Origin of the sequence: Litoribrevibacter albus, from assembly GCF_030159995.1 — a bacterium.
In the GTDB taxonomy this organism is placed as follows: Bacteria; Pseudomonadota; Gammaproteobacteria; order Pseudomonadales; family Litoribrevibacteraceae; genus Litoribrevibacter; species Litoribrevibacter albus.
Genome location: NZ_BSNM01000016.1, coordinates 748737 through 806407 on the forward strand (window position 1 = coordinate 748737; position 57671 = coordinate 806407).

The 57671-nt window shown below is 47.4% G+C and carries 51 protein-coding genes and 1 other RNA gene (2 of these 52 cut by a window edge); 26 read left to right on the plus strand and 26 right to left on the minus strand.

The genetic code is table 11. The features are described from left to right. Together QQL66_RS17995 and QQL66_RS18000 are read right to left on the minus strand one after the other, a co-directional pair. Nucleotides 1–573, minus strand: partial view of an alanine racemase gene (locus QQL66_RS17995; protein WP_284383322.1) — the 5' portion only. It extends 636 nt beyond the left edge of the window; the window shows 573 of its 1209 coding nt (coding positions 1–573); it begins with the start codon at nt 571–573; the stop codon falls past the left edge of the window. Further along, the gene (locus tag QQL66_RS18000; protein WP_284383323.1) at nt 560–1897 is read right to left on the minus strand and encodes a D-arabinono-1,4-lactone oxidase; all 1338 of its coding nucleotides are present in this window, start codon (nt 1895–1897) and stop codon (nt 560–562) included. The genes QQL66_RS17995 and QQL66_RS18000 overlap by 14 nt, the downstream gene beginning before the upstream one ends. A 560-nt stretch (nt 1898–2457) precedes the next feature. On the opposite strand from QQL66_RS18000, the gene QQL66_RS18005 reads away from it, so the two are divergent. Together QQL66_RS18005 and QQL66_RS18010 are read left to right on the plus strand one after the other, a co-directional pair. Beyond that, nucleotides 2458–3054: a TetR/AcrR family transcriptional regulator gene (locus tag QQL66_RS18005; RefSeq protein WP_284383325.1), complete on the plus strand. Its 597-nt coding sequence runs from the start codon at nt 2458–2460 to the stop codon at nt 3052–3054. 149 nt (nt 3055–3203) lie between these two features. Continuing rightward, nucleotides 3204–4430 (plus strand): NADH:flavin oxidoreductase/NADH oxidase family protein, encoded by a 1227-nt coding sequence (locus QQL66_RS18010; RefSeq protein WP_284383327.1) that lies wholly within the window; start codon nt 3204–3206, stop codon nt 4428–4430. Nucleotides 4431–4556: 126 nt separating this feature from the next. Here the strand turns inward: QQL66_RS18010 and QQL66_RS18015 are convergent, their stop codons facing one another. From QQL66_RS18015 to QQL66_RS18030, 4 genes are all read right to left on the minus strand, one after another. Next, a complete protein-coding gene (locus QQL66_RS18015; protein ID WP_284383328.1) occupies nt 4557–5270 on the minus strand; it encodes a hypothetical protein in 714 nt (237 codons plus the stop codon). Between the two features lie 119 nt (nt 5271–5389). Further along, nucleotides 5390–6949: an alkaline phosphatase gene (locus QQL66_RS18020; RefSeq protein ID WP_284383330.1), complete on the minus strand. Its 1560-nt coding sequence runs from the start codon at nt 6947–6949 to the stop codon at nt 5390–5392. Between the two features lie 18 nt (nt 6950–6967). Further along, entirely contained in the window at nt 6968–8491 is a 1524-nt protein-coding gene (locus tag QQL66_RS18025; RefSeq protein WP_284383331.1) for an alkaline phosphatase, read from the minus strand. Between the two features lie 273 nt (nt 8492–8764). Beyond that, the gene (locus QQL66_RS18030) at nt 8765–9571 is read right to left on the minus strand and encodes a type 2 periplasmic-binding domain-containing protein (RefSeq protein ID WP_284383332.1); all 807 of its coding nucleotides are present in this window, start codon (nt 9569–9571) and stop codon (nt 8765–8767) included. Nucleotides 9572–9765: 194 nt separating this feature from the next. Here QQL66_RS18030 and QQL66_RS18035 point away from each other — a divergent pair, with 194 nt between their 5' ends. Further along, nucleotides 9766–10467 carry a DUF3313 domain-containing protein gene (locus tag QQL66_RS18035; protein WP_284383334.1) on the plus strand — a complete coding sequence of 234 codons (702 nt, stop codon included), beginning with the start codon at nt 9766–9768 and terminating at the stop codon, nt 10465–10467. Here QQL66_RS18035 and QQL66_RS18040 read toward each other — a convergent pair. After that, nucleotides 10460–11479, minus strand: a complete 1020-nt coding sequence (locus QQL66_RS18040; protein WP_284383335.1) for an AraC family transcriptional regulator — start codon at nt 11477–11479, stop codon at nt 10460–10462. The two genes, QQL66_RS18035 and QQL66_RS18040, sit on opposite strands and share 8 nt — an antisense overlap. A 380-nt stretch (nt 11480–11859) precedes the next feature. Here QQL66_RS18040 and QQL66_RS18045 point away from each other — a divergent pair, with 380 nt between their 5' ends. Then, nucleotides 11860–13680, plus strand: a complete 1821-nt coding sequence (locus tag QQL66_RS18045) for an acyl-CoA dehydrogenase C-terminal domain-containing protein (protein ID WP_284383337.1) — start codon at nt 11860–11862, stop codon at nt 13678–13680. 342 nt (nt 13681–14022) lie between these two features. Further along, nucleotides 14023–14766: a DUF3313 domain-containing protein gene (locus tag QQL66_RS18050; protein WP_284383339.1), complete on the plus strand. Its 744-nt coding sequence runs from the start codon at nt 14023–14025 to the stop codon at nt 14764–14766. Between the two features lie 460 nt (nt 14767–15226). Here QQL66_RS18050 and QQL66_RS18055 read toward each other — a convergent pair whose 3' ends face one another. Then, nucleotides 15227–18250: a response regulator gene (locus tag QQL66_RS18055; protein WP_284383340.1), complete on the minus strand. Its 3024-nt coding sequence runs from the start codon at nt 18248–18250 to the stop codon at nt 15227–15229. 30 nt (nt 18251–18280) lie between these two features. Between QQL66_RS18055 and QQL66_RS18060 the strand changes: the two genes are divergently transcribed. Beyond that, entirely contained in the window at nt 18281–18409 is a 129-nt protein-coding gene (locus QQL66_RS18060; protein WP_284383342.1) for a hypothetical protein, read from the plus strand. 10 nt (nt 18410–18419) lie between these two features. On the opposite strand, the gene QQL66_RS18065 is transcribed toward QQL66_RS18060, so the two are convergent. Further along, nucleotides 18420–18980, minus strand: a complete 561-nt coding sequence (locus QQL66_RS18065) for a TetR/AcrR family transcriptional regulator (RefSeq protein WP_284383343.1) — start codon at nt 18978–18980, stop codon at nt 18420–18422. A 356-nt stretch (nt 18981–19336) separates the two neighbouring features. On the opposite strand from QQL66_RS18065, the gene QQL66_RS18070 reads away from it, so the two are divergent. The 3 genes from QQL66_RS18070 (at nt 19337) to QQL66_RS18080 (ending at nt 23741) form a co-directional block, all read left to right on the plus strand. After that, complete coding sequence (locus QQL66_RS18070) at nt 19337–19774, plus strand: HIT family protein (protein ID WP_284383344.1); 438 nt, start codon at nt 19337–19339, stop codon at nt 19772–19774. Nucleotides 19775–19870: 96 nt separating this feature from the next. Next, a complete protein-coding gene (locus QQL66_RS18075) occupies nt 19871–21820 on the plus strand; it encodes a sensor domain-containing diguanylate cyclase (RefSeq protein WP_284383346.1) in 1950 nt (649 codons plus the stop codon). A 154-nt stretch (nt 21821–21974) separates the two neighbouring features. Continuing rightward, nucleotides 21975–23741, plus strand: a complete 1767-nt coding sequence (locus QQL66_RS18080; protein ID WP_284383347.1) for a GGDEF domain-containing protein — start codon at nt 21975–21977, stop codon at nt 23739–23741. Between the two features lie 222 nt (nt 23742–23963). Here the strand turns inward: QQL66_RS18080 and QQL66_RS18085 are convergent, their stop codons facing one another. From QQL66_RS18085 to QQL66_RS18095, 3 genes are all read right to left on the minus strand, one after another. Beyond that, entirely contained in the window at nt 23964–24125 is a 162-nt protein-coding gene (locus QQL66_RS18085) for a hypothetical protein (RefSeq protein WP_284383348.1), read from the minus strand. A gap of 283 nt (nt 24126–24408) precedes the next feature. After that, the gene (locus tag QQL66_RS18090; RefSeq protein ID WP_284383349.1) at nt 24409–25278 is read right to left on the minus strand and encodes a class I SAM-dependent methyltransferase; all 870 of its coding nucleotides are present in this window, start codon (nt 25276–25278) and stop codon (nt 24409–24411) included. A gap of 544 nt (nt 25279–25822) precedes the next feature. Then, on the minus strand, nt 25823–26668 hold the full coding sequence (locus tag QQL66_RS18095; RefSeq protein WP_284383350.1) for an alpha/beta hydrolase: 846 nt from the start codon (nt 26666–26668) through the stop codon (nt 25823–25825). An 83-nt stretch (nt 26669–26751) separates the two neighbouring features. Here QQL66_RS18095 and QQL66_RS18100 point away from each other — a divergent pair, with 83 nt between their 5' ends. Next, on the plus strand, nt 26752–27399 hold the full coding sequence (locus QQL66_RS18100; protein WP_284383352.1) for a class II aldolase/adducin family protein: 648 nt from the start codon (nt 26752–26754) through the stop codon (nt 27397–27399). A 29-nt stretch (nt 27400–27428) separates the two neighbouring features. Here QQL66_RS18100 and QQL66_RS18105 read toward each other — a convergent pair whose 3' ends face one another. After that, nucleotides 27429–28721, minus strand: a complete 1293-nt coding sequence (locus QQL66_RS18105; protein ID WP_284383354.1) for an FAD-dependent oxidoreductase — start codon at nt 28719–28721, stop codon at nt 27429–27431. Between the two features lie 154 nt (nt 28722–28875). Between QQL66_RS18105 and smrA the strand changes: the two genes are divergently transcribed. Continuing rightward, nucleotides 28876–29451 carry a DNA endonuclease SmrA gene (smrA, locus tag QQL66_RS18110; protein WP_284383356.1) on the plus strand — a complete coding sequence of 192 codons (576 nt, stop codon included), beginning with the start codon at nt 28876–28878 and terminating at the stop codon, nt 29449–29451. Nucleotides 29452–29685: 234 nt separating this feature from the next. Here smrA and QQL66_RS18115 read toward each other — a convergent pair whose 3' ends face one another. Further along, a complete protein-coding gene (locus QQL66_RS18115) occupies nt 29686–31134 on the minus strand; it encodes a PhoH family protein (protein WP_284383359.1) in 1449 nt (482 codons plus the stop codon). A gap of 389 nt (nt 31135–31523) precedes the next feature. Here QQL66_RS18115 and QQL66_RS18120 point away from each other — a divergent pair, with 389 nt between their 5' ends. The 3 genes from QQL66_RS18120 to QQL66_RS18130 all read left to right on the plus strand — a co-directional run bounded on the left by QQL66_RS18120 (nt 31524) and on the right by QQL66_RS18130 (nt 35188). Then, nucleotides 31524–32102: a hypothetical protein gene (locus QQL66_RS18120; protein ID WP_284383360.1), complete on the plus strand. Its 579-nt coding sequence runs from the start codon at nt 31524–31526 to the stop codon at nt 32100–32102. Between the two features lie 129 nt (nt 32103–32231). Beyond that, entirely contained in the window at nt 32232–34700 is a 2469-nt protein-coding gene (locus tag QQL66_RS18125; protein ID WP_284383362.1) for a 7TM diverse intracellular signaling domain-containing protein, read from the plus strand. Next, entirely contained in the window at nt 34700–35188 is a 489-nt protein-coding gene (locus tag QQL66_RS18130; RefSeq protein ID WP_284383363.1) for a TIGR02444 family protein, read from the plus strand. The genes QQL66_RS18125 and QQL66_RS18130 overlap by 1 nt, the downstream gene beginning before the upstream one ends. On the opposite strand, the gene QQL66_RS18135 is transcribed toward QQL66_RS18130, so the two are convergent. After that, on the minus strand, nt 35086–35913 hold the full coding sequence (locus QQL66_RS18135; RefSeq protein ID WP_284383365.1) for a ParA family protein: 828 nt from the start codon (nt 35911–35913) through the stop codon (nt 35086–35088). The genes QQL66_RS18130 and QQL66_RS18135 overlap by 103 nt on opposite strands. A 155-nt stretch (nt 35914–36068) precedes the next feature. On the opposite strand from QQL66_RS18135, the gene QQL66_RS18140 reads away from it, so the two are divergent. Together QQL66_RS18140 and QQL66_RS18145 are read left to right on the plus strand one after the other, a co-directional pair. Beyond that, nucleotides 36069–36563: a DUF4124 domain-containing protein gene (locus QQL66_RS18140; RefSeq protein WP_284383366.1), complete on the plus strand. Its 495-nt coding sequence runs from the start codon at nt 36069–36071 to the stop codon at nt 36561–36563. 7 nt (nt 36564–36570) lie between these two features. Then, nucleotides 36571–37281: an FKBP-type peptidyl-prolyl cis-trans isomerase gene (locus QQL66_RS18145; RefSeq protein WP_284383368.1), complete on the plus strand. Its 711-nt coding sequence runs from the start codon at nt 36571–36573 to the stop codon at nt 37279–37281. A gap of 33 nt (nt 37282–37314) precedes the next feature. Here QQL66_RS18145 and QQL66_RS18150 read toward each other — a convergent pair whose 3' ends face one another. From QQL66_RS18150 to QQL66_RS18160, 3 genes are all read right to left on the minus strand, one after another. Then, entirely contained in the window at nt 37315–38244 is a 930-nt protein-coding gene (locus QQL66_RS18150) for a WD40 repeat domain-containing protein (RefSeq protein WP_284383370.1), read from the minus strand. Nucleotides 38245–38559: 315 nt separating this feature from the next. Further along, nucleotides 38560–39033 (minus strand): sigma D regulator, encoded by a 474-nt coding sequence (gene rsd / locus QQL66_RS18155; RefSeq protein WP_284383372.1) that lies wholly within the window; start codon nt 39031–39033, stop codon nt 38560–38562. A gap of 189 nt (nt 39034–39222) precedes the next feature. Next, nucleotides 39223–39720, minus strand: coding sequence for a disulfide bond formation protein B (locus QQL66_RS18160; RefSeq protein ID WP_284383373.1), 498 nt, complete (start codon nt 39718–39720; stop codon nt 39223–39225). Nucleotides 39721–39882: 162 nt separating this feature from the next. Between QQL66_RS18160 and QQL66_RS18165 the strand changes: the two genes are divergently transcribed. Beyond that, on the plus strand, nt 39883–40272 hold the full coding sequence (locus QQL66_RS18165; protein WP_284383374.1) for a flagellar basal body-associated FliL family protein: 390 nt from the start codon (nt 39883–39885) through the stop codon (nt 40270–40272). Between the two features lie 112 nt (nt 40273–40384). Here QQL66_RS18165 and rmf read toward each other — a convergent pair whose 3' ends face one another. The 3 genes from rmf to QQL66_RS18180 all read right to left on the minus strand — a co-directional run bounded on the left by rmf (nt 40385) and on the right by QQL66_RS18180 (nt 44811). Further along, entirely contained in the window at nt 40385–40573 is a 189-nt protein-coding gene (rmf, locus tag QQL66_RS18170) for a ribosome modulation factor (protein ID WP_284383375.1), read from the minus strand. 131 nt (nt 40574–40704) lie between these two features. After that, entirely contained in the window at nt 40705–42273 is a 1569-nt protein-coding gene (gshA, locus tag QQL66_RS18175) for a glutamate--cysteine ligase (RefSeq protein WP_284383376.1), read from the minus strand. A gap of 216 nt (nt 42274–42489) precedes the next feature. Next, entirely contained in the window at nt 42490–44811 is a 2322-nt protein-coding gene (locus QQL66_RS18180) for a Tex family protein (RefSeq protein WP_284383378.1), read from the minus strand. Between the two features lie 383 nt (nt 44812–45194). On the opposite strand from QQL66_RS18180, the gene QQL66_RS18185 reads away from it, so the two are divergent. After that, entirely contained in the window at nt 45195–46247 is a 1053-nt protein-coding gene (locus tag QQL66_RS18185) for an ABC transporter substrate-binding protein (protein WP_284383380.1), read from the plus strand. Between the two features lie 11 nt (nt 46248–46258). Here the strand turns inward: QQL66_RS18185 and QQL66_RS18190 are convergent, their stop codons facing one another. The 5 genes from QQL66_RS18190 to QQL66_RS18210 all read right to left on the minus strand — a co-directional run bounded on the left by QQL66_RS18190 (nt 46259) and on the right by QQL66_RS18210 (nt 48594). Further along, the gene (locus tag QQL66_RS18190; RefSeq protein ID WP_284383381.1) at nt 46259–46717 is read right to left on the minus strand and encodes an EVE domain-containing protein; all 459 of its coding nucleotides are present in this window, start codon (nt 46715–46717) and stop codon (nt 46259–46261) included. Between the two features lie 387 nt (nt 46718–47104). Then, nucleotides 47105–47758: a 5-formyltetrahydrofolate cyclo-ligase gene (locus tag QQL66_RS18195; protein WP_284383382.1), complete on the minus strand. Its 654-nt coding sequence runs from the start codon at nt 47756–47758 to the stop codon at nt 47105–47107. A 13-nt stretch (nt 47759–47771) separates the two neighbouring features. After that, nucleotides 47772–47950, minus strand: a non-coding RNA gene (gene ssrS, locus QQL66_RS18200) — 6S RNA. Between the two features lie 107 nt (nt 47951–48057). Continuing rightward, complete coding sequence (locus QQL66_RS18205; protein WP_284383384.1) at nt 48058–48387, minus strand: cell division protein ZapA; 330 nt, start codon at nt 48385–48387, stop codon at nt 48058–48060. Then, nucleotides 48388–48594, minus strand: a complete 207-nt coding sequence (locus tag QQL66_RS18210) for a TIGR02449 family protein (RefSeq protein WP_284383385.1) — start codon at nt 48592–48594, stop codon at nt 48388–48390. A gap of 189 nt (nt 48595–48783) precedes the next feature. Between QQL66_RS18210 and QQL66_RS18215 the strand changes: the two genes are divergently transcribed. The 8 genes from QQL66_RS18215 to gcvH form a co-directional block, all read left to right on the plus strand. Next, entirely contained in the window at nt 48784–49383 is a 600-nt protein-coding gene (locus tag QQL66_RS18215) for a UPF0149 family protein (RefSeq protein WP_284383386.1), read from the plus strand. Nucleotides 49384–49395: 12 nt separating this feature from the next. Beyond that, nucleotides 49396–50718 carry a Xaa-Pro aminopeptidase gene (pepP, locus tag QQL66_RS18220; RefSeq protein ID WP_284383388.1) on the plus strand — a complete coding sequence of 441 codons (1323 nt, stop codon included), beginning with the start codon at nt 49396–49398 and terminating at the stop codon, nt 50716–50718. Between the two features lie 140 nt (nt 50719–50858). Next, on the plus strand, nt 50859–52088 hold the full coding sequence (gene ubiH, locus QQL66_RS18225) for a 2-octaprenyl-6-methoxyphenyl hydroxylase (protein WP_284383390.1): 1230 nt from the start codon (nt 50859–50861) through the stop codon (nt 52086–52088). 23 nt (nt 52089–52111) lie between these two features. Next, complete coding sequence (locus QQL66_RS18230; RefSeq protein WP_284383392.1) at nt 52112–53401, plus strand: UbiH/UbiF/VisC/COQ6 family ubiquinone biosynthesis hydroxylase; 1290 nt, start codon at nt 52112–52114, stop codon at nt 53399–53401. Between the two features lie 217 nt (nt 53402–53618). Then, nucleotides 53619–54662 carry an extracellular solute-binding protein gene (locus tag QQL66_RS18235; RefSeq protein ID WP_284383393.1) on the plus strand — a complete coding sequence of 348 codons (1044 nt, stop codon included), beginning with the start codon at nt 53619–53621 and terminating at the stop codon, nt 54660–54662. 34 nt (nt 54663–54696) lie between these two features. Next, the gene (locus QQL66_RS18240) at nt 54697–56391 is read left to right on the plus strand and encodes an ABC transporter permease (RefSeq protein WP_284383395.1); all 1695 of its coding nucleotides are present in this window, start codon (nt 54697–54699) and stop codon (nt 56389–56391) included. 47 nt (nt 56392–56438) lie between these two features. Continuing rightward, nucleotides 56439–57524 (plus strand): glycine cleavage system aminomethyltransferase GcvT, encoded by a 1086-nt coding sequence (gene gcvT / locus QQL66_RS18245; protein ID WP_284383397.1) that lies wholly within the window; start codon nt 56439–56441, stop codon nt 57522–57524. A gap of 23 nt (nt 57525–57547) precedes the next feature. Next, nucleotides 57548–57671, plus strand: the start of a protein-coding gene (gene gcvH, locus QQL66_RS18250; protein WP_284383399.1) for a glycine cleavage system protein GcvH. It continues 269 nt past the right edge of the window; 124 of the gene's 393 nt are visible here — the first part of the coding sequence; the start codon lies at nt 57548–57550; its stop codon lies off the right edge, out of view.

A 57671-nucleotide genomic window follows, 5' to 3' on the forward strand; every position in this document is an offset into this window, starting at 1 on the left:
GAATCGGAGAAACTTTGGATGATTCCTGATCGTGGTCAGCATTACATCCAGAGTGGTTTGATCTGTGACGCCGCCCCGATGCAAACCGATATCGATTTCTATGGTCACCGCGATTCTGGTTCCAAATTTCTGAGCAATGGTCAGGTACTGGTTGAGTCGGGCGGGCGTGTCCACTAACCAGTGTAATTGTTCTTCTGGTGAAAAGGCGTTTGTGTGCTGATGCATTCGCTCATAGGCACGCTGAACCGCTCGGGCTGGCAGGGGTTTTCCCAACAACAGATTGCTGTCTGGAAAGTGTTCAATAAGCTGCATTAAAAAGGGTAAATGGAAGGTCATGAAGCTTTGACTGCCAAGGCGCTCACTGAGATAGCTTAACAACCCGATGCAAGGCAATGATTTAGCAACCAGCCGAAGTGCTGTGTCTCTGGAAACCGAATGACACAGCGTGGCAAGGTTTGCATCCAATCGATCCAGATCGACGATAAGATGAGGTGTCCCTTCACCGTGCTGTGTTAGCAGTCGATTCAGCTGGTGGAAATACGGGGTATCTTGTGACCGTTCAGGCTGATGCATCCACGTCCCCTAAAATGGTGGTCATATCGTCGTTCATTAATCGTTGTGTTGGATCTAAGGTTCGTCTGATGTTCTGCCACTGTTTCCATTTCGGGTAGAGCTTCGCCAATTGCAGATGGTTCTTGGTATGGGTTTTCCCCCAATGCGGACGCCCCTCAAATTGATCAAAGATCGGCTCCAGCTGTTGGAATAGCACAGAGTAGTCTTGCTTATAGTATTGATGAATGGAAATAGAGGCAGAATCCCGGTCATAGAAGGGGCTCATCCAAATATCATCGGCAGCAACATAGCGGTATTCAATGGGGAAAAAGGCCGCAACATTATGTTTACGTAGGTGCTGGATTAACTTGCGTAGGCAGGTCGGTCCATCTTCCGCTGGCACTTGATATTCCATCTCGTTGAAACGAACGGTACGCGGTGTCGCAAAAACCTTATGCGACAGATCCACCCGCTGGCTGGGTTTTACAAAGCTGGCCAGCTGTCTGTGCACGAAAGGAATAAGCTTTGGAAAGTGTCTTGTTAGCTCGCAGAAAAAGCGTAATAGGGTGTCTTCAGCAATCAATGGTGCTTTGGGGCTGAATGCTGACTCCTGGGTTGGGTTCAGGGTCTTGAGGATCACCTGATCCGAATAGGCCAGGGCAAAGAATTCCACATGGCGATTTTGGGCCTTGAGGGTATCCAGATTGTTGAGAACATCTTCGAGCGGTTGCAGCTCTATGGATTCTTTCAATGAATATGCCGGACGATTTTGTAATTCAATTTCCGTAACTACGCCCAAGGCGCCGAGATTCACCCGTGCTGCATCAAACAACTCTTTATTATGGTGTGCCGAACACTCCAATACTTTCCCTTGAGGTGAAATCAGTGTCAGCGATTTCACCAGACCGGACAGGCAAGGTAATTTTGCGCCGGTACCGTGTGTACCTGTAGCAATGGCGCCTGCCAATGATTGATGGTTGATGTCACCCATGTTGAGCATGCCTTGATTGATTTCATCCAACAATGGGCTTAATTGGTGAAGGGGCGTACCGGCCTTGATTCGAGCGGTATTGGTCTCTTCGTCATAGCCCAGTAATCCGGTCATGTGATGGAGACTGATCAGTGTGTCTGCTGTCTTAGCCAGGGGGGTGAACGAATGCCCTGAGCCCACCAATCGGAAAGGTGTCGTGGTGCTTTGTAGTTCCGCTGTCAGTTCGCTGGTCGATACCGGTTCCAAAACTTCTTGAGGAAACGAGGTTTGATTTTGAGACCAGTTTTGCCACTGCCCTTTCGGATTACCCGGTTGCTCCTGTTGAATGTCATCAACACTGTCAAAGTACGTCATAGTTCGCCTTATTCTTATAGTTATCCGAAGTATAGTATTTAGCGGCGATGTGAATGGAAATATGCTGAGAGTGAATCTGGGTATAAATTCCCTAAGTTGGCCAATCTGCACACAAAAATTGAGCATTTAGTGTGCAAAAGTGAGTTGCTAACAATATCTGTGGATAAAATTGTGCGTAACGTATTCGAAACAGACTCAAACGCCCGTTTTATCTGGGCTCCGGTGAATAGAGTTAAAAATAATCACTTAATTAAAGTTATTTAAAATCAATTACTTAGTGTTTGTCTGTAAACGGTGGATAAAAACTGAAATACCACTCTACATCTTATTGTCATATTAAACTCTGTGTTGATAATTAGATTTTTTCTTGAATTACTGATTATAAATCCAGTGTTTCATGTTGATTTATTCTGTTTTTCTTACCGTCAAGGTATGACTCTGTGGTTAAGTTGTGAATAACCTGATGAATAGTTCTGTATAGCCTGTTTGTGGATGGGCGGTATAAGAAAGGCAGGAAATTATATTGAATTTATAGACGACCGGTCGTAAACTTGCCAACCATGGCGAGACCAAGAAAAAACGAACACATTAAAGAAGAGTTGCTGAACGCAGGCTTGGAAACCTTGTTAACCAAGGGGTATCACGGAACGGGCATTAAAGAAGTTCTGGACAAGCTGGGCGTGCCTAAGGGCTCTTTCTATCACTACTTCAAAAGCAAAGAAATGTTTGCGGCTGAGGTGGTGCATTTTTACGCGCGAGATTTAAACGAACGCATTCTTGGGGTCATGGCAGGTTCCCGGAAGACCGGCTTGATCGCCATTAAGCACGCGTTTATGTTAATGGTGGAGGAGTATCGAACCGGTACCTGTGGCTGTATCTTGGGGGCGTTAGCCAGTGAGATTTCTGAAACCAGTGAAATCTGTCGTCTTGCCATATTGAAAGAAGTTGAAAACTGGAACAACATGCTGGCAGCACTTGTGACGCAAGGCCAGAAAGAAGGGGTTATTCGAACCGATCTCGATGCCCAGTTACTGGCGAAAATGCTTTGGAATTGCTGGGAGGGTGGCGTACTCCGAATGAAAGTGGAAGCCTCCGCTAATGCTGTGGAAGATGTCGTCAACATTATGTTTGATGCCATTCTATTGAAGCGTTTATGAGTCAGCGCGATAGCGGATAGATTTTAGGAATACTGAAAGAAACACTCATTTGAGTGTTTTTATTTACATTGTTAATAGACGACCGGTCTAATACTTTTTGTCGGTCATGAAAAAAATGATATTAAAAGATATCCAGGAAGAGGTGCAGAATGAGTGAATTTGCAGTGTTGGGTCAGGCGTTAGATTTGCCGTGTGGTCATCAGGTGAAAAACCGATTCTTTAAGTCGGCGATGAGCGAAATTCTGGGAACGGTTGATCATCAGGTCAGCAAGGGATTGGTAACCTTATACCAACGCTGGGCGGAAGGCGGCTGTGGTGTGCTGATAACGGGTAACGTAATGGTGGATCGCAATGCTCTGGGTGAGCCACGAAACGTGGTGTTTGATGAACAAACAGACGTTGGAATGGTAGCGAAATGGGCTGCGGCGGCCACCTCGAACAATACGGACTGCTGGGTACAATTAAACCACCCGGGTAAACAGTCACCGAAAGCGATTAATCCGGACCCGGTGTCGCCTTCTGCTGTCCCTCTGGGGAAAGGTTTGGATAAGTTCTTCAATCCACCACGTGAACTTACCGATAAGGAAATTTGGGAGATCATTGGAAAATATGCCTTTGCTGCGAAAATGTCGAAAGACGCTGGATTCTCTGGCATTCAAATCCACGGCGCTCATGGTTACCTAGTTAGCCAGTTTCTTTCTCCGCATCATAATCGCCGTCAGGATCAATGGGGTGGCAGCATTGAAAACCGTATGCGATTTGTGAAGGAAATCTATCAGGCCATTCGAAACGAAGTGGGTGCTGACTTCCCGGTCGGTATCAAGCTGAATTCGGCTGACTTCCAGCGTGGAGGTTTCACCGAAGAAGAGTCGACGCAAGTAATCCAGGCGTTGGACGCGATGGGGATGGACTTGTTCGAAATCTCAGGTGGTAACTATGAATCGCCGGCGATGACAGGTGTTAAGCAAAGTACCAAGGAACGTGAAGCTTATTTCATTGAGTTTGCGGCCAAAATGAAGCAACTGATTAAAGCGCCAGTGGTGGTGACGGGTGGCTTCCGCTCTGCACAAGGTATGGCGGATGCCGTTGCCTCGGGTGAAATTGATATGGTCGGAATTGCCCGTCCGTTGACCTTGCAACCAGACATGCCGAAGCAAATCATTAAGGGTGTCAATGTGAAGAGCCAGGTGAAGCCGTTGACGACAGGTGTGAAAGCGCTGGATCAGGCGGGTATGTTAGAAATTACCTGGTATGAGCAGCAAATGGCGCGGATTGCGGAAGGCAAGCAACCCAAGCCGAATATGAATGTTTACTGGTCCATCGTTCGCACCATGACCAGCAATGGTATTCAGGCGTTCCAGAAGCGCCGGGCTTAACCCTTAGTGCTCTGATTGAATAGAGAACCCGCAACGACCAGCTTCGGCTGGTCGTTTGTGTTTGAAGGTGTCTGAAATGCTGTGAACGATGTCAGAAGTGTTGTGAATAACGCTTCGAAACGTTCCTTAATGACCGTGCGTTTCTGATGAGTGCCCTGGCACAAACCCCTGATGGATTAATTGCGCAACACGTTGATCGCTCTCGTTATCGCCAATATCGGCATAATCCATCTGTTCGAACGTGACCAATTTGCTTAACCACTGCTGTACTTGATCTGTGTCGTAGAGACGTGACAACACCATCGTCGGCCGGCCATGGATGGTAATTTGTACCGGTACTTGGTATTTGTCCAGAAGCTCCACTTCCTGGGCGTGCTCTTTATTGGCCAGTCGTTTTGTGGTGTAGCGGTTCCATGTGGCGTTGTCGACGAAGTGCATGGTATTCAACACACCGGTCGGCATTAATCCCCGCACTTGTTCCCATTCAAGATCTTTGTGTCCAAGGGATGATAAGTCTGACGGTTCATATTCTATGACCAGTTGTTCAGCTTCCATCCAGCGTTTGAAAGACAGTTTTTTACCTTGTGGTTGCCAGGAGACCAGTGCGCCATTGGCCTGTCGGTAGAAAGTGCCTTGCTCGGTGTACCAGACTTGCAAAGGCGATATCTTCCCTGAGACCTGATCGGTTACAAAATAATCCAAAGCGAAAGGCGCACAGCCTTTTTCTATGTTAGTCGGCTTACAGTAATCGGCATTAGCTTGAGCAGAAAATAAAGCACTACCGATGGCAAGTGTCGATACCAGTTTGCGTAGCAGAAAAGGCAATTGGAGGTGTTGCATAATCACTCCAGTAAGGTTGGTCTGTTGGAATTTTGTTTTGTTAATCGTCATCATCAAAACAGAAAAACATGGCAGTGATATGACACTGCCATGCTGGTGAATCCACTGGTTAGTGTGGATTAAGGTGCTGTATTGGCGTCAGCCAGTTCTACCAGACCTGTTGCTTTGTTGATGATGTGGAAGATCATATTTTGTTCTAAGGTGCCTTGAACCAAGTGAGCCCAAGGACCGGTCGCATAGATACCTACATCTTCACCCGCGTGAGTTTCGCTGCCGAGAGGCACAAGTGCTTCTTGGTGGAAACCTTGATCGGTTGTATCAACGTTGGTCAGGTCTTTACGACCGGCGTCCGCTGCTTCGCCGTAACGCGTGTCGCCACCCGTTTCCAGATCCGCAAAACCAAGACCGTTCATATAACCCACCGTGGTGTACGGCTGATCGTTTTCATCAAGAATTTCCTGATCATTAATGCCTACGACTTTACCTAAGATAGGGTTACCACGCTTAGGATAGCCTGCAATGGTAAACACATGGCTGTGGTCGGCGGTAACAATGATTAAGGTATCTTCAAGATTTACCTTTTCTACTGCCGCTTTCACTGCGTTAGAGAACTCAACCGCATCGGTCAGTGCGCGATACGCATTACCTGCGTGGTGAGCGTGGTCGATACGACCGGATTCAACCACCAACATGTAACCGTCTTGGTCTTTCGACAGCATGTCGATGGCGGTTTCAGTCATTTCAGACAATGATGGCTCTTCTGCGTCATCACGATCCGCTTCGTAGCTCATGTGTGAAGATGAGAACAAGCCCAACAGTTTGTCGGTTGCATTCACGTCTACCGCTTCAAGCCCTGCTTTGTTGGTCACGTACTGACGAGTACCATTGCCCGCCAGCCATTCATTAGGCAGGTTGCGACCATCGCCACGACGACCTCCATCCGCAGCCGGAATAAAGTGACGACGACCACCACCCATAACAACGTCGATGCCATCACCGGCACTGAAACTGATCAATTGTGATGCGATGTCTTCACAGCCACCTTGTGCTTTGGTGTCATCTTCCCAGTTGCGCTCAGGCGTAACGGCATAGGTTGCCGCAGGTGTTGCGTGCGTGATACGTGCTGTTGAAACAACGCCGGTTGCCTTACCTGCGATTTCTGCCAAAGAAACGGCTGAAACCAATTCGTTTCCGGCAACGGTTGCACAGTCTGAACGAACAACATCTTCAGCGACACCGATCACACCGGCGTCAGTTTTAACACCGGTCATCATTGCGGTCATGGTACCGGCAGAGTCAGGTGTTTGTTGGTCGGTGTTGTAGGTTTTTGAAAGCGCTGTGTATGGGAAGGTATCCCAAGCCAGGTTGTTTTCTTCACCGGTTTCACCACGTGTCTGGCCTTCGAAAATACGTGCCGCCGTTGTAGTGCTGATGCCCATACCATCGCCAACAAAGAGGATGACGTTCTTGGCGCGAGTTTGGATCTGAGCCGTATTTGCAGCGGCTGTTACGGCATCTGCACCTTGATTAAACCAGAAGTTTTTGGATTCGCCTTGAGCCGCCGTTTGAGCGTTCGGTTCAGTTGTCGAGCCGGATGAGTGGCTGTCGCTGTCACTACAACCCGCTAGTACTGCGGAGCCGCTTATAATCGCAGCAAGTAAGGTTTTCTTAAAATTCATGATGTTTCTCCTGCTGGATTAGTAAGACTTACCGCCAAGTTCAGCGGCTTCGTTGATTACATGGAAGACTTCGTTTTGTTCAATCACACCACCAAAGAGGTGAGAACCAGGACCAATGGCATGAACTGAAATGTCTTCACCTGCGTGCGTTTCTGAACCAAGTGGTACTAGTGCTTCCTGGTGGAAGCCTTGGCCTTCGGTATTGATGTTGGTTAGATCAACTCGACCTGTGGCGATTGGGGTTTCGTCGGTGTTATAACGGGTATCACCGCCGGTCGCCAAGTCAGCAAACCCTAAGCCGTTCATGTAACCCACGGTGGTGTATGGAAGGCCGTCCAGATCGGTTGCTTCCGTATCATCGACATTAACGACTTTACCCAGAATCGGGTTACCGCGTTTTGGATAACCGGCGATGGTGAATACGTGGCTGTGGTCAGCGGTTACAATGATCAAGGTGTCTTCACGAGAGGTGTTATCTAACGCCGTTTGTACCGCTTTGGCGAAGGCATGTGCATCCGTCAGCGCACGGTAAGCGTTGCCTGCGTGGTGACCGTGGTCGATACGACCGCCTTCAACCATCAGGAAGAAACCGTCTTCGTCTTTCTTTAATACTTCAAGCGCGGTTTCCGTCATTTCTGCCAACGAAGGCTCTTCTGCATCATCGCGATCGGCTTCGTAGCTCATGTGAGACGAGGTGAACAAGCCAAGTAGTTTGTCGGTGTTGGCAAGGTCGACGTTTTCCAATTCGGTTTTGTTGGTAACGAACGAGCGTGTTTCGTTGCCTGCGTCGTTTAACCATTGCTCTGTCAGATCGCTGTCTTTACGACGGCCACCATTTTCGATGCTTTGAAAGTGACGACGACCACCGCCCATAGCGACTTCGATACCGTTACCTTCTGAATAATTGATCAGCTGAGAAGCGATATCTGTACAGGTACTGTCTTCTGGCAACTTGGTGTCATCTTCCCAGTTACGGTCTGGTGATGTTGAGTAGGTTGCCGCTGGCGTTGCGTGGGTAATACGCGCCGTAGAAATGATGCCAGTTGCTTTGCCTTTGCGTTCTGCCAGGGTAAGGGCCGACGTCAGTTTATTACCTTCAACATCCTCACCACATTCGCCACGAACCGCCATAGGTCCAAGGCTAATAACGCCAGCACGGTTTTTAACGCCGGTCATCATTGCCGTCATCGTGCCAGCAGAGTCGGGGGTTTGTTGGTCTGTGTTATACGTTTTTACAAGCGCAGTATGAGGGAATTTCTCAAAGCTGAGGAAATGTTCTTCACCAGTATCACCGTTCAACTGACCTTCCAGAATACGTGCTGCGGTCAGGGTTGAGATACCCATGCCATCACCGACAAACAGGATGACGTTTTTAGCGGTGTTGGTATTGCGGGATTGTAGTGTCTTCTGTTCTACCAGTTGCTCTCCCAGTTGATACCAGTCGTTATCTAGTTGTGACTCTGGTAGCGCGCCAGCAAAGGCACTGGTTGAGGCACAGGCAAGCGAACATGCCGCAACCAGGCTGCGTAGTTTAAGGTTCATAATGTTTCCTCAGGCTTTGTGCTTTTGAGATTCAGCCATGAAACTCCCTGTTTGCTGTTGGGAATTCAGGTAAGTTTTTGGCTAATAATTAATTAGTATTTGTCGTACTTTTGAGTGCTGTAACGTTAGAAAGAGAAGGTTGCGATCCGATGACTCTTTTATTAAATGATTGTTTAACAACGATGACAGGTGCGAGTCTGGGACTGGGTTTTGTAACTTTGGGCTATCTTAATCAAATGATTAAATTTTTGAGGTTGGTGTCAGCGGCCTGGTTTAGTTATGCCCAGGTGTGATTGTCTTCGAGGAATTTGTCTTTGAGCCATTTGGTTTAGTTGAAGGTGGTTTAGTTGAAGGTGGTTTAGTCGAAGATGAATTTGAGGAACGAGCTTCGGCGGGAGATGCGGTTGACTCTGACTTGAACAGCTCATGCAGGCTGAGATTGAACTGATCACGCAGATGTTCATCATGAAACCCTACTGAGCGGGGGGCGGATGGAAAAATATAGTGATAGCTGACCGGACTGGAATAATGGCCAGCTTCAAGATACAGCTGGTTAAAGTATTCGAAAATCCGGTGTTCGAGGATGATCACATCCACTTGTTTTAAATACAGACGTTCGAGCTGGGCTTGTTGGTTAATGGCTTCATAATAGGTGGGATTCTGTTTCACCATATCAGAGTAGATAGGACCTAAAAACTTGCTGGCGTTTTGAAACGCCATCACCCGGTAATGACGCAAATCTTCAATATGGTTGAGTGTGAAGCCTGAGCTGGTGAGTGTGATGGCGACATTTTGATAGCGAATCACAGGTTCTGAATAGAAGATCGTACTTTGATTGATGGGGGCATTAATAATGGCGTCTACTTTCTTTTGTTGAAGTAGCAACTCTGAGCGCTTGTTCGAAGTGAAAATGACCTTTTTGATGTGATGACCAGCGTGCTCAAAGACGGCTTTTACGCGATCTAACTGCACACCGCTTTCGGTCTCCTCAATAATATAGGGCGGAATGGATTTGCTGGTGGCAAGAATCAGCTCTTTGGCCATCCCTTGATTGAACCAAAGCAAGCAGGCTAAGGTCATACACCATATACTGTATTTTTGGAACTTGGGCATGGGAAAAGAGAGGCTACCATTAGTACGTTTATGTTATCGGTATCACCAAATATCTAACGTCGGATCGGTGAATAGAACGTATATCAGTTAATAATAAAGCATAAGTGTTGAATAACTATCAAAATCTTGTTGGTTGAATAACTGAATTTCAGAGGAACATTATGTTAGGAAAAGGATTTAGATTCGCTGCCGCTCTGACCTTGAGTGTAGCATTGATTGGATGTGAGAACCTGGCGCAAAGTTCGTCGCTGACACCTGGTGAACAGTACTCCGGATTTCTGGAAGATTATTCCCTTTTGGGGCCGACGGTGGCTCAGGATTCTTTCGCAGTGAAGCGTTGGATCAGCCCGAAGTTACTGTCCGGTGAGTACAAGCAGGTGGAGTACACGACCACGCAGTATTTTCCGGATGTGCGGGCTAATGAAAACGTCTCCCATCAACTACTGACCGATGTGCTGATCTATGTGGATTCCCAGCTGCGATTGGCCTCAAGTTTTATCTCGCAGGATATGCGAAAAACCGGGACGAAAGTCGCGCGTATCAGAACGGCGATTACTGCCGTAGAAACGGCACAGAAGGATTATGAGGATCATGAAACGGTGTCCCAGGCGTTATTGGCGGCGGCCGAGAATACCTCCATCAATCCAAACAACGACGATGCCGTGATCGCCTTTGAGCTGGAAGTACGGGATGCCGAGACCAATGAGTTGTTGGCGCAGTCGGTAGTGACTGGCGTGGCACCGACCTATAAGGTGGATGGCACAGAAAAACTGTCGTTGGCATTGCTGAAACCGACCATTGATCAATGGATTCGCTTTGCTACTCAGCGGGCCAAAGCCCCGAAGATCAAAGTGATTATGTAACCGAGCCTGATTGAGCTTCTCGGTAGGCGGACGGTGAAAGACCGGTTTTCTTCTTAAAGGCGCGACCAAAATTGCTGGGATCAGAATAGTTGAGTTTCTCGGCGATGGACTCCACGGGTTCGCCCGAACAGAGTAAGCGTTGCGCCTCGGTGATTTTGGCGTGTTCAGCCAGGGATCGATAGCTGTAGCCTTCACCGGATAGCTTACGTCGCAAGGTGCGACTGCTCATGTACAGCATTTGAGCCAGCTCTTCGAGGCTGGCTTGTTCTCCGGTGGGGGAAAACATCAAGGCTTTTACTTGTTCTACCAATGACGTTTGTTGTGGTAGACGAGCCATCAATTCATTGCATGCCTGTTCTGCTTGTTTTAACGCGCTGGGATTCGGCATTGCCATCGGGAGATCCAGCAGCGATCGCTGGAAGCACAGGGCATTACGAGGCGCATTAAACGTAACCCCGTCAAAAAAAGTATTCTTGTAGTGCTTTAAATACTCAGGCTCTTCATAGCTTAATTGCACGTGACCTTGATGCATCAGTTTCATGCCGAAGAAGAACATGCTTGTTTTGACCAGGCAGACAAAGACGGTCTCAATCATGAAACGGTAAGATGGGGAAAATTCTTGATCGAAGTCGAAGATCAGTACGGCCAGATCGTCTTCGTAGAGTAGCTCCAGACGCGCATGAATCAATCGTGTCCGATAGTACTTTAATAATAATTCGATGGCCTGTTTCAGCGTATTGCAACTCAGCACGGCCTGACCTAAAGCGCCGTGGGTCATCAAGTTCAGACGCTCTCCAAAGATCAATCCCATCCAGGGCTGTCCGCTGACCTCAATGACTTTTTGAATCAATCGGTTGCTTTGTTCAATGGTCAGAAACGCGTCCTGACTGGACAATAAGGCCGGACGGATACCGCACTCTTCAAGTAACGCTAATTGACTGGTTCTGTCCAGTGGAAGGACATCCAACAAAAGCGCACCGTATTGTCCATGTAAAGCGAGTTGAGCGTCCATGAAGCGGCCTTATCAGTTCTGTGTTTCGAGATGACGAATCAAAGTCTACCCGGTTCGAGTGTCTTATCATGCCCAAAAAATAATCAATATAAAAGAGATTTGTCCGAAAGTGACCGATGAGTCGTCTGCAAATGACCTTCTGATGTCAGCGAAAATCGCGAGAATGGAGGTGTGAGTTAGCTACTGAAACCTGTCTCCGGCAGCGGCTCACAAACCGCGAGAACGGTTCGCTACTTATTTGTTAAGGCAGTTGCGATTGATGTTTTCGATACTCTGGGTAACTGCTTGGCAGTGATTCATTGGTCGATCGTTGATCTGCTGCCTATTTTTTTGCCCATGTGTTTCTCGCGTTGTTATCGGAACCATTAGGAGTGTGTGTCATGCCTGAATTTAAAGCCCCTCTACGAGATATGCGATTTGTCTTCGAAGAGCTGCTCAATTCTTATGAGCATTATCAGAATTTTGAGAAAGGAAAAGAAGCAACGCCAGATATGGTGAATGCCATTATGGAAGAGTGCGCCAAATTTTGTGAGCAGGAGTTAGCGCCACTCTATCAAACGGGTGATGAAGAAGGGTGTCGTTTGGAAGATGGTCATGTGACCACTCCGAGCGGGTTCAAAGAAGCGTATCAGACCTATGTCGAAAGTGGCTGGCAAGGCATTAACCATGATCCTGAATACGGTGGCTTAGGGCTGCCGATTTCTCTGGGGGTGTTGAAGTCGGAACTGATTTCGACGGCTAACTGGTCATGGGGCATGTATCCGGGCTTGAGTATCGGGGCGATGAATACCATCTTCTTACATGGCGATGAGTCGCAAAAGCAAACCTATCTGACCAAACTGATCGAAGGCAGTTGGACGGGTACCATGTGTCTGACGGAACCTCAGTGCGGTACGGATTTGGGCCAGGTAAAAACCAAGGCGGAACTCAATGCCGATGGTTCCTATACCCTTACCGGGACGAAAATCTTCATCTCCGCCGGTGAGCACGACATGGCAGAAAACATTGTGCACATTGTCTTGGCACGTTTACCGGATGCGCCGAAAGGTACGCGCGGAATTTCTCTGTTTATCGTGCCGAAGTTTTTACCGGACGAGCAGGGCAATGTGGGTGAACGCAATGGTGTAGTGTGTTCCGGCTTGGAAAAAAAGATGGGTATTAAAGCCTCATCCACCTGTGTAATGAGCTTTGATCAAGCCAAAGGCTACTTAATTGGTCCGCCAAACAAAGGTTTACAGTGCATGTTTACCTTCATGAATACCGCGCGAATCGGAACCGGTCTGCAAGGTTCAAGTGCAGCAGAGCGCTCTTTCCAGGGGGCCTTGGCCTACGCCAAAGAACGCTGTTCGATGCGTTCTCTAAGTGGTAAGAAAGCGCCCGATAAAGTGGCGGATCCGATCATCTTCCATCCCGATGTTCGTCGTATGTTGTTAACACAAAAAGCCATTGCCGAAGGTGGTCGTGCAATGATTTATTACGCGGCCAACATTGCAGATTATTATGTGGACGGTGCCACCGACGAAGTTCGTGAGAAAGCCGACGATGATTTGGGCTTCTTAACACCGATCTTAAAAGCTTTCTTAACCGAAACCGGCTATGAAGCGGCTAACCTGGGAATGCAGGTGTTTGGTGGGCATGGTTACATCAAGGAGTGGGGGATGGAGCAGATTGTCCGCGACACTCGTATTGCGACCTTGTATGAAGGTACTACCGGCATTCAGGCGCTCGATTTATTGGGCCGTAAGATCTTACTGGATCGTGGCGGTGCCTTCCGACGTTTTTCCAAGGAAGTGAAGAATTACTGTGCCGGACGTTCACCGTATGTCTCGGGCAAACACCGCTCCGAAATCAAGCCTCTGATCAAGAAACTAAAACACATGAACGGTGAATGGACCCGACTAACCATGCGTGTGGTGTATCGTTCCATCAAAAACCGGGATGAGATTGGTGCCAGTTCGGTGGATTACCTGATGTATTCCGGCTATGTGGTGATGGCGTATTTCTGGGCGATGATGGCCGAGAAGGCGGCAGAGCAGTTGGCTAAGGGCGCACCGGAGGTCGAATTCTATAGAGGTAAAATTGAAACTGCTAAATTCTACTTTGATAAAATCTTGCCAAGAACGTGTGGGCATCGTGAGTCGATCTTGTCGGGATCTGACAGTTTAATGGGAATATCTCAGGAAGCCTTTGCTGTTAGCTAGTGATTCACAGACATTATTTGTAGACGTTATTCGTATAAGTTTTTCAAGAATAGCGATTGAAATGGCCCGACATAGTGATGTGTCGGGCTTTTTGGTTTGTTATTTGTGGTTCTGTTAATCATTGCTTGTCTAATTTATCGCTTGTCTTATTTATCGCTTGTCTTATTTATCGCCTCACAAGACAGAGTCGGTTCTTTCCGATCAGCTGTCGGACATGCACAAAAAATACTTGTGTAACATCCTGTAACTGCATACTCTTTGTTCAATACTCATACAGCTGTTGAGTCATCTTCTGAATCTTTGGCTCCGCTGATAAAAATAACAATAACGAGGATAAGAGAGATGTTGGTTCGAATTCGATTGATGCTTGCAGCATTTACGCTGGTGTTACTGTCTGGTTGTGCATTGTTTGCACCTAAGGCACCGGGAGTGGATCGTCCCTATACCGGGTTCATGCAAAATTATCGGCCATTAAATACGGTGGAAGTGGAAGAGCGAGAGTTTGTCGCCTCCAAAGCCTGGATTGCGCCGTCTGTAAATCTGAGTGCTTACCGAACGGCCATTGTGGAACCTATTCGGATTGAGCATGGCATTAACCGGGATCGTCAGGTAACCAATAAGGCGTTGAAAGATATTCGCCGTTATATGGCTCAGGCCATGAGTAACAAGTTGCAAGAGTATTATCGGGTATCGGATCAGCCATACGGGAAAACACTGAAAGCGCGTGTGGCGATCACTGGTGTCGAAACCAAAGATGAGGCGTTACGTTTCTATGAGTTTCTTCCGGCAGGGTTAGCCATTACCGGCATCGCCAAAGCCATTGGCGTGCGGGATGAAGAGATTTATATCTTTGTTGAAGCCGAGTTTGTCGACGCGGATACGGATGAAGTGGTCGCTAAAACGTTGGTGGGCATGGTCGGTCAGGAACGCCTTGAGAACAAGTGGGAAGAAATTACCTTGGCGAAAGTGCAGTCGTCCATCGATCAATGGATCAATCAACAGGTAGTGGCTTTGAAAGAGGCCAAAACGCATAACTTGATTGTGAGTAACACCACAAACGCTGATTCTGAACGCAATATTGATTGATTTTTAATGAATTAGGCAATCTGTTACCTAGGGTCAAATTTGTGAGTTCCTAGGTCAAGCAATTGCTTGTTAAATTCCATAAAGTAATCCTCATGGCGAAAGGCGATCAAAAGTCGTCTGATGAGCCTGATTAAAAACGTGTGTGCTGACAGCGTGTTGTTAAATGTTCAGCTGAGCCTTCGCTCATTACGTTTTTATTTGGTCTCAATGCCCCTTTGTTCGTGTCTCAAACCAAGAGGTTATTATTATGGAATTTTCTACTCAGTATGAAGTATTTGTACCCCACAACAGTGCAGAGCAAGCGAATCACGATGCGTTGTGCGTATACTTCTCAGAGATTTGCTACTGGTAATTACTGCTACTAGTAATTACTGCTATTAGTAATTACTGCTATTAGTAATTTCTGCTATTAGTAAGAGTGATTCTGCACAATTTCCCCCGATTTTAAGGTATTGGCCTGTTAGGCCGATGCCTGATTCTGGAGCCAGCGATCCAGCTTTTCTTGCAGGGTATTGGGATTAATGGGCTTACTCATGTAGTCATTCATTCCGACCTGGATACAGCGCTCCATATCTCCTTTCATCGCATTTGCCGTAAGGGCAATAATCACCACATTCTTGTGATTCGGATGACAATCCCCGTTTCTGATGGCTTTGGTGGCTTCGTAGCCGTCCATGACCGGCATTTGGCAATCCATCAGGATCAGGTCGTAGGGTTTATTGTTCGGAGCTGTTTTAAGGTAGTGCAGCGCTTCCTGCCCGTTACCCGCCGTATCGGCATGGAATCCTAGGCGTTCGAGCAGCCCTAACGCCACTTGTTGGTTGATCACGTTGTCTTCCACCAGCAGGATTTTTGCGCTGTCCTGGGCGGTTACCGGGCGCTTGAGACTTTGAATGTGATGATGGGTAATTAATGGCTTGGCGGCTTTTAATGCGGCGCCTCCTTCCAGTACCACCGAGAGTGCGTCATAGATGTCTTGAAGCGACGCCGGTTTCGGGAAATACCCTGAGAAGCCGAGGTCGGCCAGGTAGTGGGCATCTCCCCGTTCACCGATGGAGGTCATCATAATCAGGTGAATGTGTTCATAGCGCTCGTCACTTTTGATTTTTTGCCCTAAATCGGCGCCGTTCATGTTGGGCATGTGCATGTCGAGAATAGCCACCTGAAAGTACTCTGGCGAATGTTGTTCCAGACATTCCAGGGCTTCACGGGCATTGGCTGTTTGAACGACGAGCGCTCCCCAGTTTTCCAACTGTTCTTTAAGTACCAGGCGATTGGTGGCATTGTCATCGACCACCAGAACGTGGATGTTTTCGAGGTCAACCGTAGGCAGGTTAGGTAAGATTTGATCACTGGGTTGCAGGTTAAGTGAAAAGTTAAATTGGCTGCCTTTGTTGCCTTCACTGATCAGACTGATACCTCCTCCCATCAACTCACACAGTTGTTTACTGATGGCGAGCCCTAAACCGGTTCCGCCATATTTACGGGTGTTGCTGTCGTCCAGTTGAGAAAAGGATTGGAATAGCATGGCTTGTTTTTCTTTGGGAATGCCAATGCCGGTGTCACACACAGTCCCGTACAGGATCAGCCCCAGCTTGCCGACATTTTCCAGCTTGGCTTTGATAACGACTTCACCTTCCTCGGTAAATTTAATGGCGTTTGAAACCAGGTTGGTCAGGACTTGTCGGATTCGGCCGGGGTCACCCTGAACCATGCGATGCGGGATATGGTTAATGTCTAATACCAGCTCCAGACCTTTGCGCTGGGCCAGGTGCGCCATATTGCCTGCCAAATCGTCTAACAGACTGCGGAGGTCAAAATCGATGGTTTCAATATCGAGCTTACCGGCCTCGATTTTTGAGAAATCAAGTATGTCATTAATCACTGTTAACAAGGATTCTGCACTGGACCGGGCCATGCTGATGTAATGCGACTGCTGTTTATCGAGCTTGGTATGGTCCATCAGCGTCAGCATACCCAATACACCATTGATTGGCGTGCGGATTTCATGGCTCATGTTGGCGAGGAATTGAGATTTTGCTACGGAGGCCTGTTTTGCCAGCGTGATTTGGTGTTCCAGTTCGGTATTGGCGTAGACCAGTTGTTGGGTATGTTCATTGAATTGGCTGGCTAACTCCCCCAGTTCCCCTGTTGGAATCGGAGAGATCGCCTGATCCTTGGTTTCCGACAATTGTTCCAGATCCACATGCTTGATTTGGGTGGTCATATTAATCAAGGGTTGAACCAGAATTTTCTGCATGATGATGAAGCCCACCAGCAGACTGACGGATAACACGATAAAAGACGCGATGAGTACCGAATCAATGATGTTTCTACTGGCGGCAAAGGCCAGCGCTTGAGGTGTAACTGTAATGATTTTCCAGTGAGTATCTGGCACCTCAAAGATATTGATCAACACGGGTTCTTTTAGCACCGGGTCGGTGGCGATTTGTAGTTGAGATAAGAGCGCCTCTTTTTTCGCATGGTCAAAAATAGGGTTTCTGAGAGTGCTGACAATGCGTCGGGCTTCTTCTTTGTTGATTTGATAGCTGTCGCTGGTGATCTGGGTGACCAACTTCTCTTCATTTGAGGGCAGGGTTTGTGATGAATCCAGCTTTTTAAGCGCTTCGACCAGAGAAAAGAAGTGAGGCGATTTCTGTTGAAGCTCGGTAATGTTCAAATACTCTTCTGTGGGGTTTCCTTGTTCGTCCTTATCGAAGCGTTTGGTGAGTTGTTGATCCGGGTGTGACAGAAAGGTGCCATTTCGGTCCAGTGCAAAGGCATAGCCGCCGAAGCTTTCGGATTTCTGAGCGAGAAATTCAGTTAACCCTTCCAGTTTGATGTCGATGGTGGTCACACCGTAGAACTGGTCGTTCCTGAACATTGGCGCTGTGGCGGTGACCATCGATTGGTAGGAATATGGGTCCATATAGGAGCGAGACCAGTAAATTTCCCCAGGCTGGAGTAACTTGGCCGGGACGTACCATTCTTCATGATGGTAGCCACTGCCGGCAGGGTGGTTATAGTCGTCGTAGTATTTGAGAACGTTATTAGAGTCCTTCCCCCAGAAAAAGCTGCGCCGCTCAATGTCCGGGTTGTACAGGTAGGGCTCGGGCCAGATACCACCGCCAGCAATGAAGCGCTCTGTGCCCTCGAAGTCAATGATTTTTCGGATGACTTGTCGATGCAGCTCATCGTCCTGAGGCAGAACTTCCCCGGTATTGGCCATCGCGGTGACTAATGACTCGGTCAGCTTAATGCGTTGACCAAGCTGAGCCACGATGGATTCGCCGACTTGTATGACTCGCTGATTAGACATGTCTAACAGCAAGGGTTTACCTCTCAACTCCATCACAACCAAAAATGTGGCGACAAAAAGCACCATGATCACAATAAAGGTCATGGGAATTTTGACTGCCAGTGAGCTGGAGAGCGGTGTATTCCTTACAGCTTCAGGCGTAGTCCTTTTGTGCGCATCACTCATACAGGATTGGATCCACGTTGGCTGGCCAAAATGATAGTAAAAGATATGGCGATTAATGGTCTGATGTATCTAAATGTAGATCAGAGTGACAGTTTTTCAATGACGGGAGGGATATCGGATTGGCCTCAAGAAGCGATCTATGAGGCCAATCGAGTTTGAGCGTTCACGATTATAGGCAGGTTTCTGCTAACCAGTGAAGCTGTGCTCTGTGCTGTTCTTTAGACAGTGGTGGCAGCATAAAGCCATGACACACACAGAAGCAGATAAATTGATGAGCAAAATTCTCAGCGGTTTCCGCATCAATGCCCGCTGTAACCAGTTTATCTTGGATGAAGTTGGCTCGGTCAGTATCCACCGACTCAACACGCTTTTGAACTCGGCTCTCTTGCACTGCCCATGAACGAACTGGCATTTCATAAGCCAAAAGATCATTATCGTGCAGATAATCAATCAATGCTTTAACCAAGCTTTTTCCGGAAGAGTGCTCTTGTGCGTTTAAGTATTCGATAACTACTTGCGTACATTTCTCTTCCCAGTAATCCAGCACTTGTTCGACAAAATCATTACGACTTTCGAAGTGCCAGTAGAAACTGCCTTTGGTAACGCCCAGCTTAGCGGCCAGCTTTTCAATGTGAATTTTTGCACCACCTGTTTGAGACAGTACCTCGAGTGCTTTTTGGATCCAATGCTCTTTGGAAAAGCGTGAATCTTTTTGTTTTTGTTTTACCATGTATTTCTCACTGTGACTTTTCTTATACCCGAGAGAAGTTATATACGTTTACATAAGCCTATTTCAAGCAATTAGCCTCATGTTCCGCCGAATGGAGACAAAAGTCGGGCCTAAGTATACCGAAGTCTTGTAAATCAAAAATCTGTACCATTAAGCATAGATTCTTTTGAGTATTTTTTAACCAGAACAAATCGCTGCTGATGAACGGTTATTTTGTATTCAATGTCATCCTGTGGCGGTAACCGATAGTGTTAATAAATGGTGGTAACGAAGAATAACACCGGGAATCAACAAGAGTTTTGATTTAACCCCAGGTCAGAGGCACAATCGATGTATATTATTCAAGGAGGAAGACCATGAGCTGTATTTTTTGCCAAATCAATCAAGAGCAGATTCCGTCTCATACGATCTATCAGGATGATCATTGTCGAGCCATTGTGGATAAGTTTCCGCTGAGCCCTGGTCATGTGATTGTGTTGAGTAAAACACACCAAGGCAGTGTGGATGACCTGCCTGAGACGGAACTGACGGCCATGTGGTCAGCAGCCCGCCGCATCAGTAAAGCGATGAAGGCTGCAGATAATAGTGTCAAAGACGTTCATTTTTTGATTAACGATGGTCCTGCCGCTAATCAACATGTGCCGCATGTGCATTTGCATGTGATTCCCCGGTACGGTTGGGATTTAGGGATGTTACCGGTTCGTTTCATGACTCGATTTGTTAACCCGTTGAATCATTGGGGGCGTTCTAAAGAATCTGCTCAATGGGCAGAATCCTTGTCTACTCAACTTTAGCGGCTGAGACGGGAATCTGAGTTGTAAACTCTCGCTGTGAAGATGTGGTTTTCGAGCTAATCTTAGGGGGAGTCTTGATCTTGGTTGTATACGTTTGTGAAGATCTTCTTTTCGTTGCCGATTCGCATTAAGGTCATATTGACCTTTCTCCTGCTGTTTGTACTTGGCTTAGCTGCGGCTTTTTTGCATGTTAAACAAGCCGAGAAACGGATCGTGGATCAAGTTGTTTCCGAACAGGTGCTTCTGACGCGTCAATTATTGCAGGTATTTGAGCGTCAGATTACTACACGCCTGCAAAACCTTGAACAAACGACCTTCTTACTGTCCGATTTATCCATTGTTCAATCTCTTTTTAATAATGATCAAACCGAAGGTTTGGTGCTGGATTCCTTTGAAAATGTGCTGTTAAAGAATCCCGCCACAATTTCTTTAAAGTTAGCGGATTTGACCGGGGAAACTCGGTTGGAAGTCACGCCGGAGAAGAGTCAGGTTTATCAGACTTCGAACCAGGAGTCGCGCGTTTCCCAGTACGATTACTTTCCATTTGTAAAACAGATTTCAATGAACGAGGTCGGGTTATTTATCGGTGACCCAGACGAATACCAAGACCCTCATCTAGACATTGTGGCCCCGGTTTATGATGGCTTTTTACCGATGGGGTATGTCATACAAACGGTCTCTGTGAACGGTTTCATCAACGATGTTTTAAGGCTGATAGGCAAAGACGGTGCCTTTCTCTTAATGATGTCACAGAGAGCTAACTACCTGTTTGGTGAAGATGCCCGGTTACAGGCAGGAAAACAAAGCCCTGCCTTTGAGCCAGCCCCGTCCAGTCCGTTTAAATTTTCTCAGGCATTTCCTAATACCTGGCAAGGCATTCAGTTGCTCGTTAAGGGCAAGCCCGATCCGGTATGGTCAGAGCACGGATTGTATTTCACAGTTCATCCTCTAGAGATCGAATTCGACAATGTCGGCCTGTATCAAAGCTGGCTATTGGCCTATTTTTCTGAAGAAAAGGTGCTGGTGCTCGCGGCGCCTCAACTCGAAGGGTTGCATACACGGTTTATCATTATTTCCATTGTTATTGTCATTATTGCCTGTTTCTTATCCTGGTGGATGTACCGACATTCCATGATGGAGGAATTGTCGTTCATGGCACAGGCGGCCATGCAATCGATGTCTCCGATTATCTTGTTGGATCTGAATCAGAACATCATAAAAGTAAATAATGAGTGTCTGAAAGTGATGGGAATGTCGATCAGGGACTTATGTGGCCAACGCTTCTCTTCCTTTCTCAATGAAGAGGATCGCATCGCTTTTGAACGTATGTGGCAACAACTGAGTTGTGATTCTTCCTGGAAAGGGGAGTTGCGCTTTGTGGATGCTCAGGGACGGGATGTGGAAGGGTTGTTTCAGCTCTTTCCATTGGAATCCTCTAAGAGTAAAAACCAGGGATATGTGGGGTCCTGGATGGACATTCGTGAACAAAAGGCGTTGGAACGGCGCTTGCGGAGTTTAACTATCACGGATGCCTTAACCGGATGTAAAAATCGTCGTTACTATGATCATCAGGTGACCGGGCTTTTCAGCAATTTAAAACGGCATCCGGATCAGACGTTCTGTATGGCTCTGGCCGATATTGATCACTTCAAACACGTGAACGATGAATTTGGCCATGATGTTGGTGATGAGGTGTTGCAGGCGTTTGCCGCTTTGCTTGAACAAGAAACAAGAACCTTGGACGTTGTCTGCCGTGTGGGCGGTGAAGAGTTCGCCATTCTGTTACCGAATACCCAACTGAAGGATGCGTTAATGGTGGTGGAACGTGTTCGAAAAATGGTGGCCGCCTTTCCGTTGGCTGGTCATGACATTACCTGTAGCTTTGGCGTTGCTGAAAGCAACCCGGCTACTGATGAAGATGATTTATATAAGAGCGCGGATAATGCGCTCTATCTGGCGAAAGAAAACGGTCGCAACCAAGTCATTTCCTCCTCGAAGGTGGTACAAGGTACGTTCGAGCCACCCTCTTCCCAATCGGCTCGTTGATCAATTCATATTGTGTTTTAACCGGTTATAACGCGGTGGATACGGCAAAACAGCCGTTGTCACATAGTTGTCATAACTTCCCTGCACCATACGCCAAAATACTTAGACCTTTTGAATGAAGGTGATCTATGAGACAAGGCGATGGGCAGATGATATGAATTGGTGTGCATTGGAAGAGTCACTTAGGGAAATCATCAGTCAGGGATTGATTCAAAGCGTATTTCAACCGATTGTGGATATTCGAAAGCAATTGGTGCTGGGCTATGAAGCCCTGAGTCGCGGACCATCCGATTCCCCGCTGTATGCGGCAGGCGTATTGTTCGAAACGGCAGAACGAGCCGGCGTACAGCAAGAGCTGGAACAGCTCTGTCGAAACAAAGCGGTTAAGAAATTCAGAGGTCTGGGTATTGAAGGTTTGCTCTTTGTGAACATCAGTCCACAGGTGTTGGAGCTGCCGGAATTCGATCTGGATAAACTGGACACGCTGATTGATGAATTAGATCTTGATCCTTCTCGTGTCGTGTTGGAACTGTCAGAACGCTATCCAGCTACAGATATGGGCCAGACATTAAAAGCGCTGGCCATTCTCAAAGAACGGGGCTTTAAGATTGCCATCGATGACCTGGGTGCAGGGTACTCGGGGCTGAAGCTTTGGTCCGAAGTGAAGCCCGATTATGTCAAAATTGATCGACACTTCATCCGAGACATCGATACCGATTTGGTCAAACGCGAATTTGTTGCTTCCGTAGTTAATTTGGCAAACGGCATGGGCTGCCAGTTGGTAGCCGAAGGGGTAGAAACCGAGTCGGAATACAAAACCATTCACGAGTTGGGCATTCCTCTGTGCCAGGGCTTTTATTTCGGCAAGCCCAAAGTGCACCCGGTGGTGACCAACCTGAACCGTTCCAGACCGACCATGGAGAACAAAATCTCGCTGGGTAAGGTCGGTGCCTTAGCCACCTACATTCAACCTGTCAGTCCCTCGACTTTGTTGGGAGATGTCATTCAACGCTTCTCCAAAGCCGGTCATATCTCGTCAATTCCGGTGGTGGATGATGACAAGCCCATCGGCATGATTTCCAAATGGAGCTTAATGGAGCTGTTTGCGTTGCCCTTTGGTCGGGCGTTGCATGAGAAGAAGCCGGTAAAGCACTACATGACTCAAACCCCGATTGTGGTGCCCTGGGGGGAAGATTTATCGATTGTCAGTCGGATGCTGACGGACGAGGAAGATCTTTACATACGCCAGCACTTTATCATCACCAAAGAGAGCAAGTACTTTGGCGTGGGCAGTACGCGGGATGTTCTCAAGCGCATTACGGACATGAAAATTCGTTCGGCGCGGTATGCGAATCCACTGACGCTCTTGCCAGGCAATGTCCCAATCAATGAGAAGTTGCGTGAAATGGAAGAGTCGCGGGAAACTTACTCCTTGCTGTATTTCGATATCGACAACTTTAAGCCTCTGAACGATGTGCTGGGGTATTCGATTGGCGATCAGGTCATTCAGTTGCTGGCGAATACGCTACGAGCCCACTTGCAGGAACATAAAACCTTTATCGGCCATGTGGGTGGTGATGATTTTGTGGTGGTGTTTGACGGAGTGGCGGATTTGGCAGAGATCTGTAAAACCGTGCAAGATGCGTTCGTCGAGAAGGTAAAGAGCTTTTATCCACCTTCGATGGTGACGTTGGGATATATGGATGCTTTTGACCGGAACGGTAAACCTCAAAAGTTTCCGCTAAGCACCTTGTCTGTGGGGGTCGTTCAGCAGGATGCGCCGGAAGGCGAGTTGCTCATTGATATTTCAACGTTGGCGGCGCGTGCGAAGAAACGAGCAAAACTACTGGTCTCGAAATATTCGGTGCTTCGGGTATCTGACAGCTTAGCGAACCTCGATGAGATGCAAACAGCGGTGTGATTGGCCGCCGCTGCACCCGAAACGTAGAGTCAGTAAAAACCCCTTACAACGGTTACAACAGCGCTTGCGATTTAATGTTTTCTGAGAATGTCAGAAACAAAAAAGCCGGGGGTTAACCCCGGTAAAAGACTCGATTAGGAGGGAATCGAAAATCGCATTACTGGCTCATCGCCACTGTGCTGAAGGACGCCGTCAGACCCTAAGACCACGTCCTTAAAATCGCTATCGTGTGAAGTAGTGGAATAAACCTGCTGCTGTAGGAATCAGGTTCAACACTGCTAACACTGCAATGGGTGCTAGATAAGTAAGAATTGAGTTATCTGCTTTTTCCATTGGCTCGTCATCGTATACTGCTGTTTCTTGAAAATCGTAAATGCTGCTCATTTGTCTCTCCTTACCCTTATTTCTTTTGGGCTTTTAATTTCTAACCTGGGTTCAGATTAGAGTAACTGGCGGGAGAAACATTGATCCGAATCAATAACCCAACCGCCGTGAATCGAAATGGCGGTGGGTTCTTGATATAGATCAATTTTTGAACGACCTGATCGTCGGGATCAACGTGTGAAAGGCGCCGAAAGAGAGGTTAACGCTGTGCTGTAATGAGCTAGCGTTGTGCTGTAATAAGCTAACGTTGTGCTGTAATAAGCTAACGTTGCGCCGTAATGAGCTAGCGCTGTGCTGAAATAAGATAGCAGCGCAGTAAGTCGTGCTTTCTTAACCAGGATAAAAACTTGCTGGTGGCCATGTATTTTTGCCAGATAGGGTAATCTTTTAATCCTTCAAATTGTTTGCGATATGCAGGTAGCCATTGAGCAAAGCCATCCAGTACCGAAGCTGAAATGTCTTCTTCGGTGACCTGAGAAAAACCGGCTTCTTGCAGCTGTTTTTTGTAGGCATCGAGGGTGATGACATTATCTCTGGGGATACCGCACAGCCACAACAGACACCGCATGATGAACTCTTGCAGTAGGTCTGAAGGTTGATCGGGCATGACCAGGTCTGTGACCACCAGTTTGCCTTCCGGCTTTAATACCCTATGTACGTGTGTGAACCAGGCTTCTCTGTCTTCAAAGAAATAGGCGGCGTCAACGGACAGAACGTGTGAGAAGGTGCGATCCGGTTGATTTTCAATGGCTCTGTGATCGTAGTGGTGAAGAAAGGCATTTACCCCTGCCTGACGCAGTTTCTTTTGAGCGAGACCTACTTGTGTCTGGGACGTATTAACGCCCGAAATACTGTTTACGTGATAGACCGTATCCCAGAGAATCAGTTGATCCCCACAGCCAAAGCCTACATCGAGAAGGTCGGCTTGAGGGTTCAGCTCTGCGGTATCTCCGACTTTTCGAGCGAGTTGACGGCAGGCTTGCTGATAATCCTGTGTATTTTCCCAGAAACCCAGGTTGCCCCAGTGGTGATCGGTTGGCGACAGATTGAGCAGTTCGTCGGAAAGATCGAAGCGTTTCAAGTGGAATGCACGCCACAAAAACAAGACGAGCAGGGCACTGATGAAACCGAGGATGAACATTACACTATTCATAAACAGGACTCTTATCGGATTGGTGGTTAAAAAATAATCCCATGATATTAATGGATTATGACGCATTTCTAAGAGACTGACTAAGAACACATCAAACGTTAATTAATCATTCGGAAGATAGGCTGTTATTGCCTCTGTTTCATAGGTCACTAACTCGAAACAGTGAGTTCGGTTAGGCTGGCTATTGTCGTCCGAAGATTGTCATACACTTTCTATAGAGTGCTGACTTCACTTGTGGTTGTGACTACTGATCAACGAAGAGGGTCTGTTTATGTATCATGCACAAACCATGAATCCCAGTGTTAAGTCTGCAATGAGTGTTCTATTAGCTGTGGGTTGGGGAGCAACCCTGTACGTTGCAGGTTTAATCGTGGTAACTGTAATCACTTGATGTCTGCTGATTAATGACGGGTTATTAGTGATTGGTTATGAATGATGGGTTATTGATCGCTGGAAGTAGATGGATTGCTTCCAGCGAACGCTTTCTACTCTAGCTGTTCTTTCTGTTATCTGTTCTTTCTGCTATCTGTTCTCTTTGGGTGGGTTATTTATCATCAAGCCGTTTTATAGCGGACATAATTAACTGCCTGGTAATCTGAGGTGCTTCAAACGGCATTAAATGCCCGTACTCACGTTCGTGCATAATCTGCAGTTTAGGTTGTGCCCGCAGAATTTTGTGCCAGCTTTTATCGTGAATGAATAATGAGGGTTTACCTCGAATGATCGCGGTGGGTACTTTCAGTTTCTGAACGTCTTTTAATACATTTCGACCAGACAGATAATTGGCGATCTCCCAGTCGACGGGGTAGACCAATTCTACCTGGTTGGTGTGTTTGTCGACCATGCTTTCGACCATGTGTTTGAGCTGATCGTCCGGAATGCGTTTATATGCCGGGCGTTTTTTAAATTGGGCAAATGTGGCATCTTTGGATGGCCATTGCGTTGGTTTAGCCAAAGCGGATTTCATCGGCTCCATACCGGATAACCAACGGGTCGGCGCGTAGTGGCAGAGGAAACTCAACATCGGGCTGATGATCACAGGTTCAATCAGGATGAGTTTGGAAAAGAGCTTGGGTGCTTTGGCTGCGGCCATTAAGGTGATGGTTGCTCCCATCGAATGCCCAAGACCGATCACAGGCTGCTTATGTTGCTTTTTCAGATGTTGAATCAGGTCGTTGGCGTAGTCATCCCAAGTGAGCTGTGTAGCGGGCTCTCCAATATTGGGCCACAGACCTCGATGCCAGAGACTCGTGATAGAGTATTTCTGACTGAGTCCGTTAAGTAAGGTATCGTAGCAGCCGACAGGAAACCCATTTGCACCTGAAAAATGCATGGGGGATTGATCCCGCGTGGAATAGATGGAGAACTTCGGTTTGGCGTTGTTAGACATGATTTCATTTTCGCTGGTACGAACAATTCCGTTGATTCTAGTTTGAGAACCGTCTCTGGTGCAAACACTCGTAAGGACAGGCTATGGAAGAACGCGAAGGCGTCATTAAATTTTCACTTCAACACACGACGCTTGCTGAGCCACTGCATTCAGATGTGATGGATGATCTGAAGGTCTGGCGGGATCTGGCCCGTCGGTTGGCATTACTTGGTCAAGACCCACAGCGCTATCAGGGCTTGGGGTATGGCAACATCAGTGCCCGTGAAACCGGGGCTCAGTTTCTGATCAGTGCCAGTCAAACCAGCGGTGTGATGGACTCCGATGACACGACCTTTGCCCGAGTGTTAAGTGCCGATATCAAACACAACCGGATTGTTTCCGAAGGCGTTTTACCTCCGTCTTCAGAATCGATGACGCACGCCGCAATATATCAATGTTCTGATCAGGTGAATTGGGTCGTGCACAGTCATTGTCCGGAGATTTGGACGCAGTCGGATCATTTGGCGCTGGACTATACTGATGCATCTATTCCCTATGGCACACCCGAGATGGCGTACGCAGTACAAACGTTATTCCGGAAGATGGCGTCGCCCGAACAAGGTATTTTCGTGATGAAAGGCCATCAGGACGGCGTAGTCAGCTACGGCCGAACGGCTGAACTGGCTATGGACATCATGTTGACGACCTTAGCCAAAGCCATGTTTCACTCGGTTTCTGTGGGTGGTGCGTAATTGTTTTCAGCTGGGTGTTTTAGGTCGCTTTAAACCGATTTCGTTTGCCAGGGCGCGTAAACGTTAAGCGTATTCGCTACCGCCAGCGAAGAGCGTACTCCTGCTTCCAGCAAAGGAATTCCTCCACCCAGATAAGAGCCGCAGAACCAAAGATTGTTTTGGGGTTGCTGCATTTTTTGCTGAATAAATTTCAGGGTCTTTAGTGTATCAAAGTTAATCAATGGTCGTTCAAAGGTGGCTCGGGCGAGTACCTGCTTGGGATTTAATTCGACCGTAGGATGCCAGGTTTGAAACACGGGCTGACAATCTTTAACGCTCGGCATGGACTTGTTCAGGCACACCGTGGCCATGGGGCGTTGTGCTTTGGGATCAACCGAATAATACACCGGAGACAAGGTCTGCCAATGAATTGGGTAAATGCTTTGATCCCGGTGAACAACCATCTCACTTTGTTCATAACGAATGGAGGCCAATGCCTCTGACATCTCGGGATCAATCTCTTTGGTCATCTGTGCTGCATGTTGAGGCTGGGTTGCCAGAACCACCTGATCGAAGGTGTGTGTTTCCCCATTTGCCAGTACGATTTCAATAGCTGACGACTTATTAGCATCCGGTTTGATGGATTCGATGGCCTGACCCGTTCGAACCTCATAGCCTTGTGTCAGGCGAGCGACAATGTCTTTTACTCCGTGAGTTGCCTTCCACACACCTTCATCGGCAACACCGCAGGTTAAGTAATCAATGATGATGTTAGCCGGATACTTATAAATGCTGTCGTAGTCACAGGTACATATGGTCGATAGCATAGGCATCAAGACCAGCTTCACAAAAGACGAGTGCTGATAGCCGGCGTGTCGAAGAAATTCGCCAAAGGTCATTTGATCGGTGTTGGCGATGACCTTTCTGTTCAGTTTCCACAAAAACTCTTTCGCTTCAAAAGCATGGCTGATGTTGGTGCGGGCAAACCTATTCGGGCTGTTCAAGAAAGAATAACTGCGGTTACCAAGGCTGTAGTTTTTATAGTGAAAGATTTGTTCGCCGGAATCCTTAAAGAAGGCGCCTGCGTGATCGGTGCGCTCAATGGCGACGCCAACGGTACGATACAACTGATAGAGCTCGTGATAATAGCCTGAAGTGATGATCCGTAACGGGATATCGATCAGAACGGGTGCATCTGCTTCCCCTACATCCACCGAGTAGGCTCCCATGCCTGGTCGATCCTGCTTCTCGAATAAAGTAACGTGGTATTTGTCTTTCAATAACCACGCGGCTGATAAACCTGCGATACCGCTACCGATGACTGCCAGAGAAGGCTTATTCATGCGCTTATGTTCTCGATGTTGACGTGTATGAGTAAGATCTAATGGAAAGACCTATAAAAACAAATGCAGTAAAATGTGTCTAATGATCTGGGCATGGTAATTCACATCTGTGCTCAAAGTAATAACAAATGTTAATGGCAGGAGGGTGAAACCAATGGATGACTTTGATGAGTTCTTGAAAGAAGTTGGGGATGTTCAGCCTCTTAAGCAACAAAATAAAGCCGATATTAAAAAAGAAACCGAAGTCACACCGGGCTTATTGGCCCGTAAACAGGCGGCCGTTTCTGATTTACCAACGGACACTAATTTCCTGACCACAGAGCAAGACTATATCGAGTTTGTTCTGCCGCAAGACCCGCTTGAGTATAAGAAGGACGGTGTTCAGGAAGGCGTCTATAAAAAACTGCGTCAGGGCAAATACACGATGGATGCCCGGCTCGATTTGCACCATCACACCGTGGAGCAAGCCCGTAAAGCGGTCTTTCAGTTCATTCAGGATTGCCTGAAATACGATATCCGTACCGGCATCATTGTGCACGGGAAGGGTGAACGGGAAGAACCGCGCGCGTTATTGAAGAGTTACACCAATAAATGGCTGAAAGAAATTCCTGAAGTGTTGGCTTTCCATAGCGCATTAAAGCAAAACGGCGGTGTTGGCGCGGTGTATGTATTGCTCAAGAAGAGTGAAAGTGAGAAACAGAAGAATCGTCTGAATAATCGTCCTCGCTAAGATTGGCGGTATTAGGGGTTAGCTTATTAGTTGTTGGCTCTTGTTAGTAGGGCTGCAAACAACCTGACTCGCCGTGATCTCATTAGACGCGACCTTTTCGATGCGAGGTCATTCGATACGATCTCATGAGGGCCTAATTACTGCATTAGGCTCTCATGAGGTTGTTAACGTCCCATTTTCAAAGAGAGTTATTGCTTCTCTTGAATGCATCTTTCCTTTTATACATTTTTTCTCTTATAAATATTGCTCCGCGTATTCCGCCAGTTGAGAACGAGGCACGCCTTGTAATTGCAGTGTTCCGCCCAACGGGAACTGACGGAATCGTGCCGTTAAGTAGGTCAGCCCGGAACTGATCGGGTTCATATAGGCGGTGTCGATTTGGGCGAGGTTGCCTAGGCACACCACTTTACTGCCGGCGCCTGCTCGGGTAATGATGGTTTTGATCTGATGGGGTGTCAGGTTCTGGCATTCGTCGATCAGAATAAAGCTTTGCTGGAAGCTCCTGCCGCGCATGTAATTCAGTGACTTAAACTGCAAAGGCACTTTCTGGAGCAGGTAGTCCAGACTGCCATCCCGACATTCATCGTCATCGTGCAGTGCTTCGAGGTTATCGGTAATTGCGCCGAGCCAGGGCTCCATTTTTTCTTCTTCCGTGCCGGGTAAGAAACCGATGTCCTCATCCAGCCCCTGAATGGTTCGGGTGACGATAATGCGCTTGTAGCGTTTAATCGACATGGTCTGTTCAATGGCCGCAGCCAGTGCCAGAATGGTTTTGCCCGAGCCGGCGCTGCCGGTTAAGGTGACCAGATGAATGTCGGGGTCAAGCAAGATGTTCAGGGCCATGGCTTGATAGATGTCCCTTGGGGTGAGCCCCCAGGCTTCTTGCGACATCATCAGTTCATGACACATGTCTTTCAGGGCAATGGTGTCCTTGTTGATTTCAACCACCTTACCAATGAAGCCTTGTTCATCAATGATGAACTGGTTGTAGTAGACCTCATAATCGATGGTGTCTCGGGGAATGATGTGTTTGGCGCGTTTGCCATCCAACACCGATTCCACATTGTCGATGCTGTCCCAGAATGACCCTTCCAGTTGAATAAAACCGGCCGGTAACAAGTCGATGTCCGATACCAGTTGGTCGTTTTGGTAGTCTTCGGCGCGAAGGCCACAACCTCTGGCTTTGAGGCGCATATTGATGTCTTTAGTGACGAGAACGTATTCGGAGTGAGGGGCGTTGGATTGCAGTTTGACGATTTGGTTGATGATTTTGTTGTCGTTGAGATCGTTAGGAAGAGCGGGGTTGAGCGGGGTGATTTTGGGATCGGGGTCGGACATGAGAATGGAGATGCTGCCCCTGGCTTGTTTGCTGTCCGGTCGGATGATGGGAACCCCCCGTTCGACCTGATCCGGAGGTGCATCGCCGATCAGTTCGTCGATCCTCCGTATGGCCTGTCGGCAATCTGCCGACACCGTGTGTTTGCTCGATTTAAGTTTATCGAGTTCTTCCAACACTGTGATGGGGATGGCCACCTGATGCTCATCAAAATTAATCACCGAGTTCGGGTCATGAATGAGGACATTGGTGTCGAGGACGAAAATCTTGGATTTTAATTCAGGAGAAGGCGTGCGGTGGATGCTGTTGAGGCGAGTCGTGGTTGTCCGTGTTGTTGATTTTGTCATAGTACGGCCCTGTGCGCTTAAATTCCTAATTAAGTCTGCTTCGCCAATATGTTGTTTTAATGACAATTTAACGGATCGACATCGCTATTTTTAATAGATCGATAATCTATCGTTTCTGGCGTTGGCAACCCTACAACATATAAATGACACTAAACCAATCTGATCAGCGACATTGCATTATTAAAATTATGATTTCTATTAATCACAACAGTAATAACTTAACTATACTTTAAAACAGTTAGCGCATCGGTCAAGTAGCAGACGGATGAACGGACAGGGAGTTTGCGGTCGTAAACTCTTCAAAATAAGCATAAGGATCAAGTTTTTATTGAGTTTGCCGAGAGTTTAAAGGAAGGTAATGATTAATTATGTCTGTGTCAGGAACGGTCATGGAAGAAGATATTTTAAAGAAGGTTGCTAGTCGCGTTTTAAAAGAAGCGGGACGTATCGATTCTTTGGTGGGTGAATTCACCGAAGTGAAGCAATCCAGTGAAAAAACCGTTGATTCCATTGAGTCACGGTTGCAAAGCGTATTGGGTGAATTTGAACAGTTGAAAGACCGTTTACATGCGGTAGAAAGTCAGCTGGAAGAAGCGCAGTCCTCACAAAGTAGTTCCAGTGTAGAGAATCTGGCTGACCGTGCTGAACTGGAAGCCTTAAAACGGGAATTAGAAGAGGCCCGGGCTCTGAATGAGGAACACGTACATCGCAATGCGGTGCTTCAGGCGACAGTAGAGCAGCTCAAGAAAGAAAAAGAAGAGTTATCCGAAACGTCTGGTGATATTACTCGCTACAAGGCCGAAACCAATGTGGGCTCTTCCTCTGTGGTGCCTCGTGAAGATATCCGAGGCGATTGGTGTTTGTACAAGGAAGTTGTGCCTTTACTGATTACCTATAAGCGAGATTTGAAACAGATGGAATCCGAATTGTTTCGTCTGAAGGGGCGATCAGGTTTGGCATCTGAATAAATAATTTTGGTATGCCCTTGGATCTTGAGGTGATATCTTTCTCAGAAAGAGTCATGATAAAACCTAATCAAAAAGCAGTACGATCAGAGGTTTTAGCCCTTGAGTAAAAAAATAATAAAAGGCGCCCTCATGTGTTGGATTAGATATGTTGTACTAATGCTGGCCGTTCTGGCATCGTCCCTGACTTGTCGTGCTGACACAGACATTAATGACTTGGTGTGGCCGAAACTTATTGAAGTTCACCAAGGCGACATTTATTCGTTGGAAGACGCCTCTAAATACATTGAAGACCGTCATGGCGAATACAACATTCAGATGGTTCGGGAACAGGCTGAATTATGGCAGCCAGTGCCGGACGACTCCTTAAACTTCGGCTACAGCCGCTCCAAGTTCTGGATTCATAGCCAATTCAACAGTGAAATCAATGAACCGTTAATCATTCGGGGTGAGTACGCCTTGATTGATTTTGTCGATGTCTGGATATATCGAAACGGCCAGCTGGTGAAAGCGCATCAAACCGGGGATTCGCGTCCTTACTACAGTCGACCTATCGAACATCCACAGTTTGTGTTCTCTGTGGATTCAAAGATTGGCGATCAGATCGATGTCTATTTCCGCTTGCAAACTGATGGTTCGGTGACCTGGCCATTGCGTGTCATGAGTGAATCCACCTATGAAACGCAGCAAGATAATATCTTGGTGGTGCGTGGTGGTTACTTCGGCATCATGTTAGTGATGGTGCTCTATAACCTGTTTATCTATGCCGTGATTCGACAGCGGGCGTATGCCTATTATGTGCTCTTTGTCTCGACCTTTTTGTTCTTTCAACTCGTTTATGAAGGGGTGGCTTTCCAACACTTATGGCCAAATTTACCTTGGCTGAATGCTTATATGTTGCCGCTTTCCTATGCCCTCAACGAGGTTGCGATGATTGCCTTCATCCGGGTATTTATGGAACTGCCGGGGAAAAACCCGAGGCTGGATCTCTATTTCCGAATGCTGATGATCATGGCTGTTGGATTGGTCGTCGGTGTGACGGTGATCCCGTACAAATATTTAGTCCCAATGGTTGTGGTGCTGGCGTTGGTGGTGACCATCAGTGGTTTCAGTACCGGTGCTTACCTTTGGTCGAAAGGGAATAAGTTCGCGCATTACTTTACGGTGGCTTGGGCTCTGTTATTGGTGGGCTTGGTGTTGGGTAATCTTCGGGCGATAGGCATTATTCCAACCAACTTTGTGACGGCACATGCCTATCAGTTCGGGGCAGTGTTCGAAGTGCTGCTATTGTCGCTGGCGCTTGCCCGTCGTATTGATATTGCACAGAAAGAAAAAGCATTGGCAGAAAAAGAGATGATTCGTGCTCAGCGGGAATCCATCTTAAATCTGAAACGCTATCAGGATCTCTACGATAACGCTGTTGCTGGGATGTTCCAAAGTAATCTCCAGGATCGCTTTATTCGGGTCAACGGGGCGTTGGCCAACATGTTTGGTTATGAGTCGCCGCAGGAAATGGTCTCACAAATCAGCAGTATTTCTCATGATCTGGCGGCGGATAAGCCGGACATGGATGAGCTGTTCCGAAAACTGCTTCGTGAAAAGTCGGTGATGGACCGAGAGTTAAAACTGCGCTGCAAAGACGGTTCTTACATCTGGGTTTCTATGACGGTTCGAACCGTGATGGATATTGCCGGTAATGTGGATCACCTGGAAGGTTCGGTGGTGGATATTACCGAGCGGAAGTACGCTGAAACTTACCGTCAGGAAGAAGAGCGCCGAAGAATGGCGGCCTTGGAAGAAGTGGTCGTCGGCGTCGCGCATGAGGTCAGTACACCACTGGGTATTAACCTCACCAGTTTGAGTCTGATTGAAGATCGACAGTTGGAGTTGAAGCAACAATTCGAAAGCGGAAAGATGTCGCGTCACAGTTTTGAAAGCTTCATTGATGTGTTGGGTGACGGGATTGATCTGATGTCACGTAACCTCAAACGTATCGAGAATTTGGTGCATAACTTCCGCCAAGTGTCGGTACACCACTTGGGGTATTCCCAAAAAGAGTTTGATCTGGCTGACCTGGTTCGCGGAATTGCTCTGGGAGATGGTCCGGATCTGACTGGCATTTGTCTCGATCTAAACGTGCCAAACCAAGTTGATGTGTGCAGTTATCCACAGGCGTTTTTATTGATTCTCGAAAAGCTGATGGAGAATTCTCTGCAACATGGCTTTGTTAAAGATCAATTGAATAAGTCGATTCGTGTCGAGTTGGAGGTACAGCCCTCAAAAGTCACGTTAACCTACAAGGATAACGGAAAAGGTTTGGATAAGGCTGTGCAGGAAAAAATCTTTATGCCGTTCTATACCACCCAGCGTGGAGCCTTAGGCCGAACAGGGTTGGGCATGTACATCGTCTTTAATGTGACTACGCAGTTGTTACAAGGGCGGGTACAGGTGTTGGATCACCAGGGCTTTGCTCTCTCAATCGAGGTACCAAGGTATCTGGAAGTGGATATCTCTCAGAATGAAGCCGTGAGAGATGTGAGTTCGGATGGCTTTATTCAGGTCTCTGAAAACGTCGTCCCTTTACCGAAGAAGAAAGCCTGATGAGTTTCTGGGGGCATGCCTGTGCTGTTTATGGCAAATCAGGCGTGGAAGCGGTATTGCTTAAGCTTCAGGACCACTATGGCTTGGTGATAAACCATTTATTGATGGCCGTGTATCTGGCCAACAAAGGCCAGACCATTTCCTGGCGACCCTTGTTAACGCAAGAGCGGGACAGTCAGGTGTTAGCCAAGCTGGTGGCGCCGGTTCGGAATTTTCGTCGGGATGCCAAATCCGGAGTGTCTGAATCCACCTATCAGGCATTAAAGTCGGTGGAGTTATCTCTGGAACGCGTTCATATTGCCTGGCTTGAACAACAGAGCTCGATGGGATTGGCAGCGCTTGAGGGGGCTAGCTTGAATGAGAATCTGGCTCAGGTGTTGGCAGACTATTTAAAGGCTGCTACTTCATTAGGTGTCGTGTCCATCGATGTGGATGATTCAGACTTTTCTCTCGCAATGAACGAATTTATTTCAACCGTCACTTCGTGAAGCTTGCTGCTGTCTGGTGGCTGTTGGAATAGGTGGCTGTCGATCCATTCAGTAATGAGATGCATGGATCGATTATCATTTGGGTGGATTCTGTCCAACTCTACCAAGCCCATTCCTTGTTCAAAGGCTTTGATGTACTGCTGAGTGTCTCGAAGAATGGAGATAACAGGTAGTCCGAGCTCTTTTAGGAACTGGCTCAAGGTTGCAAATATTTTGGTGTTTCGGCGTACCCGGTTGGCAATAATCCCTACAGGAATGGGGTTTTGACGATAAGCACGAGCTTGCAACAGATGATAAATAAAGTGCTCCACCGCCTTGATGTCTATCATTGAAGGCAAGACAGGAATCAGGATCACGTCTGAACAGGAGACGACTTCTTCCAAAGCGAAATCCGGCATGGCGGCCGGCGTGTCGAGAATGATGAGATCGCTTTCGATGGACGACCTCAGTTGCCAGCTGCGAGTTTGATTCAGGTGATTTAATTTGAAACCGGACTGCAGTTGAATCGGATTCAAGGTGTTCGGGCGCAGCGTCAGCCATGAGGTGCTGGATTGCTGAGAGTCAAAGTCCATGATGGTGACATCATTGTCCTGGGCATAATGGGCTGCTAAATTGGTCGCAATCGTTGTCTTGCCACTGCCGCCTTTGGCATTGGTAATAAGGATTCTTGGGATGCTTTTTCTATGGTACTGGCGAGCCATTTCAGCGACCTGTTGAGTGATCATAGGGTGTCCTTATTTCTTGGCCTGGACAGCCTATGAACTAAGGTTAAGACTTAAGTTATCTTGAGTCTCTTTTTCCAACCATGGTTGAGTTAAATGTAGACCATAACGTATTGATCGTTCATAGAAAATAATTCTTTAGGCAGGTTATCCATTTTATGAAAATTATGATTAAGCTGATGTTGTTGGCTCTTGTGGGGGCGGTAGTCGCGCCAATGTTGATTAAAGGGCCGGATGGAAAACCCTTGCTTTCCTGGCAAGATTTTTTTTCTTTGCCTTCTCAAGACAGTGGCTCAGCATCAAGTTCTGACCCCGATGTGACGCCTCAGTCTCCTTCCGGATTGACCACTGTCTATAAATGGAAAGACAAAGAGGGACAGTGGCATTTCTCTGACAAGCCTCAGGATCATGTGGACAATGAGACACTAAAATATAATCCTAATGCCAATATTATTCAGTCACTAGCGAAGAAAGAAGAGGAATCCGAGGTGGAAGTGACACCGATGAAGGTGCCTGAACCCTCTGCCGGGCCTTCTTTGACTACCGTTCCTTTGACCGAGGTGCCAGAGCTGATGGATCAGGCAAAACAGTATCAGCAATTACTGGATCAACGGAACAAGACATTAGAACAGTTTAATGCCAACAAAAAATAGGTGAAGAGTGAAAGTTGTTAAGAATTTGGTAGCGTCTGCGGCGTTAACTTTGTCGGTTGGGGGGATCGCGGCTGAGTCTGACGTTCAGCCCGTGGCAATGACGGATCAGCAAAAATTAAGTTATGCCATTGGCGTTGTGTTTGGGGCCAGGCTACAACAAGAAACCAATCAGCTGGATATGACCGTGTTTGAACAAGGGTTGCGTGACAGTTACCAAGGGCAACCTCTGAAATTATCTGATCAGCAAATTAAGGATGCCTTTGAGCGCTATCGTTTGTCTCAGGAAGCTGCTCGTAAAGATCAGGAAGCGGCCTTTGAACAATTGGCTCAGGCAAACTTTGAACGTGGTCAAAAATTTCTGAAAGAGAATCTCAAATCGTCCAGTGTTCAGGAGATCGAGCCCGGGCTTCAATTCGAAGTTGTGAAAGAGGGAACGGGTGCGCATCCAGGACTAGAGGATACTGTGGCCGTTCACTACCAAGGCCAGTTATTGAATGGTGATGTGTTTGACACTTCTCGTCAGCTTGAAAAGCCAGTTCAATTTCAGGTTAAGCAAGCCCCTGCAAGTTGGGTGAAAATTTTGCCTAAGATGTCCGTAGGCTCTGTATGGCGAGTTTGGGTATCCCCTGAACTGGGCTTTGGTTCTGGTGGCGCAGGACCGGTCGGACCTAACGAAGTCTTAGAATATGAGCTGGAATTGGTTGCTGTAAACCCTTAGTGAGACGTCTGGATTTATCTCTTAATTCAGTCGCTAAGGTAATTCAAAGTGGTTGAGTAAGCCATTGGAGCCCAGAGCCACCAGTTTCTTGCCGGAAACAAATGCCAGGTCGGTGACATAGCTGCTTTCGCGATACACGTTCGGGCGAATGTGCATGCGCCATTTGCCCAGCAGTTCCCCTGTGGTTGCATCGTGTAGTTGGATGTGACCATCAAACAACCCCAAAGCAATGCGTTTATTATCTGGTGAAAAGCGTGCAGCTGAGATGCGCTGTCTTTGGGTGTTGGTGGTTGCAATGGTGTTGCCGGTATTCAGATCATACAGATAACCATTATCCATATAAGCCGCAACAAAAATAACATCACCTGTGTGGTTGCTGGTGACCACATCGACCGGGAAATTGTGTTCCCAGCTTCGGATCTTTTGCCCCGTTCGCCAATTCCACAAGTTAGCGGTCATGTCCTCTGATCCTGTCAGTAAGTAGTCACTTTTAGGCATGAAATAGACTGAGCGAATGGTATGTTCGTGGGCCAGCGATCGGACAATCTGACCCGCTTTAAGATCAAAAATACTCGCGAGATTATCTTCCCGCCCCAGGGCGGCTACCTGACCATTCGGATGGAGGGCGAGCGAATGAAGTCGGCTGGGGACAGTCCAGTAGCCGAGTGATCTGCCGGTATCGGCGTTCCAGGCAACAATGGATTTTGTATCGGCGGTAAGAGCCACCGATCCACTTGGAGATAAGGCTGTCTGAGCCAGGTCAGAATAGCCATTGGAATCATGGTTCCAATTATAGAGCCGTTCGTTCTTTTCTGTGCTCCAGAATGATCCTCCGTGATTGATGGAGGCAATGACGGCATGAGCACCTTGTCGGTCTAAATTACCGTCTCGGATACCTTGAATGGCATATTCTTCATACCGACTGGGTGGTTCGCCGCTACATGCAGTGAGAAGTGAACCCATCACGACTACGCTGAAAAAACGTCTAAAGAGCAATGCTCGTTGTCTTTTTGTGTGAAGGGCTGGCATGCAGTCTGATCTCATTAGATGTTGAATCTGGAAGCGTTAAGCTTAAGTCTAGCTTCGAATATCGAAATCCAATATCGGTTAAGGCCGGTATTAGTGATAACCGCTATTAGTGATAACCGATATTAGCAGCTAGAACTGATAACAGTTCTAACCTGTTAATGCTTATAAGAGGGTTTCGGCAGAAGCCAGATCGACTTTAACAACTCGAACAAATTGATTCCCGAGCGAGGCAGCCATAGCTGGTTTGCCTTAGGCAACCAGCTCTCTATGGCTATTGTGTAAACATTCGATTAACTGATCTTCAAGTACAAAGCGTTCTTCTAAGGCTTCACCCAGCAAAGATAACTTCTCAGGTAGGACTTCGAGCAAGTTGGTTTCATGCACGCTGTTGTCGTATTCGTCATTGAAGTCTAATGCGATTTCGGTGGTTTCCTGAATTTTAGGAAAGAGGCGTTCGGCCAGTTCAATACCGCCATCGTTGAATTCGTTCGCTTCTTTAATCAGCTGTTCGTAAACTTCAAAATGTCCCGCAGAAACGTAGTCTACTAATACCTGACACAGCTTTTGAATGTTTGAAGAGTAAGTGGATTCTTCGTGTTCGCGAGTGATGCTGCTAAGTTCACAATATAAGACAATGAGTTCCTGGCGTTCTGCTAACCAACGGTCAATAATCTCACTGACACCGCCCCAACGTTCTTTTGCGGATTTACAATTTTCTAGCATATGTGTCTTCCCTTGTTTGCCAGTCGTTGCTGGCATTAATAATCGTTATGGGGCTATTAAATCGTTTTGCTTTGCTAAGTGGTGGTTTCCTTCTGGGGGAAACTCAACCACTCTTTTTTATCCCTGTTTCTAGAATCTACTGATTTTCGAAGAGGCTTGTCAATAACATTCAACACTTCAAACGGGCGTTTACTTTGAGGTTCTCCAAAGAAGGGCGGAATAGACGCAATAACCGAGGAAGACAATGATCATCCAATTGGGCATGGTCAAGCCAAGGAAGTCCCAGCTGATTTCAGTGCAGGATGCTGAGCCTGTCAGCATGTACGTTAGAATTTCCTGGAACGGAAGAATGTCCAGCATGTATTCCAGCGGAGCACCACAATCAGGGATGTCTTCCGGTGGATAAGCCTGAATCCAGCTGTGTCGAGCGGCAATAGCGACACCGGCGATACTGACCAGACCGGCAACACAGGCGTAGATGGTTCGGCCGAGTGGCTTTTCCGGATTATGAATGGCAGCAATCAGCGCAACCCAACCTAGAACGAACACTACAATGCGTTGCATCATGCACATCGGACAAGGTTCGAGACCTACAACCAGCTCGAAATAATATGCCGCCGCTAAAAGGGCGATGGAAACCAACACTGTGATCGAAGATAGGGCGCGAAAATTGGTAAGAAAAAACATGATGGGTATTTTCCGGTTAGCTTGATTACGTTATAAATACTACATTAAGAGATGTAGAAACAAGTACTTAGTGTTTGTTGGAACTTTGTTTACTGATTTAGTTCAATAACTGACACCGTATTGGTTATTGGTGTGTTAATCCAGTTTGAGGGGAGAAAATTTATGGTTAAGCGTTATTTGGGCATCTTGTGTATGGCACTTATGTTGGGTGCCGGAAACAGTTATGCGGTCTCCTTCGTAAACTTTGATGAACACTTTACGACCAACTTTGGTGATCCTGAAAAACCGAAGTTAAGTTATCTTCGAGTCAACGTGGCTCTGAAGGTGGATAACGACACGATTGCCACTCAAGTGCGTAATCATACGCCTTATATTCGTGACCTTATTATCTCTCATTTGGTCAAACAGCAAGTGGATACAGTGCGTACGGCCGAGGCAAAGAATCAGATGTTGCAAGATATTCTGGCAGAAATTCAGGCGTTCTTGACGGAAGAGGAAGGCGATTCTCTAGTTCAAGAAGTATTGTTTACTGAGTTTATTGTTCAGGAATAAACGTTCAGAGAAAAGGAATCTTGTCAGATATCCTGTCAGCGATGTAGCGTTTAGAAAAGGGAATGAGAGAGGATTAGCCGTTGTGGAGGTATTGGCTAACAAATAGGTGCGATTAGGCCGTCAGGCGTTCCTGATGCTCTTCAAAATACTCGTTGCCATCATCCCGGCCTGCTTCCCAGGCGGCAATGAGTACTTCAGTAGTGTATGGACAGTGTTCTTGGCTACCAGTAACTCCCGTCATGTAGCCACGCCGGTAGGCTTTGTCCATAGACTCAAGTGAATAGTTTTTATCGTTCAGCAAAATGAAACACTCCGTTTTGCGTTAATAAACAATAAGTTACAAAAAGGTTACACTTCGTAACTGTAGCAAAATTATTTAGAGTGTGAAGCCAAATTCTAAAGAAATGTGAAGTTTTGCAATTCTTTCTATAGTTAAGTGTTAGAAAAGTCTTCTAAGTATTTGATAAAACTTAACTTATCTGATTTTTCAATATTTTCTTGTTCCCCTATCGAAAGTTGGCTTTTTTCAGTCATTTCCTGAATAAAAGACTGTGAGAGGGGATATTCGGACAGTTCTTTAGCGTGTCGACGGCTCATTTCCAGGCCAAACTCATGGAAACTGGCGTTATTTTCGGTCATCCAGTCGATTTGCTGATGCGATGGCAGTAGTTCTGGAGCGCTTAATAGCGTGTGGTAGTGCTTGATGGCGTCAGAGAAAGACTCAGAGCGATGACTTTGATCGAGGATGTCTGCTACCTGAGCCATTTGTTCGAAGATCAGGCCGCCTTCACCTTTGATAGAGAAGGATTGCCCTTCCAATAGAATGCGTTTGTTCGGATCAGCACCTTCGTAAGCCATACCCACCATGTTTTGAGCAAGACGATTACATTCAGCCGGTTCTACCTCCGGGCTGTCAGCCAATAGGCAGAAGGTCAGGAAGGTATCCATAAAGGCAATTTGTCTGGTATCGATTCCTGTGGCCAAGAATGGGTTGATGTCCAAACAGCGTACTTCGATGTACTCCACGCCTCGGGAAGAGAGTGCTTCTAACGGTTTCTCGTTGGCTTGTGTGGTCCGTTTAGGACGAATGTCGCTGTAAAATTCATTTTCGATCTGAAGCAGGTTGGTATTAAGTTGATTAAAACCGCCCTGATTGTTTTGTACTCCCAACTCTTCATAAGGAAGATGCGGTGTCTTAACGGCATGGGATAGGGTGTAGATATAATTTTCCAGACTGTTATAACAAATGGTCAGATCCGATTGAGCACTGTTCTGATAGCCAAGGTCACTCATGCGAAGCGAAGTGCCTTTAGGGGCATACAAGGTATCGGGCAGCCCTGATTGCAGTTTGTGGGTCTTACCGTCTACGAAACTTGCGCTTACTGCTGGGGAGGCGCCAAATAAATAAATCAGCAACCATGAGTAGCGCTTAAAGTTACGAATCAAACCAAAATAACGTTCTGAACGAAAATCTTGTACCGATTGCTTATCACCCAGCAATGCCTGGTATTTTTCCCAGAAGCTATCAGGCATGGAGTAGTTGTAATGAATGCCGGCAATACTTTGCATCAAGCGACCGTATCTGTGCCATAGGCCGTGGCGATAGACATGCTTGAGTTGACCAATGTTGGAACTTCCGTATTCAGCAATACGAATGTCCAATTCGTTGGCAATATGGCACGGCATACTGCAACCCCAAATCAGCTCGTCATCCAGATTCTGCTGAGTGAATGCATGCAAACGATATAGAAAGTCTGCCGTTTCGTTCGGGCTGGTCAGTGCCGGGGTGATGAACTCCAGCAGTGCTTCGGAGTAATCCGTGGTAATGTGCGGGTGAGTCAGTGCAGAACCAAGCGCTTTTGGATGATCTTTTTGAGAGATTCGCCCCTGACGATCGACCCTGAGCCCTTCCTTTTCCAACCCTCGACGAATGTGTGCAAAATCCGTCTGGTAGTCTGGAGCCATTAACTGTTCTAAATGGGTTGGATTAATATGTGGCAAGGGACGTTCCTTTCATTAGCGGTTACGCAGAAGTCATGAACCGGCAATAATACTGTAACTGAGATCAGACTTGTAATATTGATTCGGCGAATAGCTCAGACAGGCTTGGCCCGTCTATCCTAGGTTGGTCGCACAAGTAATAAAAAAGTTGCATAGAAATCTTCCTGAGCAGGCATGATACCTGGTCAGGAAGATCACTGGAGGGTGAAAAACGACTTATAGACGCTTGTTGCCCTTCTTCTGAGCTTGTGCAAACAACGAGGCCATGGTGCCATTGCCTGCTGACTGTGTTGATTGCTTTGGTGCTCTAGGTTGTTTGCTGGTGTTTCTTGTTGCCGTGTTGGACGCACCGCGCTTGTCTGTCTGTTCATTGGCGTCGTCACTCATTCGCATCGACAAACCGATGCGCTTGCGAGGGACATCCACTTCCATTACTTTCACCTTCACGATGTCGCCGGCTTTTACAACCTGGCGAGGATCACTGATGAAGGTATCCGACAACGCAGAGATGTGAACCAAGCCGTCCTGGTGAACGCCAATATCAACGAAAGCACCAAAGTTGGTAACGTTGGTGACCACGCCTTCCAGAACCATGTTGCCTTTCAAATCGGCAATGGTTTCTACGCCTTCCAGGAAGGTTGCCGCTTTGAACTCAGGGCGAGGGTCTCGTCCTGGTTTTTCCAGTTCTTTAAGGATGTCGACAACGGTTGGCAGACCAAACTGATCACTCACAAACGATTCTGCATTTACTGCACGCAGGGTAGGCGCATCACCGATCAGGGATTTAACGTCTGCACGTTGTGCCTGAGCTATCTCTGTCACCAAAGAATAGGATTCAGGGTGAACGCTGGAAGCATCCAGAGGATTGCTGCCATTCATAATTCGCAAGAAACCTGCAGCCTGTTCGAAGGCTTTTGGTCCCAGACGAGGAACCGACTTCAGATCGTCGCGAGAGCCAAACTGACCATGTTGATCACGGTAACTGACGATGTTATTGGCGATGGTGCTGTTCAGCCCGGAAACTCGACTTAATAGTGGTGCAGAAGCAGTGTTCAGGTCGACACCGACGCCGTTCACACAGTCTTCAATCACAGTGTCCAGGCTGCGAGCCAACTCGGTTTGGCTGACGTCGTGCTGGTATTGACCTACACCGATGGACTTGGGCTCGATTTTTACCAGCTCGGCAAGAGGATCTTGTAAGCGACGAGCGATGGAGACTGCGCCACGAATCGTTACGTCCAGATCCGGGAATTCTTTGGCCGCAAACTCTGATGCGGAGTAAACCGATGCGCCAGCTTCGTTCACTACAATCTTGGTGAGTTTAAGCTCTGGATGTTTTTTGATTAGTTCGCCAGCCAGTTTGTCGGTTTCACGGGATGCGGTTCCGTTACCGATGCTGATCAGTTCCACCGAGTGCTTTTTACACAGGGCTGCAAGAATCTGAATGGCTTGATCCCACTTTCTTTGAGGTTCGTGTGGGAAAATGGCACCGTGGTCGACCACTTTACCGGTTGCATCAACGACGGCTACTTTTACACCGGTTCTGAAGCCTGGGTCCAACCCTAATGTGGCGCGTGGGCCGGCGGGTGCCGCCAATAGCAGATCTTTCAGGTTTTGAGAGAATACCTTAATGGCTTCGCCTTCCGCAGTTTCGCGAACGCGACCCATCAGTTCGGTTTCCAGATGCGTCAGCAGTTTTACACGCCAGGTCCAGCGGACCACTTCGCGCAACCAGCTATCCGCCGGGCGGCCTTTATCTTCAATTAACCAGAAGTCGGCAATCATCTGTTCGCAAGGTGAACTTTTCAGTTCCGGATCGCCCACTTGAATATTGAAACTTAGCACACCTTCATTGCGGCCACGTAGAATAGCTAACGCACGGTGACTTGGTACGGACTTCAATGGCTCATCGTGTTCAAAATAGTCACGGAATTTAGCACCGTCGTTTTCTTTCCCTTCGATGACTCGGACCGACAGTTGGCCGTCTTGCCAAAGGTAATTACGAAGCTTCTCCAGAAGGTTGGCGTTTTCACTGAAACGTTCCATCAGAATGTATTTCGCACCGTCCAGTGCGGCTTTTGTGTCAGCTATACCTTGTTCTGGATCGACATACTGAGCTGCTTCTTTTTCAGGGTCAGAAGCTGGGATTTCATAAAGAAGATCCGCAAGCGGTTCCAAACCGGCTTCTTTTGCAATTTGAGCTTTGGTGCGACGCTTTTTCTTATAAGGAAGATATAAATCTTCCAGACGATTTTTGGTGTCGGCCGCGTGAATGTCTTTCGCCAACTCATCGGTCAGCTTGCCTTGCTCTTCGATGCTTTTAAGAATGCTTTCGCGTCGATCTTCCAGTTCTCTCAGGTAGCGTAGTCGCTCTTCCAGCAAACGCAGTTGGCTGTCATCCAATGCGCCGGTGACTTCTTTTCTGTAGCGGGCAATGAAAGGTACGGTAGCGCCTTCGTCTAACAAGGCCACTGAGGCTTCGACTTGTCGTTGTTGAACGCTTAGCTCATTAGCGATGGTTTGAAAAATTCGATCCATAAAAATTCCGAAATTTATAAATGAAGTGACTGCCTTGGTACACGGAAAGGTAACAATGATGCGTACCTGTGGGGCAGTAATCTAACGGTCTACGTGAAAAATAATTGTGGGCTAGTGTATACCAGCCTTAGGGTAAAACAGAAGCCACTCCGGTTAATTGGAGATCGATGGATGACACCCATCACAAGTTAAGGTGTTTGGGAATGTAAAAAGCGATGATCTTTGAGCAAATCCGTGTTGGTCGGCTGTATAGCCATAAATTAGAAAACGTCGGGATGGTATCATCTACACTTAGAACGTATTTGTGTTGATGAGTATTGTCGTCAGCGTTGCCTCCGGGCGTATTTGTAGATGGCTCTGATTTTGTAATGTGAGTGTTCCTGATGAAATGGTTATTCGTGTTCTTGGTGTGTTGGAATGTCGCTTATGCTGAGGAGACACCGCCTCTCAAGGTGGGTTTTGTAAATCCGGGTTTTCAGCATCAAGGCTTTTGGCAGCAAGTTTCAACGGTAATGCATGAAGCTGCCAGCCAGCTGAATATTCAATTAATCGAGGTTTTTGGAGATCGGCACTGGAAGAAGATGCTGCGTGAAGGGCAGGCGTTGTTAACCAATCAGTCATTGGATTACCTGGTTTTGGTGAACGAGCATCAAAAAGCGGGCGAACTGATGCGCTTAGCGGAGAAACAGGGTGTCCCTACTTTTCTGTTGCTCAATGGTCTGGGTGAAGACGATCCTGCGTCTGTGTATGGGAACTGGAAGGGCAGTCTGATACCTGATAACCATTCGGCTGGTCGGGAAATGGCCGAAAGCTTGTTTAAGGCCCATTCAGGCGCTGGAAAGCTATTTACTCTCGTTGGGGATACATTAACGCCTGCTTCCTTAGATAGAACCTCGGGGTTGGATGCGGCTTTGGCACTGTATCCTGGTGTTCATGAAATTCTTCGAGGCTCCGGTCAATGGTCGGAGTCTGTCGCATACAATAAGACAAAACTGCTGTTGAATCGTGAAACTCCGGAGATGGTGTGGGCGGCCAACGATAATATAGCGTTGGGTGCCATTCGGGCGTTAAAAGAAACGGGTGTCGTTCCTGGAAAAGATGTGTCTGTGGTGGGGCTGAATTGGTCAAAAGAAGGGTTGGCGTCTGTAGAAAAAGGCGAGCTATTGATGACGCATGGTGGCCATTTTATGGCCGGAGCCTGGATGATGGTTCTGGTGTATGACGATTATCATCGCTTGGGGACGGCTAAGACCTATAATTTTCAAATGTCAGCGATTACCTCACGCAATATCAAAAAATATCAGGCGTGTTTTGGCGAAGGTCGGTGGGACAGTATCGACTTCAAGCGCTTTTCCAGAACAACGCGCAAAAAAGCATCAACCTCTCCTTATGAATTCAGTTTGTCGCGCATGATGGAGTATGCCCGAGGCTGCTGAGCTTGTGGCTTTTATCGGGCGCGAGCTACGATGTACTCCCAGTGTTTTGCATCGATCGGCATAACGCTCAAGCGCGATCCTTTACTGATCAATGATATGTCCTGCAATTCTTTTTGCTGCTTGATCCAGGATAGCGTGATGGGCGACTTGAAAGCCTGTTTGAATTGCACATCCACAGCGTACCACTTTGGTTTTTCTTCACTGTGTTTCGGATCAAAACCACTGTGATCAGGGTTAGACGCGGTCGGATCCAGGTAGTGTTCTCGTACCACTTCTGCAATACCCACGATGGCCGGGACTTTACAACTGGAATGATAGAAGAACACCTGATCCCCTTGTTTCATGCTCTTGAGATTATTTCTGGCTTGATAATTCCGAACGCCATCCCACATTTCTGTGGCATTAGGACGCGACTGTAAGTCTTCCAGGCTAAAACTGTCGGGTTCCGATTTAACTAACCAAAAATTCATGGGAATTTCCTCTGCAATTACATGTCTATTTGGGGCTACTGGTTTGCATCAAGTGACCTACAGCACTTTGTGAACAATTGTATGAAGCTGTTACCAACGGTGAGATGGTGATCTGGATCACAATAATTTGACGCTCATACATTATTCTTATATAACACCCTGAAAAATTATAAATTTACTAAAATGCGCAAGAAACCCGACCTAATAGTTACATTAATTACGCTTTTTGTTGTTGGTCTACTCGTCAGTGGGCTGGCTAAGACTGCGTCCATCGAACATGAAACCCCAGGTTTGATGGTATCCTCGCCAGATGTCAGTCTGGATTTTCCTGACGACTTTTAAGCTAGTCGGATTTTAAGCTGGTTACTCGCTTATGTGAGCATGTGATTAGCTTGTCGTTAGACTGAAGTTCGGCGTTACCACAGCATTTAAGGGAATATCCCACGGCTCTTTAGGTAGCGCTGGTACTTGCTGGCAATTATGTGCCAGACCAATTCTTAAAGGCGATCGTCGCCACCCTTGACTAACTACCTTCTCCATCGTTGTATCGTAGAAACCTCCTCCCATACCGAGGCGATTGCCTTTCGCATCAAAGCCAACCAGAGGCATTAAGATTAGGTCCAGTGATTCCGGAGGCACTATGCGGCTGCGTTTTAACGCCGGTTCTTGAATGCCAAAACGATTAAAGCGCATCGGCGTGTGCGCGTCGTATTGTACAAATAACAATTGTCGGCGGTTGATCGGATGTAACACCGGAAGCAGTACTTTCTTACCTCGACGAAGCAGATGCCGGATAACAAGGTGGCAGCTAAGTTCACCGTCATTGGCTAAATATACTGCGACTTTACAACTTCGGTTAAACCAATGATGTCGCTGCAGTTGTTTTAGTAGCGCGTTGGCTGCGTTGAGTTGCTGGAATTGAGAAAGTGTCCGGCGGGTGCCGCGAATGCTTTGTCTCAATGACTTTTTGGCGAGTGCCAATTCATCGGACGATAGGTTGGATAAGTCTGCGAAATCGAAATGAGAGGGTATCGGATGCATAGCGTTAGCTCAAAAAGGCTCCAAAGTATCGCTGCCGACTTGGCCCCTGAACCCGATGGTTCAGAGTGGTGGTTGTCGGTATGCCGTAGGCTTCCCGTCATGCGGACTTGCACAATAGCTTACGCGGCCAACCTCCTAAAATAGGATTATCGGCTCGAGGAACGCATCAGCTGGCGAGTACTTCAGAGCTTAGGGCCATTATAACGACTGAATTTTTTTTTGTCAGCGAAATGTTGTAAACAAGTGTTTAAGTAAGGATTTTAATGGGGCAATAGTGAGTTCGGTTGACTTGGGCAGTCTTATAGACTGCCTTGATCTGAGGTGTCGTCATTAAATGGCAGCGAATGATTTTTTGTTAATGCTGCGTCTAAACGATCGGCCAACTGTTGAAGTTGATCTTGATTTACGCCTTGGCTTTGTTCGCGAGACAGGGCTTCGTGAGTGATGTTCAACGCGGCCATCACAGCAATGCGTTCTAGGCCGATGACTTTACCGGTGGCACGAATCTCACGCATTTTATGATCTAGGTGGCGAGCGGATTGCTCAAGAGAAGCGCGGGCTTCTTTGGGGCAGTTCACCAGATATTCCTTATCCAGAATACTGACCTTAACTGTTTCCACATCTGACATTTATTCTTGCTCCAGAGCCTTGAGGCGAGAAATCATAGCTTCGACTTTCGTTCGAGCCAAATCATTTTTACGCAAAAGTAGATTCCGTTCGGCCTTCCAGGCTTCCTGGTGTTCTTTCAGTTTACGATTATCTTCGAGCAGAGTTTCGTACTGTTCGATCAGCTCGATTATTTTTTTTTCCAGATCGGGGAAACTCAAATTGTCCATCTTGTATCTTCTTACTTCAAGGCTAAACCTACTATAGAACCGTGACAGATTGGGGTCAATTGTCGATCCGCTCTTTCGTTGAAATTTTAGCCATGCGTCTCATTAGCGTCTAACGTTGAATTGATGGGCTTTCTGGTGTGATAAACCGACTAATGCTAGGATAGCGGCAACATTGATTAGAGGTAGTTTATGGCCATTCAAGAGCAACCAACTCACACACTTGAGCAGTTATTCGAAGATTTAGCGGATTCGTTTCTGGAATTGAAAATTCAGCAAGAACCGTCGGAAGTACATGGTGTGCTGGTGGGGATGTTGGTGCAGTCTGACAAGAAAAGCGTGGATGATTGGTTGGCTTTGCTGGATATGATTGATTTGGACACTGCCCAGATTGATGAACGCACCCAATCTATCATGCAGGAAATCTATCAAATCACGCGTGAAGGTTTGGCTTCAGATCAATACGACTTTCAGTTGTTAATGCCAGCCGATGATTATGAGGTGGGTGAGCGAGCAAATGCCCTGGCTGTGTGGGCCAGTGGTTTTATTACCGGATACGGCTTGGCCGCTGAGCATAAACGTGATCTGTCAGTTGAAATGGTGGAGCTGCTGAACCATTTGCATGCAATCTCAGAGTTGGACGATCAATTGTCTGATTCGGAAGAAAATGAAAAGGATCTGTACGAACTGTATGAATATGTTCGCCTGGGTGTGTTAATGCTTCGCCAGGCCATGCAGGGAGATACAGGGGCCGCAGTTGAGCCTTCTTCTGAAGGGAAAACGCTGCACTAAGAGTAGGGATTTATGACCGAGCTAGCCATATCTTCGAAAGAGTACATACAACGCCGTCAAACGCTTATGGAAATGATGGCGCCCAACAGCATTGCCATTCTACCAGCGTCGGCGATTAAAATACGGAATCGTGATGCTGAGTATGGATTTCGTCAGGACAGTGATTTCCAGTATCTCACCGGGTTTAATGAGCCTGAAGCGGTGGCGGTATTGATTCCTGGTCGTGAGCACGGTGAATTTATCTTGTTTTGCCGTGAACGTAAGCGGGAAGAAGAAATCTGGACGGGCTATCGTTCAGGGCCTGAAGGTGCGATTGAGAAGTATGGCGCTCATGATGCGTTTCCGATTTCAGACATCGATGAAATCCTGCCAGGTATGATCGAAGGGCGGGATCGCGTGTATTACTCCATGGGCTGTGATCCTCAGTTTGATAAGCAGGTGATGGAGTGGGTCAATACCATTAAAGCCAAAGCGCGTAGCGGGGCGCATCCTCCGGGAGAATTTGCCGCATTAGATCACCTGTTGCATGACATGCGTCTTTATAAGTCTCCGGCGGAGTTGAACATCATGCGTCGTTCCTCCGTGATTGCGGCTCAAGCTCATGTTCGGGCGATGAAAGTCTGTAAGCCGGGGTTGATGGAATATCAACTCGAAGCCGAATTTCTTCATGAGTTCATGTTGAACGGGGCACGAGCTCCGGCCTATACCACCATTGTTGGCGGTGGTGCCAACGGCTGTATTCTTCATTACGTTGATAACGATCAACAACTGAACGACGGTGACTTGGTATTAATAGATGCCGGATGCGAACTGGACTTTTATGCGTCCGATATTACTCGTACTTTCCCTGTGTCCGGTAAATACAGTGAGCCGCAGCGCCAGTTGTATCAGTTGGTGTTGGATGCTCAATACGCGGCCATTGAAGAAGTGAAACCCGGTAATCATTGGAATGACCCACATGTTGCGGCCGTTCGGGTACTTACTAACGGGTTGTTGGAACTGGGGCTGTTGCAGGGTGATTTGGAAACTCTGATCGAAGAGGAAGCCTACAAGCCATTTTATATGCACCGTACCGGTCATTGGCTGGGAATGGATGTTCATGATGTCGGTGAATATAAGGTCGGTGACGAGTGGCGAGTGTTGGAACCGGGTATGGTGATGACGGTTGAGCCGGGCCTTTATATCGCTCCAGATTGTCAAGACGTCGAAGAAAAATGGCGTGGCATTGGTATTCGGATCGAAGACGATGTAATTGTGACGAAATCCGGCCATGAGGTCATGACCCGTGGTGTTCCTAAAGAAGTGGATGAAATTGAAGCCCTAATGGCAGGGTAATCTTCATCTCCTCTTTGTTTTTGAATGTTTATTTGGTTTGTTTTAATAGGCGCATGCTATTCGGTGCGCGCTATTGAACGGGCCAAACAAGGTAGCAGTGCGTCAGGTTTGATATACCTGACTGGTTGAAGAGAGCAGTTATGTCGTCGTCACATCAAGAGATCAATTCGACGCTTGCCTATGATTATGCCATCGTTGGTGGTGGTATGGCTGGGTTAACGATGGCTTTGCTGTTGGCTCCGGTATTGGAAGCCAATAAGCAGCGATTAGTCATTATCGAGGCGTTTGATCCTCAAGGCGGTCACTATCAGCCGAGCTTTGATGCGCGGTCTACTGCGTTATCGGAAGGTACTCGCCGAATTCTTGATCAGTTAGGTTTGTGGTCTTCATTGGCTAAGCGTGTTTGTGCGATTGACCAGATTCATGTCTCTCAGAAAGGCGGTTTTGGCAGTACTCGCATGTCGGCGTCGGAATGCCAGGTAGATCACTTGGGGTATGTCATCGAAAACGCTTGGTTTGGTCAGTGTCTGATGGATGCGATTGCTGAACTTGAGTGTGTGGACTGGCTTGCTCCGGCAAAAGTTGAACAGCTGACCCAGCAAGAGCAGGGGCAGTTATTAACCTTGGACGATGGACGAAGCGTCTCTACATCGTTTCTGATGGTGGCCGATGGTGCTCAATCCTCGTTGCGAGATAAGCTGGGGATTCAAGCGAATCGTACGGCCTATCAGCAACATGCCTTGGTGTGTAATGTTTCGACGCGGTTAGCTCATCAGCAGGTTGCCTACGAACGCTTTACGCCAAACGGCCCTTTGGCTTTGTTGCCATTGACGGAATCCCGCAGTGCCTTGATCTGGAGTGTCCCGGAAGGGCAGATTGCTGAACGTATGGCGATGTCGGATCGAGAATTCATCCAGTTGCTAGAACAAGAATTTGGAACTCGTCTGGGACCGATTACCAAAGTAGGTAAGCGAGCCTCTTACCCGTTAAGCTTGATGCGAGTGACTGATCAGGTTCGACCCGGAGTGGTGTTGCTTGGTAATTCTGCTCATGCGCTACACCCGGTGGCTGGGCAAGGCTTTAACCTGATTATTCGTGATCTGGTGTGTCTGCGTGATGCTATTGAGGCCCGCTTGGCCAGTCATCAAAACCTTAAAGAATTAACCTGGTTGTCTCAGTATCAGGATCACCGTCAGTTGGATCAATGGTTGACCACCTCCTTTTCGCATTGGCTGATCGAGCTATTCAGTAACGATCATCGTTGGTTGAAACGACTCAGAGAGCTGGGATTGATTGCCTTGGATCGGGTTGGGCCGGTAAAAGCTACTTTCGCCCGCCAAGCCATGGGGTTGGGATTAGGGGCCAATTAGGTTGAAACGACGGAACGGAAACTATGGACGTGGTTGAGCAGAAGTTTGATGTGGTCATCGTTGGTGGTGGCTTGGTCGGGGCAACACTGGCGTTGTTGCTGTGTCAAGGTCAGCACTCGCACGGCGGTTCTCCTTTATCCATTGGTCTCATTGAAGCCGGTTCGTTTGATACCGCATTAATTCAGCTTTCGCCGGAAGATGCTCAGTTTGACCCTCGTGTGGTGGCTCTCACTCACGCGTCAGAAAATCTTTTTAAGCGAATCGATGTTTGGCCGTTGGTAATGTCTTTGCGTCATTGTCCTTATCAATCCATGTCGGTGTGGGATTCTGAAGGGACGGGTAATATTGAGTTTACCGCCGAAGAAGCGAACGTCGACCATTTGGGCTCAATTGTTGAAAATCGGTTATTGGTATCGGCATTGCGGCATCGGATTGGTGAAGAGCCTTCGATCGAGGTATTGGAAAATACAGCCGTATCTCAGCTCGGGCCAATGACCGAAGATCATGAAACACAAGCGCCGGTACGTTTGTTAGGGTTGGACGATGGTCGCGTGATTTCAGGTAAGGTTGTTGTTGCGGCGGACGGTGCCTTGTCGGCGATTCGTCACATGGCGGCCTTTAATGTTCGGGAGTGGAGTTACAATCATACGGCTATTGTGACAACGGTTCAGACTGCTCAGTCTCATGGTGGTGTTGCGCGTCAGGCGTTTATGCAGGAAGGACCATTGGCGTTTCTGCCGTTACCCAGCGTTAATGGACAGCACTATTGTTCTATCGTCTGGTCTCAAGAGCCTGAACGTGCCGAGGCGTTGATGGCTCTGTCGGATGAGGCGTTTTGCCAAACCATTACTCAAGCCATTGAGAACCGATTGGGGCAAGTGATGTCTGTGGATCGTCGGTTTTCCATTCCGTTGAAACAACGACATGCGGTTCAGTATGTCAAAGATCGCATTGCCTTGGTTGGCGACGCAGCGCATACCATTCATCCCTTGGCCGGCCAAGGCGTGAATCTGGGGCTATTAGATGTAGCAGTCTTAGCCGAAGAATTATTGGCTGCACATACGAATGGCCTGGAGATTGGCGCAGAGCCTATTTTACGACGATATCAACGTCGTCGTATGGGACACAACTTATCGATGATGTCGGTGATGGAAGGCTTTAAACAGTTATTTTCAGAGTCTGCTCCGCCGGTTCGTTTCCTACGGAACTTTGGTATGTCGATGTTGAATCAGCACCCGTTAATCAAACGGCCGATTATTATGCGTGCGATGGGCTTGGAAGGCGATCTGCCTGACAGTGTTCAGCCGCTATAGCCTGATTTCTCTAAATTAGTGCGTGATTAGTTCGTGATTAGTCTCTGGTTGGCCTGTGTTTGTGGCTGATCAATGACCTCTGTTGAAATATCTTTCTGAAATTTCTGCATAGTCAGAAATATTTACTAGTCTTCTTATGATCTGTATCAAAGTCTAAGTTTAATTGCGCTGCATAATAGAAATCATTATTATTTGCATTCTTGAATTGGAGGAAACAATGCGTAAATTAATTTCAGCAGTTGCGTTGGCAACTTTGGCCGTAGGTTGTAGTAAGCAAGAAGCCCCTGAGAATGCAGCTTCTACAGAAGTCACTAAGCCAGCAGAGCCTGTAACTTTGACGGTTTATTCAGCGCGTAAAGAACATTTAATCAAGCCATTGTTTGATCTTTATACCGAAAAAACCGGTGTTCAGATTCAGTACATCACGGATAAAGCTTCACCTCTATTGAGTCGTTTGAAAAGCGAAGGTGAGAATACGCCGGCTGATATGTTGATTACTGTGGATGCGGGTAACCTTTGGAAAGCGGCTGAAGACGGTGTACTACGCTCCGTTGACTCTCAAACTCTGGAAACTAATGTACCAGCAAACCTTCAGGACGATAAAAACCAGTGGTTCGGTTTGTCTATCCGTGCTCGTACGATCGTGTATGCAAAAGATCGTGTGAAAGAAGGCGAACTTAGCACCTACGAAGGGTTGGCTGATGAAAACTGGAAAGGTCGTTTGTGTCTTCGTACCTCTAAAAAAGTGTACAACCAATCGTTGGTTGCCAGCATGATCAGCAACCTGGGCGAAGAGAAAGCTGAGCAAGTGGTTGCCGGTTGGGTAAACAACCTGGCTACGGACGTTTTCTCTAACGACACCAAAGCAATGAACGCTGTTCAAGCAGGTCAGTGTGATGCAACGGTAGTGAACACTTACTACTATGGTCGTCTTCAGAAGAAAACGCCTGATGCTAACCTAGCTATTTTCTGGCCTAACCAGGAAGATCGTGGTGTTCACATCAATATTTCAGGTGCGGGTGTGACTAAACACGCGAAGCATCCTGCTGAAGCTACTGCATTGTTGGAGTGGTTGTCGTCTGACGAAGCTCAGCAGCAATTTGCTCAGCTAAATCAGGAATACCCAGTGAATGTTAAGGTGTCTGCAAGCGAAGAAGTGAAGGCTTGGGGTGACTTTAAACGTGATTCTTTGAATGTTTCTGAAGCCGGTCGACTACAACCTGCTGCAGTAAAATTGATGGATCGTGTGAATTACAGATAAAATAGGCGTCTTTCTCAGTAAGGCGATAGTGTCTGTGGATCATTCATCCTCAAAAACGCCCGAACAGTTAACCACTGGTCGGGCGTTTTCGTTTCAAAGAATTGTTGATAATTCAGTGGTGAACTGGGTTATTCAAAAGCGTTGGTGGCTAATGGTGTTGGCTATTGCCCTCAGCGTTTTTATGCCAGTGGCGGTTATTTTCCTTTCTTGGTTAAATCCTCAACCAGATGACTGGTCACATTTGTTAGACACAGTACTGTCTGAACTGGTGCTCAATACCTTGTTATTAACGCTCGGTGTGGCGTTTGGGGTATTAGTGCTGGGCGTGTCGTTGGCTTGGCTGACGGCGATGTGTCAGTTCCCCGGACGTAAGCTGTTTGATTGGGCTTTGATGTTGCCATTTTCAGTTCCCGCGTATGTCATGGCGTTCTGCTTTTTGGGGTTACTGGATTACAGTGGCCCTATTCAAACCTGGATTCGATCCCATATTTCTGCCGAATTTGATCTGCCCGTTCGTAATCTGGCGGGAGTGATCACAGTGTTCATCCTGGCTTTTTATCCCTACGTTTATATGCTTGCCCGAACTGCTTTTATGAATCAGGGGCGAGGCCAGATGGATGCAGCACGCAGTTTGGGGTGTAACAGCTTTCAGGCCTTTTGGCGAGTAATGCTACCGATGGCGAGACCCGCTGTTGCAGCTGGTATGGCCTTGGCGATCATGGAAACTCTGGCTGATTTCGGTGCAGTGTCTGTTTTTAATTTCGATACCTTCACAACCGCAATTTATAAGTCGTGGTATGGCCTGTTTAATATTTATGCGGCGGCACAGTTGGCGTCTCTACTGTTGGTGTTTGTGATCGCTTGTTTGTGGATGGAGCAGCGCGCCCGTGGGCGAGCTCGTTTTGAGCAGCACGAACGTCAACAGAAACAGCAGCTATATACCTTGTCGGGTGGGCAAGCGTTGTTAGCAACGATGTTCTGTACTCTGGTTCTTGGCTTGGCGTTTGTATTGCCGGTCAGTCAGTTAGTCTGGTGGGTGGTTGAAACGCAACTGGCGGATTTAGATGCTCGTTTTATCCAGTTGATGTGGAATACCCTGAGCCTTGGAATCACCGCCGCCTTGATTACTGTGGTTGCGGCCATGGTGATGGCTTTTGCTCAGCGAGTGGAAAAGAATTCCAAGCTGGATCAGATTGCCCGATTCTCAACCCTTGGTTATGCCTTGCCGGGTACCGTACTGGCTGTAGGGCTGATGGTGTGGTTCAGTTGGGTGGATAATAATCTGATCAGTTTTGTGAATCAGGTATTTGGAATCAATATCGGTCAATTGTTTTTAGGCAGTGTCTTCGCTTTGCTGGTATCATACACCGTCCGTTTCCTGGCCGTAGCTTATGGGCCAGTGAATTCGCACCTACAGGCGGTACGCGTGACCATTCATGAAGCCGCGCAATCATTAGGTGCTTCACAACGTCAGGTGTTGTGGCGGGTGTATGTGCCTATGTTGCGACCAGGGCTTTTGGTCGCCGCGCTCTTGGTGTTAGTGGATGTGATGAAAGAAATGCCTGCTACACTTTTGATGCGTCCATTTGGTTGGGATACGTTGGCCGTAAGAATTTATGAGATGACCTCTGAAGGCGAGTGGGAGCGAGCGGCGCTTCCCGCGTTAACGTTGGTGATCGTAGGGCTGGCTCCGGTGATTGTATTAATGTCTAAGAGCCGTCGTCATTAACCTTGTGTTTACAGGGCTAAATAACCTTTAACTTTTCCGGGGGAACCATGGGAAACAGAACCGCTTTATACCAGTCTCATGTGGATATGAACGCCAAAATGGTGGATTTTGGTGGCTGGGACATGCCAATTCATTACGGATCACAAATTGAAGAGCACAATGTGGTTCGTCAGGATGCGGGTATGTTTGATGTGTCGCATATGACGGTTGTAGATGTTACAGGCGCTGATTCCAAAGGATATCTTCAGAAATTACTTGCGAACGACGTTGATCGTTTAAAAGAAAAAGGCAAGGCACTATACAGCGGCATGTTGAATGAAAACGGTAAGGTTATTGATGATCTGATCGTTTATAACATGGAAGGATGGTACCGAGTCGTTGTAAACTGCGCCACCCGCGAAAAAGATTTGGCCTGGATGGACACACAAACGCAAGGGTTTGATGTTACGTTAACTGAACAACCGACGTTGGCGATGGTGGCTGTACAAGGCCCTAAGGCGATTGAAAAAGCCTTGACGATGATGACCGAAGAACAGCAACAGGTTACGAAAGGGCTAAAAGTTTTCCAAGGTTTGCCAGCGGGAGATATCTTCATCGCAAGAACTGGTTATACTGGCGAAGATGGTCTAGAAATTATGGTGCCAGAAGCTGATGTTGCCGCTTTCTGGCAGGCATTGGCGGATGCCGGTGTAAAACCGTGTGGTTTAGGTGCGCGCGATACATTGCGTTTAGAAGCCGGCATGAATCTGTACGGCTCGGATATGGATGAAACGACATCTCCATTGATCTCCAACATGGCTTGGACGGTTGCGTGGGAGCCTGCAGAGCGTGACTTTGTTGGACGAGCAGCGCTAGAACAAGAGAAAGCGGACGGCCCGGCACAGAAACTCGTTGGTTTGGTATTGGAAGATAAAGGTGTCCTGCGTGGGCATCAGAAAGTAATAGTTGATGGCGTTGGCGAAGGGGAAACCACCAGTGGCACCTTTTCACCAACCTTGGGCCACGCGATTGCATTAGCGCGTGTTCCGGCTGCAACGGGCGATACAGCGGTCGTTGAAGTACGTAAGAAATTACTTAAAGTGCGAGTGGTCAGACCGCCATTCGTACGTAATGGAAAGAAAGTTTTTGAATAAAAATTGACCTGAGGACGCTTAAGATGAGTCAAATCCCAGCTGATTTAAAATACGTAGATACCCACGAGTGGATTCGTCTGGAAGGCGATGGCACTGTAACCGTAGGGATTACAGATCACGCACAATCGCTTCTTGGTGATGTGGTTT

Bases quoted from the DNA above. Each gene is read 5' to 3' on its own strand.
- QQL66_RS18000 (WP_284383323.1), bottom strand. From the start codon at position 1,897: ATGACGTACTTTGACAGTGTTGATGACATTCAACAGGAGCAACCGGGT.
- QQL66_RS18005 (WP_284383325.1), top strand. From the start codon at position 2,458: ATGGCGAGACCAAGAAAAAACGAACACATTAAAGAAGAGTTGCTGAAC.
- QQL66_RS18010 (WP_284383327.1), top strand. From the start codon at position 3,204: ATGAGTGAATTTGCAGTGTTGGGTCAGGCGTTAGATTTGCCGTGTGGT.
- QQL66_RS18015 (WP_284383328.1), bottom strand. From the start codon at position 5,270: ATGCAACACCTCCAATTGCCTTTTCTGCTACGCAAACTGGTATCGACA.
- QQL66_RS18020 (WP_284383330.1), bottom strand. From the start codon at position 6,949: ATGAATTTTAAGAAAACCTTACTTGCTGCGATTATAAGCGGCTCCGCA.
- QQL66_RS18025 (WP_284383331.1), bottom strand. From the start codon at position 8,491: ATGAACCTTAAACTACGCAGCCTGGTTGCGGCATGTTCGCTTGCCTGT.
- QQL66_RS18030 (WP_284383332.1), bottom strand. From the start codon at position 9,571: ATGACCTTAGCCTGCTTGCTTTGGTTCAATCAAGGGATGGCCAAAGAG.
- QQL66_RS18035 (WP_284383334.1), top strand. From the start codon at position 9,766: ATGTTAGGAAAAGGATTTAGATTCGCTGCCGCTCTGACCTTGAGTGTA.
- QQL66_RS18040 (WP_284383335.1), bottom strand. From the start codon at position 11,479: ATGGACGCTCAACTCGCTTTACATGGACAATACGGTGCGCTTTTGTTG.
- QQL66_RS18045 (WP_284383337.1), top strand. From the start codon at position 11,860: ATGCCTGAATTTAAAGCCCCTCTACGAGATATGCGATTTGTCTTCGAA.
- QQL66_RS18050 (WP_284383339.1), top strand. From the start codon at position 14,023: ATGTTGGTTCGAATTCGATTGATGCTTGCAGCATTTACGCTGGTGTTA.
- QQL66_RS18055 (WP_284383340.1), bottom strand. From the start codon at position 18,250: ATGAGTGATGCGCACAAAAGGACTACGCCTGAAGCTGTAAGGAATACA.
- QQL66_RS18060 (WP_284383342.1), top strand. From the start codon at position 18,281: ATGATAGTAAAAGATATGGCGATTAATGGTCTGATGTATCTAAATGTA.
- QQL66_RS18065 (WP_284383343.1), bottom strand. From the start codon at position 18,980: ATGGTAAAACAAAAACAAAAAGATTCACGCTTTTCCAAAGAGCATTGG.
- QQL66_RS18070 (WP_284383344.1), top strand. From the start codon at position 19,337: ATGAGCTGTATTTTTTGCCAAATCAATCAAGAGCAGATTCCGTCTCAT.
- QQL66_RS18080 (WP_284383347.1), top strand. From the start codon at position 21,975: ATGAATTGGTGTGCATTGGAAGAGTCACTTAGGGAAATCATCAGTCAG.
- QQL66_RS18085 (WP_284383348.1), bottom strand. From the start codon at position 24,125: ATGAGCAGCATTTACGATTTTCAAGAAACAGCAGTATACGATGACGAG.
- QQL66_RS18090 (WP_284383349.1), bottom strand. From the start codon at position 25,278: ATGAATAGTGTAATGTTCATCCTCGGTTTCATCAGTGCCCTGCTCGTC.
- QQL66_RS18095 (WP_284383350.1), bottom strand. From the start codon at position 26,668: ATGTCTAACAACGCCAAACCGAAGTTCTCCATCTATTCCACGCGGGAT.
- QQL66_RS18100 (WP_284383352.1), top strand. From the start codon at position 26,752: ATGGAAGAACGCGAAGGCGTCATTAAATTTTCACTTCAACACACGACG.
- QQL66_RS18105 (WP_284383354.1), bottom strand. From the start codon at position 28,721: ATGAATAAGCCTTCTCTGGCAGTCATCGGTAGCGGTATCGCAGGTTTA.
- smrA (WP_284383356.1), top strand. From the start codon at position 28,876: ATGGATGACTTTGATGAGTTCTTGAAAGAAGTTGGGGATGTTCAGCCT.
- QQL66_RS18115 (WP_284383359.1), bottom strand. From the start codon at position 31,134: ATGACAAAATCAACAACACGGACAACCACGACTCGCCTCAACAGCATC.
- QQL66_RS18120 (WP_284383360.1), top strand. From the start codon at position 31,524: ATGGAAGAAGATATTTTAAAGAAGGTTGCTAGTCGCGTTTTAAAAGAA.
- QQL66_RS18125 (WP_284383362.1), top strand. From the start codon at position 32,232: ATGTGTTGGATTAGATATGTTGTACTAATGCTGGCCGTTCTGGCATCG.
- QQL66_RS18130 (WP_284383363.1), top strand. From the start codon at position 34,700: ATGAGTTTCTGGGGGCATGCCTGTGCTGTTTATGGCAAATCAGGCGTG.
- QQL66_RS18135 (WP_284383365.1), bottom strand. From the start codon at position 35,913: ATGATCACTCAACAGGTCGCTGAAATGGCTCGCCAGTACCATAGAAAA.
- QQL66_RS18140 (WP_284383366.1), top strand. From the start codon at position 36,069: ATGAAAATTATGATTAAGCTGATGTTGTTGGCTCTTGTGGGGGCGGTA.
- QQL66_RS18150 (WP_284383370.1), bottom strand. From the start codon at position 38,244: ATGGGTTCACTTCTCACTGCATGTAGCGGCGAACCACCCAGTCGGTAT.
- rsd (WP_284383372.1), bottom strand. From the start codon at position 39,033: ATGCTAGAAAATTGTAAATCCGCAAAAGAACGTTGGGGCGGTGTCAGT.
- QQL66_RS18160 (WP_284383373.1), bottom strand. From the start codon at position 39,720: ATGTTTTTTCTTACCAATTTTCGCGCCCTATCTTCGATCACAGTGTTG.
- QQL66_RS18165 (WP_284383374.1), top strand. From the start codon at position 39,883: ATGGTTAAGCGTTATTTGGGCATCTTGTGTATGGCACTTATGTTGGGT.
- QQL66_RS18180 (WP_284383378.1), bottom strand. From the start codon at position 44,811: ATGGATCGAATTTTTCAAACCATCGCTAATGAGCTAAGCGTTCAACAA.
- QQL66_RS18185 (WP_284383380.1), top strand. From the start codon at position 45,195: ATGAAATGGTTATTCGTGTTCTTGGTGTGTTGGAATGTCGCTTATGCT.
- QQL66_RS18190 (WP_284383381.1), bottom strand. From the start codon at position 46,717: ATGAATTTTTGGTTAGTTAAATCGGAACCCGACAGTTTTAGCCTGGAA.
- QQL66_RS18195 (WP_284383382.1), bottom strand. From the start codon at position 47,758: ATGCATCCGATACCCTCTCATTTCGATTTCGCAGACTTATCCAACCTA.
- QQL66_RS18205 (WP_284383384.1), bottom strand. From the start codon at position 48,387: ATGTCAGATGTGGAAACAGTTAAGGTCAGTATTCTGGATAAGGAATAT.
- QQL66_RS18210 (WP_284383385.1), bottom strand. From the start codon at position 48,594: ATGGACAATTTGAGTTTCCCCGATCTGGAAAAAAAAATAATCGAGCTG.
- QQL66_RS18215 (WP_284383386.1), top strand. From the start codon at position 48,784: ATGGCCATTCAAGAGCAACCAACTCACACACTTGAGCAGTTATTCGAA.
- pepP (WP_284383388.1), top strand. From the start codon at position 49,396: ATGACCGAGCTAGCCATATCTTCGAAAGAGTACATACAACGCCGTCAA.
- ubiH (WP_284383390.1), top strand. From the start codon at position 50,859: ATGTCGTCGTCACATCAAGAGATCAATTCGACGCTTGCCTATGATTAT.
- QQL66_RS18230 (WP_284383392.1), top strand. From the start codon at position 52,112: ATGGACGTGGTTGAGCAGAAGTTTGATGTGGTCATCGTTGGTGGTGGC.
- QQL66_RS18235 (WP_284383393.1), top strand. From the start codon at position 53,619: ATGCGTAAATTAATTTCAGCAGTTGCGTTGGCAACTTTGGCCGTAGGT.
- gcvT (WP_284383397.1), top strand. From the start codon at position 56,439: ATGGGAAACAGAACCGCTTTATACCAGTCTCATGTGGATATGAACGCC.